The 56344-nt window shown below is 61.2% G+C and carries 54 protein-coding genes (2 of these 54 running past the window's edge); 29 read left to right on the top strand and 25 right to left on the bottom strand.

All coding sequences use genetic code 11. From position 1 onward, the window contains the following. On the bottom strand, positions 1-345 hold the start of the coding sequence (gene miaB, locus ACEN8E_RS26015) for a tRNA (N6-isopentenyl adenosine(37)-C2)-methylthiotransferase MiaB (RefSeq protein WP_249483848.1). It extends 984 nt beyond the left edge of the window; 345 of the gene's 1329 nt are visible here — the first part of the coding sequence; its start codon is at positions 343-345; its stop codon lies off the left edge, out of view. A 133-nt stretch (positions 346-478) separates the two neighbouring features. On the opposite strand from miaB, the gene ACEN8E_RS26010 reads away from it, so the two are divergent. Next, positions 479-808 carry a DUF1820 family protein gene (locus tag ACEN8E_RS26010; protein WP_003185742.1) on the top strand — a complete coding sequence of 110 codons (330 nt, stop codon included), beginning with the start codon at positions 479-481 and terminating at the stop codon, positions 806-808. A 139-nt stretch (positions 809-947) separates the two neighbouring features. On the opposite strand, the gene ACEN8E_RS26005 is transcribed toward ACEN8E_RS26010, so the two are convergent. The 4 genes from ACEN8E_RS26005 to ACEN8E_RS25990 all read right to left on the bottom strand — a co-directional run bounded on the left by ACEN8E_RS26005 (position 948) and on the right by ACEN8E_RS25990 (position 4474). Continuing rightward, positions 948-1502, bottom strand: coding sequence for a tetratricopeptide repeat protein (locus tag ACEN8E_RS26005; RefSeq protein WP_495590401.1), 555 nt, complete (start codon positions 1500-1502; stop codon positions 948-950). A gap of 225 nt (positions 1503-1727) precedes the next feature. After that, entirely contained in the window at positions 1728-3011 is a 1284-nt protein-coding gene (gene hemL / locus ACEN8E_RS26000) for a glutamate-1-semialdehyde 2,1-aminomutase (RefSeq protein ID WP_495590400.1), read from the bottom strand. A gap of 10 nt (positions 3012-3021) precedes the next feature. Next, positions 3022-3645 (bottom strand): thiamine phosphate synthase, encoded by a 624-nt coding sequence (thiE, locus tag ACEN8E_RS25995; protein WP_495590399.1) that lies wholly within the window; start codon positions 3643-3645, stop codon positions 3022-3024. 31 nt (positions 3646-3676) lie between these two features. Next, on the bottom strand, positions 3677-4474 hold the full coding sequence (locus ACEN8E_RS25990) for a hydroxymethylpyrimidine/phosphomethylpyrimidine kinase (RefSeq protein WP_008052407.1): 798 nt from the start codon (positions 4472-4474) through the stop codon (positions 3677-3679). A gap of 282 nt (positions 4475-4756) precedes the next feature. On the opposite strand from ACEN8E_RS25990, the gene ACEN8E_RS25985 reads away from it, so the two are divergent. The 4 genes from ACEN8E_RS25985 (at position 4757) to ACEN8E_RS25970 (ending at position 11237) form a co-directional block, all read left to right on the top strand. Continuing rightward, entirely contained in the window at positions 4757-7141 is a 2385-nt protein-coding gene (locus ACEN8E_RS25985) for a 7TM diverse intracellular signaling domain-containing protein (protein ID WP_495590398.1), read from the top strand. A 74-nt stretch (positions 7142-7215) separates the two neighbouring features. After that, positions 7216-8865: an acyl-CoA dehydrogenase family protein gene (locus ACEN8E_RS25980; RefSeq protein ID WP_495590397.1), complete on the top strand. Its 1650-nt coding sequence runs from the start codon at positions 7216-7218 to the stop codon at positions 8863-8865. Between the two features lie 165 nt (positions 8866-9030). Further along, complete coding sequence (amn, locus tag ACEN8E_RS25975; RefSeq protein ID WP_495590396.1) at positions 9031-10530, top strand: AMP nucleosidase; 1500 nt, start codon at positions 9031-9033, stop codon at positions 10528-10530. Between the two features lie 71 nt (positions 10531-10601). After that, positions 10602-11237 carry a pseudouridine synthase gene (locus tag ACEN8E_RS25970; protein WP_495590395.1) on the top strand — a complete coding sequence of 212 codons (636 nt, stop codon included), beginning with the start codon at positions 10602-10604 and terminating at the stop codon, positions 11235-11237. Here the strand turns inward: ACEN8E_RS25970 and ACEN8E_RS25965 are convergent. Together ACEN8E_RS25965 and ACEN8E_RS25960 are read right to left on the bottom strand one after the other, a co-directional pair. Next, positions 11232-11441, bottom strand: coding sequence for a DUF2788 domain-containing protein (locus ACEN8E_RS25965; RefSeq protein ID WP_008022976.1), 210 nt, complete (start codon positions 11439-11441; stop codon positions 11232-11234). The genes ACEN8E_RS25970 and ACEN8E_RS25965 overlap by 6 nt on opposite strands. A gap of 199 nt (positions 11442-11640) precedes the next feature. Further along, the gene (locus ACEN8E_RS25960) at positions 11641-12120 is read right to left on the bottom strand and encodes an Lrp/AsnC family transcriptional regulator (protein WP_007937367.1); all 480 of its coding nucleotides are present in this window, start codon (positions 12118-12120) and stop codon (positions 11641-11643) included. A 450-nt stretch (positions 12121-12570) separates the two neighbouring features. Here ACEN8E_RS25960 and ACEN8E_RS25955 point away from each other — a divergent pair, with 450 nt between their 5' ends. Continuing rightward, entirely contained in the window at positions 12571-13626 is a 1056-nt protein-coding gene (locus tag ACEN8E_RS25955) for a DUF6515 family protein (protein WP_495590394.1), read from the top strand. Here ACEN8E_RS25955 and ACEN8E_RS25950 read toward each other — a convergent pair. Then, positions 13620-14516: a cation diffusion facilitator family transporter gene (locus ACEN8E_RS25950; protein ID WP_495590393.1), complete on the bottom strand. Its 897-nt coding sequence runs from the start codon at positions 14514-14516 to the stop codon at positions 13620-13622. The genes ACEN8E_RS25955 and ACEN8E_RS25950 overlap by 7 nt on opposite strands. 41 nt (positions 14517-14557) lie before the next feature. Continuing rightward, positions 14558-14977, bottom strand: coding sequence for a periplasmic Zn2+ metallochaperone PmcY (gene pmcY / locus ACEN8E_RS25945; protein ID WP_429371614.1), 420 nt, complete (start codon positions 14975-14977; stop codon positions 14558-14560). A gap of 109 nt (positions 14978-15086) precedes the next feature. Here pmcY and hrpB point away from each other — a divergent pair, with 109 nt between their 5' ends. Next, on the top strand, positions 15087-17603 hold the full coding sequence (gene hrpB, locus ACEN8E_RS25940) for an ATP-dependent helicase HrpB (protein ID WP_495590392.1): 2517 nt from the start codon (positions 15087-15089) through the stop codon (positions 17601-17603). Here hrpB and ACEN8E_RS25935 read toward each other — a convergent pair whose 3' ends face one another. After that, complete coding sequence (locus ACEN8E_RS25935; protein WP_495590391.1) at positions 17604-18527, bottom strand: LysR substrate-binding domain-containing protein; 924 nt, start codon at positions 18525-18527, stop codon at positions 17604-17606. It lies immediately after the preceding gene. A 226-nt stretch (positions 18528-18753) separates the two neighbouring features. Here ACEN8E_RS25935 and ACEN8E_RS25930 point away from each other — a divergent pair, with 226 nt between their 5' ends. From ACEN8E_RS25930 to ACEN8E_RS25910, 5 genes are all read left to right on the top strand, one after another. Next, positions 18754-20244, top strand: coding sequence for an aldehyde dehydrogenase (locus ACEN8E_RS25930; protein WP_495590390.1), 1491 nt, complete (start codon positions 18754-18756; stop codon positions 20242-20244). A 21-nt stretch (positions 20245-20265) separates the two neighbouring features. Then, entirely contained in the window at positions 20266-21636 is a 1371-nt protein-coding gene (locus ACEN8E_RS25925) for an aspartate aminotransferase family protein (protein ID WP_429371606.1), read from the top strand. A gap of 369 nt (positions 21637-22005) precedes the next feature. After that, positions 22006-22992: an ABC transporter substrate-binding protein gene (locus tag ACEN8E_RS25920; protein WP_495590389.1), complete on the top strand. Its 987-nt coding sequence runs from the start codon at positions 22006-22008 to the stop codon at positions 22990-22992. Between the two features lie 8 nt (positions 22993-23000). Further along, a complete protein-coding gene (locus ACEN8E_RS25915) occupies positions 23001-23804 on the top strand; it encodes an ABC transporter permease (protein WP_007990681.1) in 804 nt (267 codons plus the stop codon). Continuing rightward, positions 23792-24625: an ABC transporter ATP-binding protein gene (locus tag ACEN8E_RS25910; RefSeq protein WP_495590388.1), complete on the top strand. Its 834-nt coding sequence runs from the start codon at positions 23792-23794 to the stop codon at positions 24623-24625. The genes ACEN8E_RS25915 and ACEN8E_RS25910 overlap by 13 nt, the downstream gene beginning before the upstream one ends. 136 nt (positions 24626-24761) lie before the next feature. Here ACEN8E_RS25910 and ACEN8E_RS25905 read toward each other — a convergent pair whose 3' ends face one another. Together ACEN8E_RS25905 and ACEN8E_RS25900 are read right to left on the bottom strand one after the other, a co-directional pair. Further along, positions 24762-25841, bottom strand: coding sequence for an endonuclease/exonuclease/phosphatase family protein (locus tag ACEN8E_RS25905; RefSeq protein ID WP_495590387.1), 1080 nt, complete (start codon positions 25839-25841; stop codon positions 24762-24764). A 66-nt stretch (positions 25842-25907) separates the two neighbouring features. Continuing rightward, positions 25908-26582, bottom strand: a complete 675-nt coding sequence (locus tag ACEN8E_RS25900) for a YciC family protein (RefSeq protein ID WP_495590386.1) — start codon at positions 26580-26582, stop codon at positions 25908-25910. Between the two features lie 179 nt (positions 26583-26761). Between ACEN8E_RS25900 and ACEN8E_RS25895 the strand changes: the two genes are divergently transcribed. From ACEN8E_RS25895 to ACEN8E_RS25885, 3 genes are all read left to right on the top strand, one after another. Then, on the top strand, positions 26762-27538 hold the full coding sequence (locus ACEN8E_RS25895; protein WP_495590385.1) for a DUF2076 domain-containing protein: 777 nt from the start codon (positions 26762-26764) through the stop codon (positions 27536-27538). 121 nt (positions 27539-27659) lie between these two features. Next, on the top strand, positions 27660-28139 hold the full coding sequence (locus ACEN8E_RS25890) for an NYN domain-containing protein (RefSeq protein ID WP_429371595.1): 480 nt from the start codon (positions 27660-27662) through the stop codon (positions 28137-28139). Positions 28140-28161: 22 nt separating this feature from the next. After that, on the top strand, positions 28162-28773 hold the full coding sequence (locus tag ACEN8E_RS25885; protein ID WP_495590384.1) for a 3'-5' exonuclease: 612 nt from the start codon (positions 28162-28164) through the stop codon (positions 28771-28773). Positions 28774-28904: 131 nt separating this feature from the next. Here the strand turns inward: ACEN8E_RS25885 and ACEN8E_RS25880 are convergent, their stop codons facing one another. Further along, positions 28905-29357, bottom strand: a complete 453-nt coding sequence (locus tag ACEN8E_RS25880; protein WP_495590383.1) for an Lrp/AsnC family transcriptional regulator — start codon at positions 29355-29357, stop codon at positions 28905-28907. A gap of 164 nt (positions 29358-29521) precedes the next feature. On the opposite strand from ACEN8E_RS25880, the gene yedA reads away from it, so the two are divergent. Next, positions 29522-30463 (top strand): drug/metabolite exporter YedA, encoded by a 942-nt coding sequence (yedA, locus tag ACEN8E_RS25875; protein ID WP_495590382.1) that lies wholly within the window; start codon positions 29522-29524, stop codon positions 30461-30463. Between the two features lie 64 nt (positions 30464-30527). Continuing rightward, positions 30528-31868: an RNA helicase RhlE1 gene (gene rhlE1, locus ACEN8E_RS25870; protein ID WP_258682688.1), complete on the top strand. Its 1341-nt coding sequence runs from the start codon at positions 30528-30530 to the stop codon at positions 31866-31868. Positions 31869-31975: 107 nt separating this feature from the next. On the opposite strand, the gene ACEN8E_RS25865 is transcribed toward rhlE1, so the two are convergent. Together ACEN8E_RS25865 and ACEN8E_RS25860 are read right to left on the bottom strand one after the other, a co-directional pair. Continuing rightward, positions 31976-33217, bottom strand: a complete 1242-nt coding sequence (locus ACEN8E_RS25865) for a TIGR03862 family flavoprotein (RefSeq protein ID WP_495590381.1) — start codon at positions 33215-33217, stop codon at positions 31976-31978. Positions 33218-33509: 292 nt separating this feature from the next. Further along, positions 33510-34430: a histone deacetylase family protein gene (locus ACEN8E_RS25860; protein WP_057400532.1), complete on the bottom strand. Its 921-nt coding sequence runs from the start codon at positions 34428-34430 to the stop codon at positions 33510-33512. A 79-nt stretch (positions 34431-34509) separates the two neighbouring features. Here ACEN8E_RS25860 and ACEN8E_RS25855 point away from each other — a divergent pair, with 79 nt between their 5' ends. The 3 genes from ACEN8E_RS25855 to ACEN8E_RS25845 all read left to right on the top strand — a co-directional run bounded on the left by ACEN8E_RS25855 (position 34510) and on the right by ACEN8E_RS25845 (position 36644). Beyond that, positions 34510-35079, top strand: a complete 570-nt coding sequence (locus ACEN8E_RS25855; protein ID WP_495590380.1) for a GNAT family N-acetyltransferase — start codon at positions 34510-34512, stop codon at positions 35077-35079. Positions 35080-35184: 105 nt separating this feature from the next. Beyond that, positions 35185-36054, top strand: a complete 870-nt coding sequence (gene tesB, locus ACEN8E_RS25850) for an acyl-CoA thioesterase II (protein WP_495590379.1) — start codon at positions 35185-35187, stop codon at positions 36052-36054. Then, positions 36051-36644, top strand: a complete 594-nt coding sequence (locus ACEN8E_RS25845) for an HAD family hydrolase (protein WP_008022597.1) — start codon at positions 36051-36053, stop codon at positions 36642-36644. Before tesB ends, ACEN8E_RS25845 begins: the two co-directional genes overlap by 4 nt. Positions 36645-36768: 124 nt before the next feature. On the opposite strand, the gene ACEN8E_RS25840 is transcribed toward ACEN8E_RS25845, so the two are convergent. The 4 genes from ACEN8E_RS25840 to ACEN8E_RS25825 form a co-directional block, all read right to left on the bottom strand. Next, positions 36769-37728, bottom strand: coding sequence for an alpha/beta fold hydrolase (locus ACEN8E_RS25840; RefSeq protein WP_495590378.1), 960 nt, complete (start codon positions 37726-37728; stop codon positions 36769-36771). After that, entirely contained in the window at positions 37729-38622 is an 894-nt protein-coding gene (gene ypfJ / locus ACEN8E_RS25835; RefSeq protein ID WP_495590377.1) for a KPN_02809 family neutral zinc metallopeptidase, read from the bottom strand. It abuts the gene before it with no gap. A 230-nt stretch (positions 38623-38852) separates the two neighbouring features. Beyond that, a complete protein-coding gene (locus ACEN8E_RS25830) occupies positions 38853-39686 on the bottom strand; it encodes an aldo/keto reductase (RefSeq protein ID WP_495590376.1) in 834 nt (277 codons plus the stop codon). Then, positions 39670-41418: an FAD-dependent oxidoreductase gene (locus ACEN8E_RS25825; protein ID WP_495590375.1), complete on the bottom strand. Its 1749-nt coding sequence runs from the start codon at positions 41416-41418 to the stop codon at positions 39670-39672. Before ACEN8E_RS25825 ends, ACEN8E_RS25830 begins: the two co-directional genes overlap by 17 nt. Positions 41419-41592: 174 nt before the next feature. Here ACEN8E_RS25825 and ACEN8E_RS25820 point away from each other — a divergent pair, with 174 nt between their 5' ends. The 5 genes from ACEN8E_RS25820 to ACEN8E_RS25800 all read left to right on the top strand — a co-directional run bounded on the left by ACEN8E_RS25820 (position 41593) and on the right by ACEN8E_RS25800 (position 46782). Next, entirely contained in the window at positions 41593-42369 is a 777-nt protein-coding gene (locus tag ACEN8E_RS25820; protein ID WP_495590374.1) for an IclR family transcriptional regulator, read from the top strand. Between the two features lie 241 nt (positions 42370-42610). Further along, positions 42611-43666, top strand: coding sequence for a Gfo/Idh/MocA family protein (locus ACEN8E_RS25815; protein WP_495590373.1), 1056 nt, complete (start codon positions 42611-42613; stop codon positions 43664-43666). 2 nt (positions 43667-43668) lie between these two features. Continuing rightward, positions 43669-44484, top strand: a complete 816-nt coding sequence (locus tag ACEN8E_RS25810) for a sugar phosphate isomerase/epimerase family protein (protein WP_495590372.1) — start codon at positions 43669-43671, stop codon at positions 44482-44484. A gap of 149 nt (positions 44485-44633) precedes the next feature. Continuing rightward, entirely contained in the window at positions 44634-45512 is an 879-nt protein-coding gene (locus ACEN8E_RS25805) for a DMT family transporter (protein WP_413703983.1), read from the top strand. A gap of 307 nt (positions 45513-45819) precedes the next feature. Next, complete coding sequence (locus ACEN8E_RS25800) at positions 45820-46782, top strand: IS110 family transposase (protein ID WP_495589505.1); 963 nt, start codon at positions 45820-45822, stop codon at positions 46780-46782. 27 nt (positions 46783-46809) lie between these two features. Here the strand turns inward: ACEN8E_RS25800 and ACEN8E_RS25795 are convergent, their stop codons facing one another. Continuing rightward, on the bottom strand, positions 46810-48147 hold the full coding sequence (locus tag ACEN8E_RS25795; RefSeq protein ID WP_495590371.1) for an MFS transporter: 1338 nt from the start codon (positions 48145-48147) through the stop codon (positions 46810-46812). A gap of 268 nt (positions 48148-48415) precedes the next feature. Between ACEN8E_RS25795 and quiC the strand changes: the two genes are divergently transcribed. Continuing rightward, positions 48416-50317 (top strand): 3-dehydroshikimate dehydratase QuiC, encoded by a 1902-nt coding sequence (gene quiC, locus ACEN8E_RS25790; protein ID WP_495590370.1) that lies wholly within the window; start codon positions 48416-48418, stop codon positions 50315-50317. A gap of 102 nt (positions 50318-50419) precedes the next feature. Continuing rightward, entirely contained in the window at positions 50420-51097 is a 678-nt protein-coding gene (locus tag ACEN8E_RS25785; RefSeq protein ID WP_495590369.1) for a TetR/AcrR family transcriptional regulator, read from the top strand. 48 nt (positions 51098-51145) lie between these two features. Here ACEN8E_RS25785 and ACEN8E_RS25780 read toward each other — a convergent pair whose 3' ends face one another. The 3 genes from ACEN8E_RS25780 to ACEN8E_RS25770 form a co-directional block, all read right to left on the bottom strand. Then, positions 51146-52000, bottom strand: coding sequence for a shikimate dehydrogenase (locus ACEN8E_RS25780; RefSeq protein ID WP_495590368.1), 855 nt, complete (start codon positions 51998-52000; stop codon positions 51146-51148). A gap of 5 nt (positions 52001-52005) precedes the next feature. Then, positions 52006-52446 (bottom strand): type II 3-dehydroquinate dehydratase, encoded by a 441-nt coding sequence (gene aroQ / locus ACEN8E_RS25775; RefSeq protein WP_495590367.1) that lies wholly within the window; start codon positions 52444-52446, stop codon positions 52006-52008. Positions 52447-52586: 140 nt separating this feature from the next. Next, the gene (locus ACEN8E_RS25770) at positions 52587-53498 is read right to left on the bottom strand and encodes a LysR family transcriptional regulator (protein ID WP_495590366.1); all 912 of its coding nucleotides are present in this window, start codon (positions 53496-53498) and stop codon (positions 52587-52589) included. Positions 53499-53724: 226 nt separating this feature from the next. Here ACEN8E_RS25770 and ACEN8E_RS25765 point away from each other — a divergent pair, with 226 nt between their 5' ends. Next, on the top strand, positions 53725-54153 hold the full coding sequence (locus ACEN8E_RS25765) for a DUF4160 domain-containing protein (RefSeq protein ID WP_495590365.1): 429 nt from the start codon (positions 53725-53727) through the stop codon (positions 54151-54153). Beyond that, positions 54150-54620, top strand: coding sequence for a DUF2442 domain-containing protein (locus tag ACEN8E_RS25760; RefSeq protein ID WP_495590364.1), 471 nt, complete (start codon positions 54150-54152; stop codon positions 54618-54620). Before ACEN8E_RS25765 ends, ACEN8E_RS25760 begins: the two co-directional genes overlap by 4 nt. 29 nt (positions 54621-54649) lie before the next feature. Here ACEN8E_RS25760 and trmA read toward each other — a convergent pair whose 3' ends face one another. Next, on the bottom strand, positions 54650-55729 hold the full coding sequence (gene trmA, locus ACEN8E_RS25755) for a tRNA (uridine(54)-C5)-methyltransferase TrmA (RefSeq protein WP_495590363.1): 1080 nt from the start codon (positions 55727-55729) through the stop codon (positions 54650-54652). Then, positions 55726-56344, bottom strand: the 3' end of a protein-coding gene (locus ACEN8E_RS25750; protein WP_495590362.1) for an NCS2 family permease. It continues 677 nt past the right edge of the window; the window shows 619 of its 1296 coding nt (coding positions 678-1296); its start codon lies off the right edge, out of view — the gene reads right to left on this strand; its stop codon occupies positions 55726-55728. The genes trmA and ACEN8E_RS25750 overlap by 4 nt, the downstream gene beginning before the upstream one ends.

The following is a 56344-nucleotide window of genomic DNA, read 5'->3' as shown; positions in this document are numbered from 1 at the left end:
GATCATTTCCGGCAGACGGTGCAGGGTCTGCGGGCCGAAGACTACGTCGACGTACGGCGCGCGATCGCGGATGGCCGCGCCTTCCTGGCTGGCTACGCAACCGCCGACGGCGATCACCATGTCCGGGTTGGCCAGCTTCAGTTCACGCCAGCGACCTAGCTGGGAATAGACCCGGTCCTGAGCACGTTCGCGGATCGAGCAGGTGTTGAGCAGGATCACGTCGGCGTCTTCAGCGCGGGCGGTGACTTCCAGGGCCTGATGTTCGCCCAGCAGATCGACCATGCGCGAGCTGTCGTACTCGTTCATCTGGCAACCGTGGGTTTCGATGTAAAGCTTCTTGGCCATGGAAAGAGTCATCACGTGATTCAAAGAACCGCACATTATAGGGAACATGTCCCGTGGTTCCTACCGTTGCGCGTCCGACGGCTGTGCTATAGTTTGCGCCCTCATTTTTACCCCGATGTGTTACCCGCCCACCATGACCAAACGTGAAGCTCCAATCTACAAGGTGATTTTCCTCAACCAGGGCCAGGTGTTCGAAATGTACGCCAAGCAGATCTATCAAAGTGATCTGTGGGGCTTCCTGGAAGTGGAAGAGTTCGTCTTTGGCGAGCGCACGCAAGTGGTCGTCGATCCGAGCGAAGAAAAGCTCAAGGCTCAGTTCGAAGGCGTGGTGCGCAGTTTTGTGCCGATGCATTCGATCGTGCGCATCGACGAAGTCGAGCGTCTGGGGACACCGAAAATCAGCGAAGCCCGTGGCGCGGTCGGCAATGTCATGCCGTTCCCGATGCCGATGCCTGAGAAGTAAGGTTCAAGATTGAGTCGTCCCCTTCGCGAGCAGGCTCGTTCCCACAATAGATCGCCTTTTGACACACGTTTGTGTGCGCAACAGGTCAACTGTGGGAGCGAGCCTGCTCGCGATGGGGCCAGCCAGAGCGATATGGAAATCAGGGCAGTGGCGAAAAGGGCGTACGCCCATCGGCGCTCTGCAATTCCATCAAATATTTACGGAAGATTTGCCCGAGTACCTGGGTAGCCACCTCCAGTTCTTCGCGGGGCATCTTTTCGGTGACTTCGTCGGCGGTGTCCAGTGCATCTTCAGCGCCATTGACCGCCGCCATCTTCAGCAGGATGTACGCCTGAACGTTATTGGCTGGCACACCTTCGCCATGGAAGAACATGGTGCCGAGTTTGAATTGCGCCTGGGCGTGGCCTTGCAGCGAGGCTTTTTCGAAATAGCTCAGGGCTTTATTGAGGTCGCGCGGCGCGTTTTTGCCTTCGTAGTAGAACTCACCCAACTCGTACTGCGCTTGCGCATCCCCTTCATCCGACGCTTTCTGGCAGGCGGCGAGTGCCTGTTCCAAATCTTGCGGCTGGGTATTGAGGGTGCAACGACCCATCGCTGGGATTAACAACGAGTTGCCGCCTGCTTGTGCTTGCGCGAGCAGGGGCTGAAGAAGCAACAGGCAGCCCAGTGCAAGGGTGCGGCCGGTGCGGTTCATGGGAATCGACTTACCTCTGAAGGGCGCGCGGACCCATCGAGGGGATCCAATAAGCGCGCATTATGAAATAAGCAGGGCCAACCTTACAAAGTCTTTACTCGTTTTTCTGCTGCGCGGGAAATATATCGTCCACTTTGCGGGGGATTATCGGCAGATGAGTAGGAAAAAACGCGGACGCGTAGGTGAAAGCTGACGCTGGCGATGGCCAACGTCAGCGCTACAGCGTTATTTCAAGGCGGCGAAGGCACGCTCGGCGGCGTCCAGGGTCAGTTTCAGCTCGGTTTCGCCGTGAGCGATCGAAGTGAAACCGGCTTCGAAGGCGCTCGGTGCCAGGTACACGCCACCTTCCAGCATCAGGTGGAAGAAGCGGCCGAACAGGGCGGCGTCGCTGGCCATCACGTCATCGAAGGTGACGATGTCGTCGGCACCGCTGAAGTACAGACCGAACATGCCGCCGGCCTGAGTGGTCACGAACGGAATGCCGGCCGCATCGGCGCGCTGTTGCAGGCCGTCGAGCAGGCGAGTGGTGTAGTCGGTCAGCTCGGCGTGGAAGCCCGGGCGGCTGATCAGGCGCAGGGTGGTCAGGCCGGCGGCCATCGCCAGCGGGTTACCCGACAGCGTACCGGCCTGGTACACCGGGCCCAGCGGGGCGATGCGCGACATGATTTCGCGCTTGCCGCCGAAGCAGCCGACCGGCATGCCACCGCCGATGATCTTGCCGAAGGTGGTCAGGTCCGGGGTCACGCCGTAGTACGCCTGGGCACCGCCGAGGGCGACACGGAAACCAGTCATCACTTCGTCGAAAATCAGCACTACGCCGTGCTTGTCGCACAGGGTCCGCAGGCCTTCGAGGAAGCCCGGAGCAGGCGGTACGCAGTTCATGTTGCCGGCCACTGGCTCGACGATGATGCAGGCCACGTCCTGGCCAACTTCGGCCAGCATGTTCTCAACGGCATCGATGTCGTTGAACGGCAGGGTCAGGGTGTGTTTGGCGAACGCTGCCGGTACGCCGGCCGAGCTCGGTACGCCTTGGGTCAGTGCGCCGGACCCGGCCTTGACCAGCAGGCTGTCGGAGTGACCGTGGTAGCAGCCTTCGAACTTGATGATGCTGTCGCGGCCGGTGAAGCCACGGGCCAGGCGGATGGCGCTCATGGTCGCTTCGGTGCCGGAGCTGACCATGCGCACCATTTCCATCGACGGTACGAGCGAGCAGACCAGATCGGCCATCTGCGTTTCCATCTCGGTCGGGGCGCCGTAGGACAGTCCATGCTCAAGCTGTTTGCGCACGGCGTCCAGCACGTCCGGGTGGCTGTGGCCGAGGATCATCGGGCCCCAGGAGCCGACGTAATCCACATAGCGCTTGTCGTCTTCGTCAGTGACGTAGGCACCTTCGGCGTGCTTGAAGAACAGCGGCGTGCCGCCGACGCTCTTGAACGCGCGAACCGGCGAGTTCACGCCACCGGGAATGTGTTTCTGGGCATTGGCAAACAGCGTTTCGGAACGAGACATGATCGGGCTCTCAGACTTTTAGTAATTCATTGAATGCGCGGGCGCGGCGGGTGACTTCAGCCGTGCTCTGGGCGCCAAACAGGCCATGCACCACAGCCAGCAGATCGACGCCGTGAGCCACCAGCGGGGCGGCATTGTCCAGGGTGATGCCGCCAATCGCGCAGATCGGCAGGTGCAGCTGTCGGCGGGCCTGGTCGAGCAGGTCGAGGCTGCAGGTCGGCGCGCCGGGTTTGGTATTGGAGTTGAAGAAGCGGCCGAAGGCGACGTAGCTGGCGCCTTCTTTGGCCGCTTGCTCGGCGAGTTCGAGTTGCGCATGACAAGTCGAACCGATGATTGCCTTGGAACCGAGCAGAGCACGGGCCGGGGTCAGCGGGCCGTCGGTCTGTCCCAGGTGCACGCCGACATTCAGGCGTGCGGCCAGCTCAGCGTCATCATTGATGATCAACCGGGTGTTGTAGCGTTCGCACAAATCACGCAAGGCTTCGGCTTCGCGCAGACGACGGGCCTCATCGCTGCTCTTGTCGCGGTATTGCAGCAAGGCGACGCCGCCTTCCAGCGCTGCCTCCACGTACTTGAGCAACTTGCCGTCCAGCAAATGGCTGTCGGTAATGGCGTACAGGCCACGTAGTTTCATCGGACAAGCCTCACCGCAATACAAATGGAAGTTACGAACAGAAATCCAGTGGCAAACGGCGCGGCACGAACTGGCCTTTGCCCAACTGCTCGGCATCGCGCAGGGTGCGCCACGTGTAGTTAAGCGCGGTCTGCACGGCGCTGGCGAGGTTTTCACCCTGGGCCAGACGACCGGCCAAGGCGCTGGCCAGGGTGCAACCGGAACCGTGATAACTGCCGGGCAAGCGCTGGCAGGTGTAGGTTTCGCGCAGGCCATCACGGCTGTACAGGCGATTGTGGATTTCGGTTTCGTCGCCATGACCGCCGGTGATCAGCAGGTGTTTGACGAACGGCAGGAGTTTTTCAGCGCACTCGTCCGCGGTGCCTTCGGGCAGTTCGGCGAGGATTCGGGCTTCGGGAAGGTTGGGGGTCGCAATGATCGACAAGGGCAGCAGGCGTTCGCGCATGGCGTAGCCGACTTCGTCCTTGCCCAGGCGTCCGCCGCCGCCGGCGCGCAGCACCGGGTCGCAGACCACCGGCAAGTGCGGGTGCGCCGAAAGCAGTTCGACCACGGTGTCGACCATTTCCAGGGAACCGAGCATGCCCAGTTTGACGGCCGCGACTTCGGAGTCGTTGAGCACGGCATTGGCCTGGGCCAGTACCCACTCACGGTCGAGGACGCGGAAATCAGTGACATTGACGGTGTCTTGCACGGTCAGGGCGGTGACGGCCGGAGCCGCATGGCAACCCTGAGCGAGCAGGGCTTCGATATCTGCCTGCAAGCCGGCGCCACCACTTGGGTCGTGGCCGGAGAGACAGAGGACAACGGGGCGAGAGCTGTAGATATTCATGGTGCGCGAGCTTACCACCAAACAACCTTTTCCGGGTGTAGCGACAGCCACTCCGGCTGCTCCCTCGCCACGGTGACTCATCAACCACAAAATGTCTTCTGGTAGTTAGTCTGAAACGCCCGTTCTAGAGCCTTTTAAGGAAAAAAATCAATGGTGTTTAAAGGCCATCAACGGCTATGCTAGAGTGGATCCAAACCAATAACAGGTGATACCGGTTTTACGTCTGCTCAAAAGGAATGGGGGGCTTCCTGACAGAACCGGACAGGCCACGCTGGGGCTTCAATGCGCTATTTGTTGATGTTGCTGTTGTGTTTGCCCCTCCTGGCAAACGCCGTCGAGTTCGATGAGTTCACTCAAAGCCTACCCTTGGGCCGAACCCTGCAGGTCTACGAGGACGCAGGTGGTCAGGCGACCATCACGGATATCCGTGCGCAAGCAGCGGCCGGCAACTTCAAACCGCACCACAAGGACACGCTTAACGCCGGGTACTCGCGTTCAGTGTTCTGGCTGAAAATCGACCTGCATTACCGTCCGGCCAATCCGGCGGCACAACGGGCCTGGCTGCTGGAACTGGCCTATCCGCCCCTCGATCATCTCGATCTCTATTTGCCTGATGCGGCTGGCAATTATCAGTTGGTCAGGCAGACCGGCGATGCCTTGCCGTTCGCCAGCCGCGAGGTGCGTCAGAACAACTACCTGTTCGACCTGACGTTCAAGCCTGACCAGGCCGAAACCCTGTTCTTGCGATTGCAAAGCGAAGGCTCGATCCAGGCACCGGTAACCTTGTGGTCGAGCACGGCCTACCTCGAAGAGCAGCCCGTGCGCCTCTATGTACTGGGGCTGATCTACGGCGTGCTGCTGGGGATGCTGGTCTACAACCTGTTCATCTACCTCAGCGTGCGCGACACCAGTTACCTCTACTACATCTTCTATATCGCCTCGTTCGGCTTGTATCAGCTGTCGGTAAACGGCGCGGCCGTGCAGTATTTCTGGCCGGACAACCCTTGGTGGGCCAACGCCGCGACGCCGTTTTTCATTGGCTGTGCGGGGCTGTTCGGCAGTCAGTTCGCTCGCAGTTTCCTGCAAATGGCAACCCACAGTCGCTGGCTCGACCGCTTGTTGCTGGCGCTGGTTGTCTTTAGTGCACTGGTCGTTGGCCTGTCGTTGATGACCAGCTACGCCCTGGCCTTGCGCCTGGCCACGGCGCTGGCGCTGACGTTCACCGTGGTGATTTTCGCCGCCGGGATCTTCGCCTGGCTGCGGGGCCTGCGCGTCGCGCGGTATTTCATTATTGCCTGGTCGGCGTTTTTGCTCGGCGGCATCGTCAATACACTGATGGTGCTGGGGTACCTGCCGAACGTGTTCCTGACCATGTATTCCAGCCAGATCGGCTCGGCCATCGAAGTGGCGTTGCTGTCCCTGGCGCTGGCCGACCGCATCAACGACATGCGTGAGCAGCAAGCGCAAACCCTGTTCGACGCCAGCCAGAAGCTTGAGGTTCTCAACCAGCAACTGGCTCGCAGTAACAAGCTCAAGGACGAATTTCTTGCCACTCTGACCCATGAACTGCGCACACCCATGAACGGTGTGATCGGTTCGCTGGAGCTGATGCAGACGGTCGAAATGGACCCTGAACTGGAGCAGTATCAGCAGACGGCTTCGGGCTCGGCGCGAGACATGATGCGTATGGTCAATGGCATCCTCACCCTCACGGAATTGCAGGCCGGCAAACTCAAGGCCTCGACCGATACCTTCAGCTTGCGCGGGATGGTCGAGGCACTGCGCATGCAGTTCGACGGCAACGCATCGGGCAAGTCGCTGGACTTCAAGGTCGATGTCGCGCCAGGTGTGCCGGATCGCTTGTACGGCGACAACGTCAAGATCGCGCAGTGCCTGGAGTGTCTGCTGGATAATGCCATCAAGTTCACCCGGGTCGGCGGTCTGGCCCTGCGGGTGACCGGCAAGGTCATTGAGCCCGACCGGCTGGCGTTGACCTTTGCGGTGATCGACACGGGCATCGGCTTCACCGATTTGGGGGAGGCCACGATGTATCAGCGGTTCTTCCAGCTCGACGGCTCGATGACCCGTGAATACGGTGGCCTGGGTGTTGGCCTGGCGATTTGCCGACAGTTGGTCGAATTGCTCGGTGGACGCCTGACTCATCGCTCCGAGCCAGGACGCGGCAGCCGGTTTCAGCTTGATGTGGAAGTCGGACTGCCGGTGGTCGAGCGTCCTGTGACGCCATTGATGACCCGGGACTTTGCGCGCCTGCGCTTGCCCCAGGACTGTGCCGTGTTGTTGGTGGATGACAACGGCATCAGCCAGTTGGTGATGCGCGGCATGCTGCTCAAGCTGGGTTTCCGTGTGCGTACGGCCGACAGTACCGATGTCGCGCTCGATCTCTTGCAGCGCGAAGTGTTTGACGCGGTGCTGGTCGATTGTCAGTTGCCGCTGCTGGAGGGTGAGTCGGTGTGCTGCCAGATCCGTGCGTTACCCGGTTATGCCGAGCTGCCGCTGTTCATGATCGCCCTGAGCGGTGATCGTGAGCGCTGCCCGACCGGCGCGGTGATTGATCACTTGAGCAAACCGGTGAAATTCGAAGACTTGCAGGCCGCGCTCTACCGCCGCGTGCTTTGCTCGAAACAGGGCGAAAGCGCCGGCAGTTAGGCGGATATGACACTTTGATCGGCTGGGGGGCGGTGCTTAACTGAAGTCCCTTGGCCGACCAAAGGAGCCTTGTCATGAACCTGCATCAGTTCGCCGAAACCCACGAAGTCACCAATCAGCCACCGTCACTGGACGGTGCCAACCTGTACCGCATCGACTTGCCGTTGCAGGAATGGTCGCGGCGCTTTGGGGCCGGTTGGGCCGAACCGCGGATCGACGCTTATGGCGCGCTGGCCGGTGGCCCGTTGATGGAAGCCGGGTTCCTGGCCAATCAGAACAAGCCGGTATTCAACAGCCATGACCGCTTCGGTCATCGCATCGACCTGGTGGAGTTTCATCCCGCCTATCACCAATTGATGCGCACGGCGGTCGAGCACGGCCTGACCTCGCTGCCCTGGGCGCACCCGCAGGACGGTGCCCATGTCGCCCGTGCGTCCATGTCGTATCTGCACAGCCAGGCCGAAGCCGGCAGTGGCTGCCCGTTGACCATGACCTTCGCCAGCGTTCCGGCCCTGTGTCTGCAACCGGACCTGGCGGAAAAGTGGTTGCCGAAAATCCTCGCCACCGAGTACGACCCGCGCAACGTCGGCATGGTCCACAAGGCCGGGGTCACCATCGGCATGGCCATGACCGAGAAACAGGGCGGCACCGATGTGCGGGCCAATACCACCAAGGCGTACCCGGTCGGTGCCAGCGGTCCGGGCCAGGCCTATGAGTTGGTGGGGCACAAGTGGTTTTGCTCGGCGCCGATGTGCGACGCCTTCCTGACCCTGGCGCAGACCGACAAGGGCCTGACCTGTTTCCTGTTGCCGCGTCATCGTCCGGACGACACGCGCAATCAGTTCTACATCCAGCGTCTGAAGAACAAGCTCGGTAATTGCTCCAACGCTTCCAGCGAAGTGGAGTTCCGCGGCGCACTGGCGTGGATGGTCGGTGAAGAGGGGCGTGGCGTTCCGACGATCATCGAGATGGTCGCCATGACCCGCTTCGATTGCATGGTCGGTTCCAGTGCGCTGATGCGTCAGGCGCTGACTCAGGCCAGCCATCACTGCGCGCATCGTTCGGTTGGCGGCAAACTGCTCAGCGAACAGCCTTTGATGCAGAACGTGCTGGCGGATCTGGCGCTGGAAAGCGAAGCCGCCCTGGCCTTGAGCCTGCGCATGGGCCGGGCGCTGGATCATCTGGACGATTCACAGGAAGCCAGATTCGCCCGTCTGGTGACAGCCGTGGGCAAGTACTGGATCTGCAAGCGGGCGCCGGCCATGATCAACGAAGCGGCCGAGTGCATGGGCGGCGCGGGTTACGTCGAAGACAGCATCCTGCCGCGGCTCTATCGTGAAGCACCGGTGAATTCAACCTGGGAAGGTTCCGGCAATGTGCAGTGCCTCGACGTGCTGCGTGCCCTGTCAAAAGAGCCGGGTGTGCTCGACGCGCTGTTCAGCGAGTTGGGCGATGGCCATGGCGACAAGCGCCTGGCTGCGCACATTCATCAGTTGCAGGCGGCCTTCAAGGACACGGGGGACATCCAGTATCGCGCCCGGCATCTGACCGAGGACATTGCGTTGGGGCTGCAGGCCAAGCTGTTGCTGGAAGCCGGGAATGCGGTGGTCAGTGATGCTTTCATCGCCAGTCGTCTGCAGGGTGGTGGCCGAGCGTACGGCGCGTTACCACGAGGCCTGGACGTGGAAGCGATTGTCGCCCGCTCGACTCCGCAGGGCTTCTAAGCGACACCGGCCTCCTGTGGGAGCGAGCCTGCTCGCGAAGGCGGTGTCATATTCAACATGGATGTGACTGACAGGCCGCTTTCGCGAGCAGGCTCGCTCCTACAGTCGTTCTCCATGCACATCGCCAACATGCCACTGTTCCCGTGAAGCGACGATGCAGGCAAGATGAAGGTCTGCAAGTCAGAACACAGGATGCTGATCGTGACCGAAGCTTTTATTGTCGTTCAAACCGCCGAGCAAGCCGTGGATCGGCTTGCGCTCTTGCACAATCGTGCAACCACCGCGCTGAGTCAGGCGCTCAAGCGTTACCTCAAGGATCGTGTCGAGCCGGACGCCGAGCAGCGGGCGTTGTTCCGTTATCCCGAACTGCGCCTGACCTACCATTGCCAGGGCGAAGTTCCGCAGACCACCCGTGCCTATGCCAAGGTCCAGCTGCCGGGCACCTACAGCGTCACCGTCACTCATCCAACGGCTTTCCGTAAATACCTGCTGGAACAGCTGGTTCCGCTGATGCACGACTTCACCGTGACCGTGGAAGTCGGGGTCAGCGCGCAGAACATCCCGTATCCGTATGTGGTCGAGCAGGGCGATGAGCTGGCGGGTTCCGGCGTCACCGCTGCCGTTCTGGCCCGGGTGTTCCCGAGTACCGACCTGTCGGCCGCGACCGACGGCATTGCCGACGGTCTGTACGACTGGGAAAACACCGATCCGCTGCCCTTGGCCCTGTTCGATGCCGCACGGGTGGATTTCTCCCTGCGCCGACTGGTGCATTACACCGGCAGTGACTGGCGGCATGTGCAGCCATGGATTCTGCTGACCAACTATCACCGCTATGTCGATCAGTTCATCGTCCATGGTCTGGAACAGCTGCGCAAAGATCCGCGCTTTGTGCGCATGGTGCTGCCGGGTAACGTGATCATCGAAAAGAGCATGGACCACGGCGAAGCCTCGGCCATTGCCGCTGGCGTGGTCTGGCACCGTTATCAGATGCCGGCCTATCACCTGATCGCCAGCGACGGCCACGGTGTGACCCTGATCAACATCGGTGTCGGCCCGTCCAACGCCAAGAACATCACCGATCACCTGGCCGTCCTGCGCCCGCATTGCTGGTTGATGATCGGTCACTGCGGCGGCCTGCGTCAGTCGCAAACCATCGGCGACTATGTGCTGGCCCACGCTTATATGCGCCGCGACGGGATTCTCGACCGGGTGGTGCCGCCGAACATTCCGATTCCAGCCCTGGCCGAAGTGCAGTTGGCGCTTCAGCAAGCGGCGGCCAACATCACCGGCGAGAAGGGCGACGAACTGAAGAAGCGTCTGCGCACCGGCACCGTGCTGACCTACGACGACCGTAACTGGGAGCTGCGCTGGGCGCAGGAGCGACCGCTGATCAACCTGTCCCGCGCCGTGGCGGTGGACATGGAAAGCGGCACCATCGCCGCCCAGGGTTATCGTTTGCGCGTGCCGTACGGCACATTGCTGTGCGTATCGGACAAACCGCTGCACAGCGAGATCAAGTTGCCGGGCTCGGCGAACGCCTTCTATGAGCGCGCGGTCAGCCAGCATCTGAAGATCGGTATCGAGGCGGTGGATCTGCTGCGTACCGAACTCAACTCGCTGCACTCGCGCAAACTGCGCAGCTTCGACGAGCCGCCGTTCCGCTAACGGTTGTCATGGTCATTTAGCGGTCAGGGCACTAGCATTAGCAGCCCTGACCGTTAGATGTTCTCTCTGCCATGTCCCGTCCTCAACGTCCCGTTTCCCGCCGCCCTGGCGTGAAGCCATCCCCGTCAGCCCCGCGCCGTGTCGCCAAGGCGCCGCCGGCCGAGCCGAAACTGATCCTGTTCAACAAACCGTTCGATGTGCTGACGCAATTCAGCGATGGCGAAGGGCGCGCGACCCTCAAGGATTACATCGATGTACCGGGCATCTATCCGGCCGGACGGCTGGACCGCGACAGCGAAGGCTTGTTGCTGCTGACCAACGACGGTCAGCTTCAGGCGCGGATCGCCGACCCGAAACACAAACTGGCCAAGACCTATTGGGTGCAGGTCGAGGGCGAGCCGAGCGCCGAGCAATTGCAGCGCTTGCGTAACGGCGTTGAATTGAATGACGGCATGACCTTGCCCGCCGAGGCGCGACAACTGGACGAGCCCGAACTGTGGCCGCGCAATCCGCCGGTGCGCTTTCGTAAAAGCGTGCCGACCAGTTGGCTGGAGTTGGTGATTCGCGAAGGGCGCAACCGGCAGGTGCGGCGCATGACGGCTGCGGTCGGGTTGCCGACCTTGCGCCTGGTGCGGGTCAGAATCGGCGACTGGACGATCGAAGGGCTCGATCAGGGGCAGTGGAAAGAAGTACCGGCGCGCTTATAAAGTGCCGGATTCGATCAGGCCGATGACCACACTTTTGATCACGAATGCAGCAACACCCAGGCCCAGCACGAAGAACAGGATGAAAGAGCCAAAGCGTCCGGCCTTGGACTTCTTCGCCAGATCCCAGACGATGAAACCCATGAAAATGATCAGGATCGTGACCAGTCCGGTCATCATCCACTCTTCGAATACGGCAGGATCCATCGAACATCTCCAGCACAGGCGAGGCTAAAAGGGCGCGGCGAGTATACGCCGCGCTGGCTTCGTGCAGTATTGACCTGCGTCGGTGTGTCGCAGTCATTCGTCGCCTGTGCGGGCCCCTTCGCGAGCAGGCTCGCTCCCACAAGGGATCTTCAGTGCATGGGAGATCCCTGTGGGAGCGAGCCTGCTCGCGAAGCCCATTTCAGCTACGCAGATGAGTCAAAGGCAGTTCGGTGCTATTCAACACCTGATTCAACACAAAACTCGAACGCACGCTGGTCACCCCTTCAATCCGGGTCAGATGCCCCAGCAGCAGTTTCTGGTAGTGATCCATGTCCGGCACCACGACCTTGAGTTGATAGTCGGCGTCCATCCCGGTCACCAGGCTGCATTCAAGTACCTGGGGCAAGGTGCGGATGGCGGCTTCGAAGTTTTCGAAACGCTCCGGCGTGTGACGGTCCATGCCGATCAGCACATAGGCCGTCAGGCTCAGGCCGAGCATTTTGCGGTCGAGCAGGGCGACCTGACGGGAAATGTAGCCGTCGTCTTCCAGTTGCTTGACCCGCCGCGAGCACGGCGAAGGCGACAGGCCGATGCGCTCGGCCAGCTCCTGGTTGGAGATGCGTGCGTCACGCTGCAATTCCGCCAAAATGCTCAGGTCATAACGGTCGAGCTTGCTCATCAATCAATCCTTTGTCGTAACTATTGCGGCAGATTATCTATCCAGGGTTAAAAATTGCGCAAGTAATGTTTAACTGAGCAATCTTCGCAATCCTCTGCCAGCGCTCCCGGCCTATTCTTATTACCAGAATCACTGCTCGGACAAACAGTCCAGTGCGGCTCGCCCAACCAGGCCCGCCGCGGTCGCCGCCCCCACCGGGGACGTGCCGGCCCCCGAGCTACACACTGTCCAGAAGACGGCGTGAGGTGAGCCGACGTCAAAAGCGTCGAGCCAGGACGAAGTTCTCCAAGGGGAGGCCGACGGGTCTCCCCTTTTTCTTGCGCGCAATTTACTGCCGCGAATCAACGCTCGGCCCTCAATAAATAAGTTGCGTGACTGATAACCTGTAGCAGAACCGGCTCGTGCTTTACCAGTCTTATGTACAGGCCCTAACCCGCAATGAGGAAAAGCATGAAATCGCGCATCTGGCGTTTGGCCGGTGTTGGTTTGCTGTGTGTCAGTGTCACTGCGCAAACGATGGCCGATGAACCGCAAAACCATGGCCGTGATGGCGGGCAGCACGGCCAGGAAGGGCGCCAGGATGGGCATCAGGGTGGTAATCAGGGCCACGGTGGCAACAACCAGCCGCCTGCGCAAAACAACCAGCCGCAGAACCAGCCCCGTGCGCAGAACAACGACAATCGCCAGTTCGAGCACAACGGCCAGAATCAACATCAGGACAATGGCCAGTGGCAGAAACGTCCGGCACCGGATTTCAACAGCCCGGTTCGCTCGCCGCCGCCGCCACCGCAGCTGCCGGCCAATGACTTTCCGATCCAGCCGCGTCCCGACACCGTGCGCCAGACCCAGCAGCCGCAGCGTGGTTACTACCAGGACCAGCCGCACCGCAACGATTACAACCAGCGCTGGAGCGGGTACATAGGTGCACCGACCAATGACAATCACTGGCAGGGTCACCCTGAGGGGCGCGGCAACGGCTGGGGACCCGGGCCGAGGTATCGTCCTGGCCAGATGATCGACCGCTTCCCCGAGCGTAATTACCGCGTGCCTTACCGTGGCATGGATTATTACTTTTCCGGTGGTTACTGGTACCGCCCGCTCGGCCCGCGTTATGAGGTGGTGCAGCCACCACGCGGGATTCGGGTTCGCCACCTGCCCGATTATGCCCAGCAGGTATGGATCGCCGGGACGGTGTTTTTCCTCGCGGCCGGTTCATATTACGCCTACCAGGAAAGTACTCAGGATTACGAGGTGGTCGATCCGCCGATTGATCAATCGCAATCATCAGTCGGCAACAATAATTATGACGTGGAGGCGTATCCGGCCAACGGTCAGTCGCCGGAGCAGGTCAGCCGGGATGGCTACGAGTGTTATCAATACGCGGTGCAGCAGAGTGGTTTCAATCCACGAACCGCCACCTACGAGCCAGACCCGTCGGTGGTGCAAGCCTACCGACAGGCCCAGGGTAGCTGCCTGAGCAGTCGCGGTTATCAGGTCAATTACTGAGCCCGGGCGGCTTTTACCACTTCCTGCGGGTCGGCGTGCACCAGCACTTCGGCTCGCGGGTAGACACTGTGAATGGCCGCAGCCGCCTGATCGCTGATGCCGTGGGCGACTGACAGCGTCAGCTCCCCCGGCAACTCCAGGTGCAACTGCACGAACCACTGGTTGCCGGAGATCCGCGTACGCAGGTCATGCGCACCCAATACGCCGGGTACACTGCACGCCAGCTCCAGCATGTGCTGGCTGACATCCGGTGGCAGCTCTTCATCCATCAACACCGCAAAGCTCTCCCGGGCGATCTGCACCGCGCTCCACAGGATATAGACGGCGATTCCCAGGCCAAACCAGGCGTCGACCTGATGCCAGCCAAACCCGGCCAGTATCAGCGCCAGCAGAATGCTGCCATTGAGCAGCAGGTCCGAACGGTAATGCAGCGAGTCGGCCCGCACGGCGTTCGAGCCCGTGGCCTTGACCACCCGATGTTGCAGCATCAGCAAGGCCAGGGTCAGGGCAAGCGAGAACACGATCACACCGATACTGATCCACGGCGCGCCGACCGGTTCGGGATGTTTCAACCGCTCGTAGGCCTGCAAGGCAATCAGTACAGCACTGCCGCCAATGAACAACGCCTGGGCCATGCCCGCCAATGACTCGGCCTTGCCGTGCCCGTAGCGATGATCATCGTCGGCGGGGCGCAGGGCGTAATGCACCGCCAGCAGGTTGAGCAATGACGTGACGCCGTCGAGTGCCGAGTCGGTGAGCCCGGCGAGCATGCTCACCGAGCCGCTCAGCCACCAGGCGATGGCTTTGGCGACGATCAACGTGCACGCCACCGCCACCGAGGCACGGGTCGCCAGCCGCAGCAGGCGGGCGTGTTCGGAGCTGGAGGTCATAGGGGCAGTCGTTCCTTGAAGAGTCCTGTTGCGCGCGGGGATTACGCGGCCGGTTGCAGGCCGAACATCGCCAGTTGCTGGGCGCTGCCCTTGTGCTGGATCAGGCGTGGATCGTCCAGCGGGAAGCTGCGGCCCAGTTCGCTTTCCAGAATAGTCTGCAACTTGCGGTTATCGACTTTGCCGTCGGGGCCGATAGCGTCCTTGAGTTTTTGCGGGTCGACCTGCGCGGTCTTGCCCGGTTCGAAGTAAATCGCGCCGGTGGCGAAGTCCACGGCAAACGCGATCAGGCCGGGGATGATGTAGAACAGCAGGCCAACGGCGTCGAGCGCGGCAATGGCCGGGTCGATCTTGCCTTCGATCTGGCCACGGCGATCGGGATAGAAGATCGAACCGCAGGCGGTCACTTGAGTCAGCAAGGTTGCGACCAGAACACCGCCAATCAGGCGAAAGGGAGCACGCATATGAAATCTCCTGGGTAATCTCGAAACGAAACGTCGTCGGTATGAATTAAGACCGTGATTAGCGCCACGCAGTTCGCCGTTATACTCGCCGCTCTGTTTGGGAGCCAGCATGATTTCTTTGCCGATCGATGAAGTTTTACCTGCCCTGCGTGAAGCCCTCGCTACACGCCACGAAGCCGTGCTCGAAGCACCGCCCGGCGCCGGTAAGACCACCCGCGTGCCTTTGGCCTTGCTCAACGAGCCGTGGCTGGCCGGGCAGACCATCCTGATGCTTGAACCCCGCCGGTTGGCCGCACGTGCAGCGGCGGAGCGGCTGGCCAGTGAACTGGGGGAGAAGGTCGGCGAAACCGTGGGTTATCGCATTCGGCTCGACAGCAAGGTCGGCCCCAACACCCGTATCGAAGTGGTCACCGAAGGCATTCTCACCCGGCGCCTGCAGGACGACCCGGCGCTGGAAGGTGTCGGCCTGCTGATCTTCGACGAATTCCACGAACGCAGCCTCGACGCCGACCTCGCATTGGCCCTGGGCCTCAATGGCCGCGAACTGTTCCGTGATGACCAGCCGCTGAAAATCCTGCTGATGTCCGCGACCCTGGAAGGCGAGCGCCTGGCCGGGTTGCTCGACGACGCGCCGATCCTGCGCAGCGAAGGGCGCATGTTCCCGGTGGCGATGCGCTGGGGCCGGCCGTTCCAGGCCGGTGAATTCATCGAGCCGCGTCTGGTGCAGACCATCCTCGAAGCCTTGAACGACGAGACCGGCAGTGTGCTGGTGTTCCTGCCGGGGCAGGCGGAAATCCGGCGCGTGCACCAGCAACTGGCCGATGCGCTGGGCGATAACCCACAGGTTCTGTTGTGTCCATTGCATGGTGAACTGGACCTGACGGCACAGCGTGCGGCAATCGATCCGGCACCGGCGGGCAAACGCAAAGTGGTACTGGCCACCAACATCGCCGAGACCAGCCTGACCATCAACGGCGTACGCGTGGTGATCGATGCCGGGCTGGCGCGGGTGCCGCGTTTCGACCCCGGCAGCGGCATGACCCGCCTCGACACCCAGCGCATTTCCAAGGCCAGTGCCACCCAGCGCGCGGGCCGGGCTGGGCGCCTGGAACCCGGCGTGTGTTATCGCTTGTGGTCCCAGGATCAGCACGAGCAACTGGCGGCCTACGGCAGTGCGGAAATCCTTTCGGCGGACCTCGCCGGGCTCGCCTTGCAACTCGGACGCTGGGGCGTGACGCCCGGGCAACTGGTGTGGCTCGACGTACCGCCGGCGGCCGCTTATGCACAGGCCCAGGATCTGCTCGAGCGCCTGGGCGCACTGGAAGGCGAAGCATTGACCCGCCACGGTCAGGCCATGGCCGAACTGCCGGCGCATCCGCGCATCGCGCATTTGTTGCTGCGCGGCCAGGCGCTGGGGCTGGCGGACATGGCCTGCGATGTCGCGGCGCTGCTCGGCGAGCGCGATATCCTGCGCGGTGCCGGGGCAGACCTGCACAGCCGACTGGTGCTGCTGTCTGGCGAAGAGCGTGCCGCACGCGGTGCCCAAGGCGGCGTGCAGCGCGCACGGCAATTGGCGCGGCAGTACCGTGGCTATCTACGGGGCAAGGCATCGGAACCGGTCAGCGATCCCGAGCATCCGCGCTGGTTGGGTGCGTTACTGGCGCTGGCCTATCCCGACCGGGTCGCCCAACAACGCCGTGCCGGTGGTGCGGAGTATCGCCTGGCCAACGGCCGCGCAGCCTTGTTCGCCGAGGCGGACAGCCTGATGAAGCAAGCGTGGCTGGTGATCGCCGATCTGGGCAGTCGTCAGGGCCAGCGTGAGGAGCGGATTTATCTGGCGACGGACTTCGATCCGGTGTTGTTCGATTCGGTACTGGCCGAGCAGGTGCGCTGTGTCGATCAACTGGATTGGGACGAACGTGAAGGCGTGCTGCGGGCCGAACGCCAACGCAAGGTTGGCGAGTTGATCCTCAGTCGTGAACCGCTCACCGGCCTCGACGAAAGCGCACGCAGCCAGGCGCTGGTGAATCTGGTGCGGCGCAAGGGGCTGGAGCTGTTGCCGTGGACGCCGGAGCTGCGTCAGTGGCAGGCGCGAGTCGCGTTGTTGCGGCAACTGGACCTCGCCGGCAAGGGCGAGAGCGAGTGGCCGGATGTCAGCGACGCGGCGTTGCTGAAAAACCTGGAACACTGGCTGATGCCGTATCTGGGCAAGGTTTCCCGGCTCAGTCACTTCGCCAATCTTGACCTGTCGAGCATCGTCCACAACTTGCTGCCGTGGCCGCTGCCGCAGCGGCTGGACGAGCTGGCGCCGCATCATTTGAGCGTGCCGTCGGGCTCGTCGATTCGTCTGGACTACAGCGAACAGCCACCGATTCTCGCGGTGCGTTTGCAGGAGCTGTTCGGCCTGGCCGAAACCCCGCGCATCGCCGGGGGCCGGCAAGTGGTCAAGCTGCACCTGTTGTCCCCGGCGCGGCGGCCGGTGCAGGTGACCCAGGATCTGGCCAACTTCTGGCGCAGCACCTACGCCGAGGTGAAGAAGGATTTGAAGGGGCGGTACCCGAAGCATTACTGGCCGGATGATCCGCTGGTGGCCGAAGCGACTGCGCGGATCAAGCCGCGCAAGTAGTTATGGGGCCGGCCTTTCAGCCTTTGCAGTCAGTTGTTCGCGGCAGTAATCCGCAAACAACTGCGCCGGTTTGGTCAGTTGCCCGCGTTTGAGCCACGCCGCCACCAGTCCCGAGCCGGTGACATCTTCGGCAATGTCCACGCACACCACTTTCTGCCCGTCGTAGGTGCACTCCGAGTGCGGTTTGGTCACCAGGATCGAGAAACCGAAGCCTTGGCCGACCATGCCGCGCACCATCTCGATTGACGGTGAGCTGAAGGCAATGCGCGGCGTCAGGTCCAGCTCTTCGAACAGGCTGACGAAGTAGGTCCGGCTCGGCTGCACGTCCAGAAGAATCATCGGCTCCAGGCACAGGTCCCGCAGCGACACTTGCGCCTGCTGGGCGAAGCGGTGATCAGCCGGCAGCAATGCGTAAGGCCGTTGCGCCGGCATCAGCGGTTCGGTCTCGATGGTGCCGTCGAGGTCGTGCTCGTAAAGGATCGCCAGATCGAAGGCGCCGGACGTCAGGCCTTGCACCAGTTCTTGTTGCTCGCCGTCGCGGATGCGGATTTCCACCCCCGGGTACAACGCCGAAAACCCGGCGATCAATTGCGGCAGGTACAGCGGCGCGACGGTTTCGAAACAGCCGATATCGATCTGCCCGGACACCACATCGTTGTCGGCCAGGGCGTTCTGCTCGAACTCCCTGGCCATGCGCAGCAGTTCCTGGGCCTTGCGGTAAAAGCGTGCACCGCTGGGAGTCAACGACACGCCCTGGGCGTGATGGCGGATCAGCAGTTGCACGCCGAAGCTGTCTTCCAGCCCCTTGATGGCCGTGGAGATCGAAGGCTGGGCGATGTACAGCTTGCGCGAGGCCTCGGCGACGCTGCCGCACTCGACGGTGGTGATGAAGTATTTCAGTTGACGCAGATTGTAGGCAGCCACAGCAAACCTCGGGGGAGAACGGATCAGGCATCCTGGCAATTTGCGCGCCACCCCTATCCGCTCGGGCAGCGATTTGTCGTGGTTGAACAATAACCACATGCTGCACCGGAAGGGAGATTGGCTACGTAGTTTTTTCTTGGCCTGCGAACACATTTTTACTGGTTTTCCACCGCTTGGGCCTGAGCGACTATCCAATACACAAGAACGTCCTCTGGAGCATCCGAACGTGTTCGAGCTTGAGTATTGGCAACGCAAAGCCGCCTCCCTGCGGTTTCCCGACCAGGCCGTGATCGATGGCCAGCGCCGTGCGGCGCAGTCGGGGCAGACTTTCGCCGCGATCAACCCCGCCACCGGCCAGTGCCTGGCCAACGTCGCCGCCTGTGGCGAAGACGACGTGAACGCGGCGGTGCGCAATGCGCGGCAGGTCTTCGAGGCGGGCACCTGGGCTGCGCGCTCACCGAGCGAACGCAAGCAAGTGCTGCTGCGTCTGGCCGATTTGATCCTCGACCACCGCGAAGAGCTGGCGCTGCTCGACTCGCTGAACATGGGCAAGCCCGTTACGGACGCCTACAACATCGATGTGCCAGGCGCCGCGGGAGTGTTCCGCTGGTACGCCGAGAGCCTCGACAAACTCTACGATCAGGTCGCGCCGAGTGCGCAGAACGTACTGGCAACCATCACCCGCGAAGCCCTCGGCGTAGTCGCGGCCGTGGTGCCGTGGAATTTCCCTCTGGACATGGCCGCGTGGAAACTCGCCCCGGCCCTGGCTTCGGGCAATTCGGTGATCCTCAAACCGGCCGAGCAGTCGCCGTTTTCGGCCTTGCGTCTGGCTGAGCTGGCACTGGAAGCAGGTATTCCTCCCGGCGTGCTCAACGTGCTGCCGGGCCTCGGCGAGCAGACCGGCAAAGCCCTGGGCCTGCACCCGGACGTCGATTGCCTGGTGTTCACCGGCTCCACCGAGGTCGGCAAATATTTCATGCAGTACTCGGCCCAGTCGAACCTCAAGCAGGTGTGGCTGGAGTGCGGCGGCAAGAGCGCCAACCTGGTGTTCGCCGATTGTCAGGATCTGGATCTGGCGGCCGAGAAAGCCGCATTCGGCATCTTCTTCAATCAGGGCGAAGTCTGCTCGGCCAACTCGCGATTGCTGGTGCAGCGTTCGATTCATGACGAGTTCGTCGAACGCCTCAAGGCCCAGGCCGAACGCTGGCAGCCAGGCGATCCGCTGGACCCGTCGAGCGCTGCCGGGGCCATCGTCGACAGCCGTCAGACCGCACGCATCATGAAGTTCATCCAGCAGACTGAGCAGCAAGGCGCGACCAAGGTCTGTGGCGGTCGGCAGTCGATCTTCAACGGCTCGGACAACTTCATCCAGCCGACGATTTTCACCGGCGTGACGCCGGACATGCCGCTGTTTCGTGATGAAGTGTTCGGCCCGGTGCTGGCCGTCACGGCGTTCGATGACGAGGCCCACGCCTTGCAATTGGCCAACGACAGCGTCTACGGTCTGGCGGCCTCGCTGTGGACCGACGACCTCAACCGCGCTCACCGTGTGGCGCGACAGTTGCGGGCCGGTACGGTGTCGGTCAACAGCGTCGATGCACTGGACGTGACCGTGCCTTTTGGCGGCGGCAAGCAGTCGGGTTTCGGCCGCGACCTGTCCCTGCATTCATTCGATAAATACACCCAGTTGAAGACCACCTGGTTTCAATTGCGCTGATAACAAAACGGAGAACTGGCGATGACCACACCACGTGAAACCCGCGACTACCAGGCCGCCGACGCTGCGCACCACATCCATGCGTTCGTCGATCAGAAAGCCCTCAATGACGAGGGGCCACGGGTGATGGTCCGTGGCGAGCGCCTGCACCTGTGGGACAACGATGGCCGGCGTTACCTCGACGGCATGTCCGGGCTGTGGTGCACCAACCTCGGTTACGGGCGCAAGGACCTGGCGGCCGCGGCGAGCCAGCAGCTGGAGCAGCTGCCGTACTACAACATGTTTTTCCACACCACCCACCCGCAGGTGATCGAGCTGTCCGAACTGTTGTTCAGCCTGCTGCCGGGGCACTACAGCCACGCGATCTACACCAACTCAGGCTCCGAAGCCAACGAGGTGTTGATCCGCACGGTGCGGCGTTACTGGCAGGTGCTCGGCAAGCCCGAGAAAAAAATCATGATCGGCCGCTGGAACGGTTACCACGGTTCGACCCTGGCCGCGACGGCGCTCGGCGGCATGAAATTCATGCACGAAATGGGCGGGATGATTCCGGACATCGAGCACATCGACGAGCCGTACTTCTTCGCTCACGAGGGCAACCTGACGCCAGCCGAATTCGGTCTGCGCGCGGCACAGCAACTGGAAGCGAAGATTCTCGAACTGGGCGCGGACAAGGTCGCAGGCTTCATCGCCGAACCGTTCCAGGGGGCCGGCGGCATGATCTTCCCGCCAGAAAGCTACTGGCCGGAAATCCAGCGCATCTGCCGCAAGTACGATGTGCTGCTGTGTGCCGATGAAGTGATCGGTGGCTTCGGTCGCACCGGCGAATGGTTCGCCCACGAGTACTTCGGTTTCGAGCCGGACACCCTGTCCATCGCCAAGGGCCTGACCTCGGGCTACATCCCCATGGGCGGCTTGATCCTGTCGAAAAAAATGGCTTCGGTGCTGGTGGAGCAGGGTGGCGTGTTTGCCCACGGCCTGACCTATTCCGGGCACCCGGTGGCGGCGGCGGTGGCGATTGCCAACCTCAAGGCCCTGCGCGATGAAGGCGTGGTAACGCGGGTCAAGGATGACATCGGTCCATACCTGCAACAGTGCCTGCGCGAAGTGTTCGGCAAGCACCCGCTGGTGGGCGATATCCAGGGCACGGGCATGGTCGCGGCGCTGCAACTGGCCGAAGACAAAACCAGCCGCAAGCGTTTTGCCAACGAGAACGACATTGCCTGGCGTTGCCGTACGATTGGTTTCGAGGAGGGCGTGATCATTCGCTCGACCCTTGGCCGGATGATCATGGCGCCAGCGTTGATTGCCAGCCGTGAAGAGATTGACGAACTGATCGCCAAGACCTTGAAAGCGGTGGATCGTACGGCGCAGGAATACGGCCGGCTCTGATCTTTTCTGAAGGTCCTGCGGACCTTATTCGCGAGCGGGCTCGCTCCCACATTGGATCTGTGTCGATCACAAATCCCCTGTGGGAGCGAGCCTGCTCGCGAATGCTTTTGCTGATTCAACCCATCTTCCAAGTCCTGCACCCACCTCGGGCATCCGCGCCCACAGCGCCCTTCAGCAGTGCGCGCTAACGAGTTTTTTCATCGTTCGCATCGACATATTTCCTCATTTTCCTAATCCCGCCCTTGGGCCAACATCGATCTCGCCAGCCAGCCCGATGCTGCATGCCGAAAGGTCCATCAGAGACCACAGGCCGGGCCGCTGGCCGTACTGCCCATGACAAAACTAAATCAACAGCTTTGGGAGTGCTCCATGATCAAGTCCTTGCTTACGCGCGTTGCCCATCCACTGGCGGTCACCGCCATCGCCGCGACGGTCGCCACCAGCGCCCAGGCCGGCACCCTGTCCATCGGTCATACCACCTGGGTCGGCTATGGCACCCTGTACCTGGCCCAGGACCTTGGCTACTTCAAGGAAAACGGCTTGACCGTCGAGTTGCCGGTGGTCGAAGAAGCGGCGATGTACATGGCCGCGCAAGCTTCCGGCGAGTTGTCCGGTTCGGCGTCGACCATCGACGAGGTGCTCAAGTACCGTCCGCAATTCTGCTTCAAGGCCGTGGCCGCGCTGGACGACAGCCATGGTGGCGACGGCGTGCTGGTGGGCAAGGACGTAAAGAGCCTGCAAGAGCTCAAAGGCCAGGCCGTGGCGGTGAACGAAGGTTCGACCTCGCAGTTCTGGTTGTCGTATCTGTTGAAGAAGAACGGCATGAAAATGAGCGACATCACCGTGCAGAACATGACGGCCGACGATGCCGCCACCGCGTTCATCGCCGGTCGCGTACCCGCCGCCGTGACTTGGGAGCCGCACCTGTCGATGGTGCGCGACAAGCAGCAGGGCAAGGTGCTGGTCGACAGCAGCAGCACCCCGGGGGTGATCGTCGACGTCGTCGCACTGAACTGCACCGTCATCGAAAAACAACCGCAAGACGTCAAGGCACTGGTGGCCGGTTTGTACAAAGCCGTGCAGTACACCAAGGATCATCCACAGGAAGCCTACAAAATCATGGCCAAGGGCGTTGGTGGTTACCTGGCCGATCCGAAGGAGCTCGAAGCGGCCGCCCGGGGCGTGCGTTTCTATGACCAGGCCATGAGCGAAAAACTGCTGGGGGCGCCGGGCAAACAGGGTGACAGCGCACCGCTGATCAAACTGGCCAACGAGACCGCCAGTGAGCTGCAAGGCAAACCCTACAACGTCAGCAATGACGACCTGATCGACAACCGTTTCGTTACCCCGCTCTAGGAGGCTGCATGTTCAAGCGCAATTCATGGCTGAGCCGCTGCATTACGCCCAAGACCGGTTTGCCGGTCTCGGTGATCTGGAGCGCAAGCGGGTTGGCCTGGGTGCTGTTGGTCGGCCTGTGGGCCGGGTTGTCCTACGGCGGCGTGGTGCCGGGCATGTTCCTGCCGACGCCGGGCGCGGTGGTCGAGGCCGCCGTGCGCCTGGGGCGCGACGGCACCCTCGGCCAGCATGTGTGGGCCAGCGTCGAAGTGGTGATGGTCGGGTTCATTGTGTCGTCCCTGGTGGCGGTACCGCTGGGTCTGCTGATGGGCAGTTTTCGCATCGTCCAGGCTTTCCTTGAACCCTTGGTGAATTTCATTCGTTACCTGCCGGTGACCTCGTTCGTGCCGCTGTTCATCCTGTGGATCGGCATCGGTCTGGAGCAGCGGGTGTCGGTGATCATTTTCGGCGTGTTCTTCCAGCAACTGGTGATGATCGCGGACGTGTCCAAAGGCATTTCCAAGGACCTGATCAACGCTTCCTATACCCTCGGTTCGAACCGGCGTGACGCCGTGCTGCATGTGATCGCCCCCGCGTCGCTGCCGGGCGTGCTCGACACCTTGCGAGTGACGATGGGCTGGGCATGGACCTACCTGGTGGTGGCTGAACTGGTCGCCGCGTCCAGTGGCCTGGGTTACCTGAGCCTCAAGGCCATGCGTGGCTTTCAGGTGGATGTGATTTTCCTCGCCATCGCGATCATCGGCCTGCTGGGCCTGGTCACCGATCAACTGTTCCGTTTCCTACGCCTGAGGATCACCGCATGGGCTCAGTAACCGCCGCCACTCATCGTTTTGTCGCCCCTCAGACCGCCCCGGTGAACGCGCCGCGGCTGCAAGTGGACAAGGTCAGCCTGAGCTACAGGAAACCCGATGGCGGAACCTTTACCGCGTTACAGGAGGTGTCCTTCGAGGTGCCGGACCAGCAATTCGCTGTGCTGGTGGGGCCTTCGGGCTGTGGCAAGTCGAGCCTGCTGTACCTCACCGCCGGCCTGGCTGAACCGACCTCGGGCGCGATTTACGTCGGCGGCCAACAGGTGGAAGGCCCCGGTGCGGATCGCGGCATGGTGTTCCAGAGCTACACGCTGTTCCCGTGGCTGACGGTGCGCCAGAACGTCGAGTTCGGCCTCAAGCGGCGCGGCATGCCGGCGGCGCAACGCAAGGACATCGTCGACTACTACGTCAATGAAGTGGGTCTGAGCGGCTTTGCCGACAACTATGCCAAGCAGTTGTCTGGCGGGATGATGCAGCGTGTCGCCATTGCCCGGGCGCTGGCCAATGACCCGCAGATCCTGCTGATGGACGAACCCTTCGGCGCCCTCGACAGTCAGACGCGCCTGCAAATGCAGCAGTTGTTGCTGCGGGTCTGGGGCAACAGCAAGAAGACCGTGTTGTTCGTGACCCACGACATCGACGAGGCGATCCTGCTGGGCGACCGGGTGTATGTGATGGGCGCAAGACCCGGGCGGATCAAGCAGATTCTGGATGTGCCGATTGAACGTCCACGCAACCTGGACATGGTCATGGAGCGCTCGTTCATCGAGATGAAGCGCGAGATCTTCGGGCTGCTGCATGATGATCTGGAGGAAGTGCATTAAGGCTGATTGCCGCCATGCATGCCCTCTGTGGGAGCGAGCCTGCTCGCGAAAGCGGTCTATCCGTCGACATCATCGTTGACTGACACGCCGGCTTCGCGAGCAGGCTCGCTCCCACAGGTTTTGTGTTGAACCGGAACTACGGCGCAGCCGGCAACAGAAACCGGGCAATCACCGGCAGGTGATCGGAGATACGCAATGTATCGTCCTGCCGCACCATCGCCTCAATCCGTTTGATCCGCGGGCTGTAGAACAGGTAGTCAACGGTCCGGTCCGGGCCGTTCAGCCCGGTGTCGTTCGGGTAATGCGTCAGCCAGCGTTCGCGATCGATACCACTGGCTTCGTTGTTGGTCGGGATCATCGGGTACTTGTCCCACAGGATGTGCAACGGGCTGTCGGCGGAGTAGGGCGCGCGTTGCACATCGGGCAGGCGTCGATACTGGCCCAGTGGCAACAGGTTGAAATCCCCGCCGATCAGCCACGGCGTGCCACGGCTTTCGAATTTATCGAGGGTCCTGGCCACGGCGTTCACCTGGTTTTGCAAGGTATTATCGCCTTGGGTCGCACGCTCCAGGTGGGTATTGAGCACCGCCATCTGTCCACCGTCACTCAAAGGCAAGTAGCTCACCAGCAAGGCGTTCCTGGGTTTGAATTGGCGGCTGACCGGGTTGCCGGAGGCGACCGGCAGTTGCAGGCGTTCGGCATGTTCGATCTGGTAACGGCTCAGGGTCGCCAGTTGCCGACCGACACTGCCGAAGATATGCGGGTTCGGTACGAAGTCGGCCTTCCAGTCGAAGGCGCTGGCGCTGCATGGGTACAGATCGGCGAGCCGTTCCTGCAGCAGTTTGAACTGGCGCTGGTAATCGCTGGCCTTGGCGCCGTCGTCCAGCTCCTGCAAGAGCACAATGTCCGGTTGTTCGTCGCGAATCACTCGCGCCACTTCGTCGAGGCTGAAGGCCATGTCTTCCGGTGTGGGGCGTTCGTCGGTACCGGGGGCCAGGTCATTCCAGAATACGTAACGCTTGCCGGCCAGGTACTGGACGTTCCAGGTCATCACCTTCAGCACCTGACCGGGGACCAGGATGGGCGCCTGTGGACTGCAACTGACGGGCAACACTTCTTTGGCATCGGGGCGCCAGGTCAGGCTGTAGATCATTACGGCGATCAGGCCGATCATGATCAGCAGGCCTGGCAGGGTGTAGCGCAGTAGACGGGTCATGGCTCGGCTTAATAGCGTTACAAAATTGTTCCCGAGCATACCCGGGAGCGATGGTCGCGCCCAAGGTCAGAGCGCGTTGTCATTGCTCGCGGGCAACGGGTTGATCAGCATGAACAGACGGAACAACACCACGCTGGTAAACAGCTGCAGGAAACTGTGGGCGCTGTCGATCAGCAGCGAGATCACCGGGTTCTGTGGATCCGGGTACACCGCCAGGGTGGCCCCCTTGAGCAGCCACAGCGGCCCCATCACACACAGAATGCACAGCAGGATGCGCATGAAATGACCGCGGGTCATGCGCAGGCTTTCCTTCATGGCCGCCAGCGGCGCCAGGCCGCGCAACACCAGCAGGTATTCGCCAAACGCCAGGGTCACCATCAGGTAGATGCCCGGCAGGAAATACAGTGACAGGCCCAGCAGGATCAGCACGGTATTGAGCGCCGTCAGCAGGGCGAAGCGTGGCCACAGGCTCGCCGCCGTCGCCAGCAGGTCGCGGTTGCGCGGCGACTCGCCCCGGCTGCGGGCGTCGAGAAACAGAATCAGCGCGGCGGTGTACAGCGGGTACACCAGCAAGCCGACAATCACGCTGATACCGGGGAAACTGTCCGGCTCCGTGGAGTGGTCGACCACTTGTTGCAGCAGCGCCTCGAGAATCACCAGCGGCAGGCACAGCTGCACGATCTGGCCCAGATTGCGCTTGAAGAAATACAGCGAGTCACGCAGGACGTCTAACGGATTCATCGGTTGGTATCGCAGGTTGGAAGCAGTGGCTCACTTTAACCGATGAAGCACTCGGGGACGCAAACGTAAACGATCGGTAAAGGTCATTGAAACATCTTGTTTCAGCCTCCATTAAGGTCGAGCACCTTATCCTCAGTGGAAAAGGACAACGATTTCCCCCGGCAATCTACGAGGTCGCCATGAATAGCGAAGAACAAACCCTGATCGATGGACTGTTTTCCCGGCTGCAACAGGCCGAAACGGACTCAGCCCCGCGCGACGCCCAGGCCGAGGCGCGGATCAAGGAACACCTGACGCGCCAGCCCGCGGCAGGTTATTTCATGACCCAGGCGATTCTGGTGCAAGAGGCGGCGATCAAGAGCCTCGATGAACAGAACAGGCAGCTGACCCAGCAAGTCCAGCAGTTGCAGGCCGAGCTGCAACAGGCCAAGGCTCAGGCGACCCCGGCTCCGGCACCGAGCAGTGGTGGCTTTTTGTCGAGTATTTTTGGTGGTGCCTCCCGTGAACCACAACCGGCACCGACCCAGAGCGCGCCGCCATCGAGCGGTGGCTGGCGTGAGCCGGGACGCTCGTCGTTCGGCTCGCCAGCGCCGCAGCAGAACTTTGGCGCGCCGCCGCAAAACTTTCCACAACAGGGCTATGCCCCGCAACAGCAGGCTCCGGCAGCGGCCGGCAGCAGTTTCCTCGGGGGAGCGCTGAAAACCGCCGCCGGCGTGGCAGGTGGCGTGATGCTGGCACAAGGCATCAGCAGCCTGTTCCATCACAACCAGCAGCCTGAAGTCGTCGAAGTCATCAAGGAAGAGCCGGCCCAGGTCAACGACCAGGGCAACAATGGCTGGGGCGACGACCAGCGCATGGCTGGTAACGACTCCTGGGGCAACGATCAGGGCGGGTTCAGCGACGCTGATTACAGCGATGACTCGCTCTTCGGTGGCGACGACGATTCCTTCGTCTGACCTGCCATTCGTCCGGAGCGCAACCCCGCTCCGGGGCGATTATTCGCGGAACAATCCTCCGGGCTGGCATACTGGGCGACTTTTCGGGCCTGGTGCCTGATTCAGCCTTTGAGGAGTACCGGTGAAAAAAATCGCAGTGTTCGCCGATGTCCAGAACCTCTACTACACCGTGCGTCAGGCTTATGGTTGCCACTTCAACTACGCTGCGCTGTGGGCTGACGTCAGCAAACAGGGCGAGATCGTCGAAGCCTACGCCTACGCCATCGACCGTGGCGACAGCAAACAACAGCAGTTCCAGCAGATCCTGCGTAACCTCGGTTTCACCGTGAAGCTCAAGCCGTACATCCAGCGCAGCGACGGTTCGGCCAAGGGTGACTGGGACGTGGGCATCACCCTCGACATCATGGATGCCGCCGACCATGTCGATGAAATCGTCCTGGCCTCCGGCGATGGTGACTTCGACATGCTGCTGGAACGCATCATCAGCAAACACGGGGTACAAGCGGTGGCCTACGGCGTGCCGGGCCTGACCGCCAACTCGCTGATCCGCGCCGCCAGCCGCTATGTGCCGATCGAAGGCTCGTTGTTGCTCAAGAATTGATTTTTACGGAGTAGAACCAGGTTTGGAACGCATCGCAGTCATCGACTTTGAAACCACCGGGATCTCCCCGAGCAGCAGCTGCCGGGCCACGGAAATTGCCGTGGTGATCCTTGAACAGGGGCGCATCGTCGAGCGTTACCAAAGCCTGATGAACGCTGGCGTGCGCGTCCCGGTTTTCATCGAGCAGCTCACCGGCATCAGCAACGCCATGCTGCGCACCGCGCCGTCGGCAGAGCAGGTGATGAACGAGGTCAATGAATTCGTCGGCACCACGCCACTGCTGGCGCACAACGCTGCGTTCGACCAGAAGTTCTGGGACTTTGAGCTCGGGCGAATCAAGCGCACCCGCTTGCAGAACTTTGCCTGCTCGCTGCTACTGGCCCGGCGCCTGATGCCCGCCGCACCGAACCACAAACTCGGCACCCTCACCACCTTCGCCAACCTGCCCGACACCGGCAAGGCCCACCGGGCCATGGCCGATGCCGAGATGGCGGCCAACCTGACGGCGCACCTCGCCGAGGAATTGCGACAAAAGCACGGCTTGCGCGAGCTGTCCCATGACTTGCTGTGCAAGTTGCAGAAAGTCCCGGCGGCGAAAGTCGGCGAACACCTCAAGCGCTATCGCGGGTTCTGAAAACACCGCACATCCCCCTGTGGGAGCGAGCCTGCTCGCGAAGACGGTGTCTCAGTCAACGATGATGTCGACGGAAAGACCGCTTTCGCGAGCAGGCTCGCTCCCACAATGGGTCATTTGTGGTCTTGGGTTTATTTGCTGTTGCCTTCGATATGCCCCAACGGCACCCGCTTCTCTATCGCACTCGACAACACAATTGACGTCTTGCTGAACCCGAACGTGGCGATCCGGTTGATCAGATCTTCCAGCTCCGGCATCGAGCCCACGGCTGCCTGCATGATCACGCAGGGATCACCGGTCACCCGATGGCATTCGGTCAGTTGCGGGATTTTGATCAGGTCGTCATAGGCCTTCTGGTTGCCGTGCTGGTTCAGGCGCAGTTCGATCACGCACTGGATCGGCAGGCCGAGCTTGGCCATGTCGACCTTTGCCTGATAGCCGGTGATCACGCCGCTGGCTTCGAGCTTGGCCACGCGCTCGGCCACGGCCGGGGCTGACAGGTTGACTTTGCGCGCAAGGTCCGCGTAGGACGCGCGACCGTTTTCCAGCAGGGCGCCGAGCAGCATGCGGTCGTACTTATCCATCGTGGCACTCCTGAAAAATGACGGGCTTTCGAAAACACGGTTTATAGCCATGAACTCCGTGTTTTGAAAAGTGTACTGGCGGTTTAAAAAGGTTTTGTAACTTATTTTCCGGCTCCAGCCTTTCTAGAATAGCCGTTCACCTGTTCTGCCTGTGAGTTGCCCCCATGTCCGGCCTACGTCGCTTCCCCTTACCGTTGATCGCAGCCTTTTTCGCGTTGTACGTGATTTGGGGCTCGACTTACCTGGTGATCCGCATCGGCGTGGAGTATTGGCCGCCCTTGTTGCTCGCCGGGGTCCGCTTCGTCATTGCCGGGACCTTGATGTACGCCTTCCTGCGCTGGCGCGGGGCGCCGGCGCCGACCTGGGCGCAATGGAAAGCCGCCGGGATCATCGGCATATTGCTGCTGGCGTGTGGCAACGGGGCGGTCAGCGTGGCCGAACACACGGGCGTGGCTTCTGGAGTGGCAGCGTTGGCCGTGGCGACGGTGCCGCTGTTTACCTTGCTCTGTGGCTATTTCTGGGGCGCGCGCAATACCCGTCTGGAATGGGCTGGCGTTGCGCTCGGAATGATCGGCATCGTCATGCTCAACCTCGGCTCCAACCTGCAATCGAGTCCGTTGGGGGCAGCCCTGCTGATTTTTGCGGCGGCCACCTGGGCTTTCGGTTCGGTGTGGAGCAAACACCTGCCGCTGCCTCAGGGGGCGATGGCCAGTGCCGTGGAAATGCTGATGGGTGGCGTGGTGTTGCTGATCGGCAGTGCGGTCAGCGGTGAGCACATGGACAAGGTTCCACCGATCGAAGGCTGGGCCGCGCTGGCGTACCTGACCGTGTTCGGTTCGATCATCGCCTTCAACGCCTACATGTACCTGCTGAAACACGTGCGTCCGGCGGCGGCTACCAGTTATGCCTACGTCAATCCGGCGGTGGCGGTGCTGCTGGGGATCGTGTTTGTCGGCGAAACCATTGGCATCGAGGAGGCGCTGGCCATGTTGGTGATCATCAGCGCCGTGGTGCTGATTGGCTTGCCGCAGTGGCGTCGTACGCCGCAGCAGCCGGTGGAGAAGGTCGTGCCAACGGTCGTGCCGACAGAATCCCGTGTGAATTAGGGTAAACTGCGCGCCATTGCACTCTTGTATGCACAACCGCGCTGAATTTTCCTACGGTACTCCCATGACTTTCGCCACCCTTGGCCTGATCGAACCCTTGCTGCGCTCTCTCGAGAAGCTCGGCTACCAGACTCCGACGCCGGTTCAGGCGCAAGCCATTCCGGCTGTGCTGGCCGGTCGCGACCTGATGGCCGCCGCCCAGACCGGCACCGGCAAGACTGCCGGTTTCGCCCTGCCGCTGTTGCAACTGCTGGCCATGGAAGGGCCGAAAGTCACCGCCAACTCGGTCCGCGCGCTGATCCTGGTGCCGACCCGCGAGCTGGCCGAACAGGTTCACGAAGCCGTGCGCCAGTACGCTGAAAACCTGCCGTTGCGCACTTACGCGGTATACGGCGGCGTCAGCATCAATCCGCAAATGATGAAGCTGCGCAGCGGTGTCGATCTGCTGGTGGCAACCCCGGGCCGCTTGCTCGATCTGTTCCGCCAGAACGCGCTGAAGTTCAACCAGTTGCAAACCCTGGTACTGGACGAAGCCGACCGCATGCTCGACCTGGGCTTTTCCGAGGAGCTGGCGAACATTTACCGTGCGCTGCCGAAGAAACGTCAGACGCTGCTGTTCTCCGCGACTTTCTCCGATGACATCCGCCTGCTGGCCGGGCAGATGCTCAACGATCCGCTGAGCATCGAAGTCAGCCCGCGCAACGTGGCGGCCAACACCGTCAAGCAATGGATCGTGACGGTAGACAAGAAGCGCAAGCCGGAACTGTTCGTGCACCTGATGCGCAAGGGCAAGTGGAAGCAGGTGCTGGTGTTCGCCAAGACCCGTAACGGCGTGGACGCACTGGTGGAGAAACTCCAGGGCCTGGGCATCAACGCCGATGGCATCCATGGCGATAAACCCCAGGCGACCCGCCAGCGCGCACTCGACCGGTTCAAGGCCAGTGAAGTACAGATTCTGGTCGCCACCGACGTGGCCGCCCGTGGCCTGGACATCGAAGACCTGCCGTTGGTGGTCAACTTCGACCTGCCTATCGTTGCTGAAGACTACATCCACCGCATCGGACGTACCGGCCGTGCGGGTTCGACGGGCGAGGCGATTTCCCTGGTCTGCGCCGATGAAGTGAATCTGCTGTCGGCTATCGAGATGCTGACCCGTCAGACCTTGAAGCGGCAGAACGAGCCGGACTTCGAGCCGGAGCACCGCGTGCCGGACACCGATGCCAGCGGCCAGGTGATCAAGAAGCCGAAAAAACCGAAGAAGCCCAAGGCGTCCGGTGGTGGCGGTGGTAAGCGCAATCTTGGTAAGTGGGTGGATAGCGGGGAAGTTGCTCCGGCGGAACCGTCGATCAAGCCTGTGCGCAAGGTGCCGGTGTTCAATACCGGGCCGCGTAAGCGTAAGCCTTGATTAACTTCGGCGGCTGTTAAACCGCCATCGCGAGCAGGCTCGCTCCCACAGAAAAATGCATTCCAACTGTAGGAGCGGGCTTGCTCGCGAAGGGCGCGCCTCGGTCGTCAGCCCTTGCGCTGTAGCCACTCGATCATTCCAAGCCCCGCCGCTCGCCCACTGGCGAAACACGCGGTCAGCAGGTAACCGCCGGTCGGCGCCTCCCAATCGAGCATTTCCCCGGCGCAGAACACGCCAGGCATCTGCTTGAGCATCAAACGCTCATCCATCGCCTCGAACACCACCCCACCCGCACTGCTGATCGCCTCGTCCAGTGGACGGGTTTTCACCAGTGTCAGTGGCAAAGCCTTGATCGCATTGGCCAGCAAGGCCATGTCGGCAAAGCAGTCGGCGCTGGTCAGCTCACGCAATAGCGCTGCTTTCACCCCATCGATGCCCAACTGACTGTGCAGGTGCTTGGCCATCGAGCGCGATCCCCGGGGTTTGCTCAACGCCGCCTGGATTTTATCCACAGGCCGGCCCGGCAGCAGGTCCAGATGAATCGTTGCCGAACCCTGCTGGTTGATTGCCTCACGGATCGGTGCCGACAGGGCATAGATCAGGCTGCCTTCGATCCCGGTGGCGGTAATCACACATTCGCCGAGGCGGGGAACGTCGTCGTTAAGGCCGATGGCGATATTTTTCAGCGGCGCGCCAGCGAATTTGCTGACCAGCAATTCGCTCCAGGCCTGCACCTCGAAGCCGCAATTGCTCGGTTGTAACGGCGCCAGTCCTACGCCGTGTCGCTCCAGTGGCAGCATCCATGTGCCGTCCGAACCCAGGCGTGACCAACTGCCGCCGCCGAGGGCGAGCAGGGTTGCATCGGCTTGAATGGTTTTTTCGCCTTCCGGGCTGTCGATGCGCAAACCGCCATGCTCGTTCCAGCCCAGCCAGCGGTGGCGGGTGTGGATAACTACGCCACTGTCGCGCAGGCGTTTGAGCCAGGCGCGCAGCAGCGGCGCGGCTTTCATGTCGGTGGGGAATACCCGGCCGGAGCTGCCGACGAAAGTGTCGATACCCAGTTCGTGAATCCACTGACACAACGCTTCGGCACCGAAGGCACGCAGCAATGGGGCGATTTGCGGGGCACGTTCGGCGTAGCGCGAGAGAAACGCAGGGTAGGCTTCGGAATGAGTGATGTTCATGCCGCCGACACCGGCCAGGAGGAATTTGCGTCCGACCGAAGGCATGCCGTCGTACAGGTCGACCTTGATCCCTGCCTGGCTCAACACTTCGGCCGCCATCAGACCGGCGGGGCCGCCGCCGATGATGGCGACACGGGAAGGGGAGGCGGTCGAGGATCGGGTCATGGGAAGCACTGCGGTTTTGGCGAATGAAGCCGGGCATTCTACCAGCCCCGACCTCTGTAGGAGCGAGCCTGCTCGCGATGGTCTTGAACGATTACGCGGGAAACCGGGTGCCCAGCGGCGACGTTGCGTTTTTCGCGAGCCGGCTCGCTCCTACAGGGATCGTTGGTGAATTCGAGGATTGGTTAAAAAATGACCACCGTTCTGTAGCCCAAGTCCCGCATGGCCTGTAGTCCCTTTCACTCAGGTTATCCACAGGCAGTTCCACAGGCATTGTGGGTAAAGCATCCACAGCTCAATGACAACCTGATGACTGCCAGACGCGCTGCGCGCTGTGGTGGAGGATGCCGTGGCGACGGGCCAGGGCCTGGCGGTCCTTGCTGTAGCCGCCGCCGATCACCCCGACCAGCGGAATATCGCGGCCCAGGCAATGGCGCATCACGCTTTCATCGCGGGCGGCGACGCCTTCGTCTGTCAGCTTCAGATAGCCCAGGGCGTCGTCCTTATGCACATCGACCCCGGCGTCGTACAGCACCAGATCCGGCTGGTAGAGCGGCAGCAGGTAGTTGAGTGCATCGTCCACCACCTTCAGGTAATCGGCATCGCCCATGCCGTTGGGCAGCGGAATGTCCCAATCACTTTCGGCCTTGCGTGCGGGAAAATTCTTTTCGCAGTGCAGGGAAACGGTCACCGCCTCAGGAGTGTTGTGCAGTATTCGTGCAGTCCCGTCGCCTTGGTGCACGTCGCAATCGAAGATCAGCACCCGATTCACCCGACCACTTTCCAGCAGGTAATGGCTGATCACCGCCAGGTCGTTGAAGATGCAGAACCCGGCGGGGTAGTCGTAGTGCGCATGGTGGGTGCCGCCAGCCAGGTGACAGGCCAGGCCATGTTCCAGCGCCTGCTCGGCCGCGAGCAACGAGCCACCGACCGCCCGCACCGTACGCCGGGCCAGGGCTTCGCTCCAGGGCAGGCCGAGGCGCCGCTGGTCTTCGCGGGACAACTCGCCACTCATGTAGCGTTCGATATACGAAGGGTCATGGGCGAGGGCGAGAATGTCTGCGGGGCACAGGTCCGGGCGCAGCAGGTCAACGTCGCGGGTCAGGCCGCTGTCCACCAGGTGATCGCGCAACAGGCGGAACTTGTCCATGGGGAAGCGGTGATCGGCCGGAAACTCGGGACTGTAGTCTTCGTGATAAATCAGCGGCAGTGGCATGGTCATTTCATGTAGGAATGAGAGAAGGATCCTACCAGCGTTGTAGACTGGCGACATTGAAATGGAGGGGCGGGGCACGATGGAGCCAATACTGGAACTTGAAAGCGCTCGGCTGCTGTTGCGCCAGTGGCGCGATGAAGATTTGGCGGACTTTGCCGCGATGTGTGCCGATCCGCAGGTGATGCGCTATTTCCCGGAAACCTTGAGCCGGTTGGAGAGTGCATCATTGATCGGGCGAATCCGTGGTCATTTCGCCGAGCATGGTTATGGTCTCTGGGCCTTGCAGCGAAAGGACTCCGGCCAGTTCATCGGGTTTACCGGGCTCAACGTTGTCGGCTTCGACGCGCCTTTCACACCCGCCACGGAAATCGGTTGGCGCCTGGCCCGCGAGCACTGGGGCCTCGGTTACGCCAGTGAAGCGGCATGGACCGCTCTGCGCTGCGGGTTCGACCGCTTGCCGCTGAAAGAGGTCGTGGCTTTCACCACGCAAACCAATCTGCCGTCAGAGAAAGTCATGCAGGCCATTGGCATGCAGCACGATCCGGCGGATGACTTCGATCACCCGCGACTTGAAGCCGATCATCCGCTGCGTAGGCATGTGCTGTATCGCATCAGCCGCGAACAATGGCTGCAAACCTTGCATGGATAACCTGACACGGACGTTTACAATGGCCCCATGTTGGCATTGGCCAGAATCTGAATTGACCGGCGCAGCCAAGACTGCGCGGCAATGTTTTGCGTGAGGAGAGTCTGAATGAGCCAAGTGTTGGAAGATCTGGTCGACCTGCTGACCCTGGAACCGATAGAAGAAAACCTGTTCCGTGGCCGCAGCCAGGACCTGGGCTTTCGTCAGCTGTTCGGCGGTCAGGTGCTCGGTCAGTCGCTGTCGGCGGCCAGTCAGACGGTTGAAGAGACGCGCCATGTGCATTCGATGCACGGCTATTTCCTGCGTCCGGGCGATGCCGGATTGCCGGTGGTGTATCAGGTTGACCGGGTACGCGACGGTGGCAGTTTCAGCACGCGCCGGGTGACGGCGATCCAGAAGGGCCACCCGATTTTCACCTGCAGTGCGTCGTTCCAGTACGACGAAAAGGGTTTCCAGCACCAGAGCGAAATGCCGCAAGTGGTCGGCCCGGAAAACCTGCCATCGGAGCTGGAAATCACCCAGCAGCGTGCGCACCTGATTCCCGAGAAAATGCGCGAAAAGCTGTTGTGCCCCAAGCCGATCGAATTCCGCCCGGTAACCGAAAAAGATCCCTACAACCCGCTGCCGTCTGACCCGGTCAAGTACGTCTGGTTCCGCGCCGACGGCGCCTTGGCCGATTCGCCGGCGCTGCATAAGTATCTGCTCGCGTATGCATCGGACTTCGGCTTGTTGACCACCTCGATGCAGCCCCACGGCAAATCGGTCTGGCACAAGGACATGCAGGTCGCCAGCCTCGATCACGCCTTGTGGTTCCACCAGGACCTGCGTGCCGATGACTGGCTGCTCTACGCGATGGACAGTCCGTGGGCCGGCAACTCGCGCGGGTTTTCCCGTGGCAGCGTGTTCAACCGCGCCGGGCAACTGGTGGCCTCGGTCACGCAGGAAGGCTTGATCCGTCACCGCAAGGATTGGGCGTGAGCCTGGCCGACGTGCGTCACTGGGTGTTCGACATGGACGGCACCCTGACCGTGGCCGTGCACGATTTCGCGGCGATTCGCGTCGCATTGGCGATTCCTGCCGAAGCCGACATCCTGACCCACCTCGCCGCCCTGCCGGCCGATGAAGCCGCGGCCAAGCATGCGTGGCTGCTGGAGCACGAACGGGACCTGGCCCTGGGTTCGAAACCGGCGCCGGGCGCGGTGGAGTTGGTGCGCGAGCTGGCCGGACGCGGTTATCGCCTGGGCATTCTCACGCGCAATGCCCGAGAGCTGGCGCATGTCACGCTGGAGGCCATTGGCCTGGCCGACTGCTTTGCGCTGGAGGATGTGCTGGGCCGCGATGATGCACCGCCCAAACCGCATCCGGGCGGGCTGCTCAAGCTGGCCGAAGCGTGGAAGGTGCCGGCCAGCGAGTTGGTGATGGTCGGTGACTACCGCTTCGACCTCGATTGTGGGCGAGCGGCGGGTGCACGCACGGTACTGGTGAATCTGCCGGATAATCCGTGGCCGGAATTGACCGATTGGCATGCGGCGGATTGTGTCGAGTTGCGGCAGATGCTTTCGGCTTGAGGGCTTTGTTGCCGGGTTAACCGCTTTCGCGAGCAGGCTCGCTCCCACATTTGCTCCCAGTGTCCATGAGATCCCTTGTGGGAGCGAGCCTGCTCGCGAAGGCGTCAGATAAGGCAGTGCAAATTTACTGCCCAAACAGTGCCTTCTGTCCCTCTGGCGAGGTAAACATCCCATCCCCGTTATGCCCGACCCCGGGCACTTCGATCAGTTGCTGATTCAGCCCCTTGGGTGCCAGTCGCTTCAGGTAGTCAAAGTAAAAGCGCCCGCGCGCCAATCGATAGGGTCCCTGCGCCCGCGCCTCACAGCTCTTGTCCAGTGCCGGATGATTCGGGTCGATGTCCTGCTGTCCCAGCAGGTAAACGATTTCACGCTTGAGGTAGTTTTCCTGCAACTGCGCGGCGCTTTGCCCTTCGGCGTAGGCCGGTAAATCCGTCAGCCCGTACTTCCAGCGATTGAACTCCGGGCAACCGGCGTGGCTGAACGCCACGGGCCGGCGCTCGTCGAAGTAAGCATAGGACGACGGATTGGCGATCACGTAGCGCACCTGCACACCAGCCGCATCGAGGCCGGCCTGCGCGTGACCGAGCACCGCATAGCGCTGAACCACCTGCGCGCCCCCGGAGTGCCCGGCGATGACGATTTGCTTCACTTCCGGAAACTGCTGACGGTCACCCAGGCGGGTGATGATTTCGTCGAGTGCCGCGTAGGAACTCAGCCGAAACGGCGCCGTTGATTCGCCGCCGGCCATCCATTCATTGCCTTGCCAGCGCAAAACCGTGTCGGCCACCGGGTGGACTGCAACGTCGGTTTCATTGAGAAACTGCGGGGCGATCACCAGTGTCGTTGCGCCTTGCCCGGCCAACTCGACTGCGTGCTCACCGCTCTGCAGATAGGTTTGCGCGTTGCGTAAGCGACCGTGGAGGATGATCAGCACCCGTTCGATTTTTGCCGGGGCGGGGCTGATGCCCACAGCTATTTCACCTGATTTCAACAGCAGACGCCCTGAACTGAGCTCCTTGACCCCTTGCTCGGCGGCCTGGGACGTTGCGCAAGTAAACAGAACAACCAACAACCATTTCTTCATTTACAGATTTTTCGTCGCAAAGGTATCGCACTGGCTTACCTGGCCTTGGGCGAAACCGGTTTTGAACCAGCGCACCCGTTGCGCCGACGTACCGTGGGTGAACGAGTCCGGGACCACGCGGCCCTGACCCTGTTGCTGCAAACGATCGTCACCGATGGCGTTCGCAGCGTTCAGTGCTTCTTCGATGTCGCCCGGTTCCAGCCAGTTCAGGCGCTTCTGCGCATTGTTGGCCCAGACGCCGGCCAGGCAATCGGCTTGCAGTTCCTGACGAACCAGCAAGCCGCCGTCGCCTTCCATCTGCCGGCCTTGTTGGCGTGCGGCCTGGATTTTTGCGGACACCCCAAGCAGGGTCTGCACATGGTGTCCGACTTCATGAGCGATCACATAGGCCTGGGCGAAGTCGCCCGCGGCGGAAAAGCGTTGGGACATTTCCTGGAAGAACGCCATGTCCAGGTAGACTTTCTGGTCCGCCGGGCAATAGAACGGACCGGTCGCCGAGGTGGCCAGGCCGCAGGCCGAATTCACCCGGTTGCTGAACAGCACCAGGGTGGGTTCTTTGTATTGGCGGCCGGCCTGCTGGAATATCGCGCCCCAGGTGTCCTCGGTATCGCCGAGGATCGAGCGCACGAATTCCGCGCCTTCATCATTGGCCGGCGGTGCCTTGCGGCTCTGGTTGGTGGCGGGTGCCGATTGCTGGCCCATTTGCCCGGTCAGTTGTCCGAGGATTTGCATTGGATCCTGGCCGGTGATCCAGCCGATGCCGACGATCAGGAGGATCGCCGTCAGGCTTAAGCCCTTGCCACCGCCGAAGCGCATCCCGCCGCCACCACCGCCGGTGTCATCGCCGCGGGCATCGACCACGTTGTCGCTGCGCCGGCCTTTTTTCCATAGCATGTGGGAATCCTCACTCTTCTGTTCCGGGGAAAGCTTCGTGCGATGAGTGTTGCTGCCAAGTGGGAGCGGCGCCAGTCCGGTCGTCCGTCTTTTTCCCGCGCACAGATTGATTCCCGGCAACCCGCGAAGGGCTGCCGAGAACGCTTCAGGCTTGTATTGAACACGGATAGCCCGTCGAATTCCGTCTGGTGACGGGTTTTTATCGTGAGAGCGATCGCCGGTCCTGCGGATTATTCGTCGAATGCATCCCACACTGGCGCAAAGTCCGGGCTGACCTGACGCTCGCGTTTGGACAGGCTGGCGATCAAGGCTCGGTCTTCGTCATCCAGTTGCACATCCAGCGCCGAAAGATTGGCCAGCTGATTGGCCTCGCTGCTGGCCTTGGGGATCGCGGCCACGTTGTGTTGATCGAGCAGCCATTTGAGCGCGACCTGGGTCGGCAGTACGCGGTGTTTAGCGGCGATCTGCTGGATGGCCGGAACCTGAGACACCTTGTTGCGTGCCAGTGGCGTGTAGGCCGTCAGCGCAAGATCGTGTTGGCGGGCGTAATTGAGCAGGGCGTTTTGTCCGAGCAGTACGTGGTACTCGACCTGGATCGCCGACAGCGGCGCTCCCAGTTCTTCGACGACTTTGCGCAACAAGGGCAGCGGAAAGTTCGCCACGCCAATGTTGCGCGCCAGGCCTTGTTCCTTGAACGACACCAGGGTGGCGATGGTGCGCGGCAAATCCCAGTCGGTGGCTGGCCAATGGAGCATGAACAGGTCGACGTATTCGCTGCGCAGGGCTTTGAGGCTGCGATCCATGGAGTGGCGCATGGCGTCGGGGTGCAGTTGGTCCCACCAGACTTTGGTCGTGACATGGATTTGCTCGCGGGGTGTCGGGCTGTTCGCCAGCGCCTGACCGACAGCGTCTTCGTTGTTGTAGGCCGCTGCCGTGTCGATGTGCCGGTAACCCAGGGCCAGAGCCTGCTCCACGGCACGGGTGCATTCCTCGCCGAGCATTGGCCAGGTGCCAAGGCCGAGTTTCGGCATGTTCAAACCCTGTGCGTTAACGATGTTCTGCATGGTCGATCTCCTTTTCATAAGCAGTGACGCCGGCGATATGGCGCGCGGCGATGTAGCCGAAGGTCAGTGCCGGGCCAAGATTGATGCCGCCAGCGGGGTAATGACCGCCCATGATGCTCGCCATGTCGCCGCCCGCCGCATACAGCCCGACGATGGGCTGCGCCGCGTCGTCCAGGACCTGGGCGTGTGGGTTGACCTTGAGCCCGGCGAAGGTGCCGAAGCAGCCCGGCTGGACCTTCACGGCATAGAACGGGCCTTGTTCGATCGGCGCGACGCATGGGTTGGGCTGTTGTAATGCGTCGCCCTGCTTGCGGTTGTACGGCGTGGAACCACGACCGAACTGTGGGTCCTCGCCGTTGCGCGCATGGCGGTTGTAGTCCGACACAGTGGTGCGCAAGCCGCTCGGGTCGATACCGCAGGCTGCAGCCAATTCCTCGAGCGTGTTGCCGCTTTTCAGATAGCCGCTGCGGATGAAGGGCGACAGCGGCACCGGAAATGGCCGAGAGATGCCCAGGCCATAACGACGCTGAAAGCCATGGGTGCAGATCAGCCACGACGCCACTTCTTCACCCTGTGGGGCGGCGGCGACCATGGCCGTTACGTAGTCGTAGTAACCGTTGGCTTCATTGACGAAGCGCTGGCCGTTGCTCAGCACACCGATGATGCCTGGTTTGCCACGCTCGATGATGTGTGGGAAATGTCCCGTGCTGCCGTCGCTGTGCGGCACTCGAGAAACCGGCGCCCAGGCGACGGCAGACGCCATGTCGGTATTCAGCCGCGCACCGGCACTTTCGCCCAGGCGCAGGCCATCGCCGCAAACGCCGAGGGGCGGCAAGGCCAGATGCTCATGTCCGGTCGGTGTGCGGGGGAACAGTGCCTTGCGGCGCTCGATGTCATTGGCGAAACCACCCGCCGCGAGCACTACGGCCTTGCGGGCATGGATGCGCACCGAGCCTTTGGCGGTGCTGACCACAGCACCTCGTACCTGATCGTGCTCGCGCAGCAATCGGGTCACGGGCGCGGATTCCCAGAGCAGCACGCCGAGGTCGTCTGCGGACTTTGCCAGGCGCGCCACCAATGCCACGCCGTTGACCAGTTGCATCGCCCGGCCATGTACGACCAGATCGAACAGGTGGCGGCTGAAGCGCCGCGTAACGTGCCAGGCCGCCGACAGTGAACGGGTCAGATTGAGGAATGCCGTGAGATCCGCCCCCGCCATGATCGGCATGCCCATGAACGAAGTTTCCCGCATGGTTTTGCGAAGACGCTTGAGCAGCTTGCCGACTTTTCGTGCGTCGTAAGGGGCGGCGATCACCGAGCGTCCACCGGTGCCTGCCCCGGGCGTGTCGCCATGAATGTCGGCAATGGCGTTGCCGTCGGCGAATTGCAGCGTGGTGTGCTGCTCGAAGAACGACACCATCTGCGGGCCGGCCTCCAGGAAAGCGTCGATCATCGCCGGATCAAAGCGCTCGCCCAGTTCGTGTTGCAGATAAGTGCGAGGCCGTTCAACGTCTTCGACGATGCCCGCGCGCCGGGCCAGCGGGTTGCAAGGCACCCAGGCCCAGCCGCCGGACCAGGCCGTGGCACCGCCGAACACGGGGTCCTTTTCTACCACAATGACTTTCAGCCCGTGCCACGCGGCGGTCACGGCCGCCGACAGCCCCGCCGCACCGGAACCAACGATCAACACATCGCAGTCGATGTCGGGAAGGAAGTGCGCTTGGGCAGGCATTGTTTGAACTCCGGTGTTTTGTTTTTTGGAATCTGATTCCATAAAATATAAGAATCAGATGAAGCCGGAACAGTCTTGAGGGTATAAAGCGGGCGGTTATCGAACAGTCAGTTCCAGATTTCGCATTCGATCGGATGTCTTCTAGAATCGAGAAAATTTTGTGTGGAAGTGACCATGGCCGGCAGTCAGATCGAACGTGTTTTCAGTGTGCTCGAAAGCCTCACCAGCGATCCCCGTGGCCTGCCGATGCAGACGCTGGCGGAGCAGCTGGATATCCCCAAGAGCGCGACCCATCGCCTGTTGGCCGAGCTGATCCGCCTCGGTTACGTGCGGCAGAATCCGGAGAATTTGCGCTATCACCTCTCCACCAAACTGGTGGCCATGGGCTTCCGCTACCTGTCGAGCAGCGGTGCCGATATCGTGCAACCGGTGCTTGACCGACTGGCTCAGGAAACCGGCGAACTGGTGCGCCTGGGCGTGATCGACGGCGAGCGTCAGACCTGGATCGCCAAATCCCAAGGTGCTCGCTCGGGCCTGCGTTACGACCCGGACATGGGCCGCGATGCGCCGTTGTTCTACACCGCCTCGGGGCATGCGTGGCTGGCGTGCATGAGCGATGCCGAAGCCTTGTCGCTGGTGGCGCGGCAGGACGCGCAGGTGCCGGACCATGTGGGGCCGAACGCGCCGCGCTCCAACATCGAATTGCTCGAACGCCTGCGTCTGGCGCGGGAGCAGGGCTACGCCTGCGTCGAGGAAAGCTCGGCGGTGGGGACTTCGGCCATTGCGGCGGTGGTGCGCCATCCCGCCGATGGGCGGGTGATCGGCGTGCTCAGCGTCGCCGGGCCGAGCGCGCGGATGCCGGGGGCGCGGCTGCATGAGCTGGCGCCGTTGTTGCTGGCGTACGCCGAGGAGTTGTCGGCGGCGAGCCTGGCGTCGGAGTTGTTCTGCTAAAGCCTCTGCAAATCCCTTGTGGGAGCGAGCCTGCTCGCGAATGCGGTGCGTCATGCAATCTGGATGGTGACTGACACGCCCTCTTCGGGAGCAGGCCAGCTCCCACATTTGGAACAGCGTTCAACTTAAGAAGCTGTGCGCTGTTCGAACACTTTCAGAAGTGGTCTGTGTAAGAATCTGGAACTCGGTTCTAAATTATTGGAGTTCATCGCTCCAATAACACTGACAAGAGGACCGCATCTTGAATTCACCCCTTCGCATCGCTTTGATCGGTGCTGGCAATATGGGCCAGCAGCATTACCGGCATCTGCAATCCATGACCGAAGCGACCTTGTGCGCCGTGGCCGATCCCGGACCGCAGGCGGCAAGTCTTGCAGCTGAATGGAATGTGGCTCATTTCGTCGATTATCGTCAGATGCTGGAGCAGGCGAAGCCGGACGCCGTCATCGTCGCCAACCCGAACACGCTGCACGTCAGCACGGCCCTCGATTGTCTCGCGGCCGGCGTGCCGGTATTGCTGGAAAAACCGGTGGGTGTGCACCTGGATGAAGCCCGGGAGTTGGTGGCTGCCTCGAAGGCGAGTGGTGTTCCAGTGTTGGTCGGCCATCATCGTCGCCACAATCCGCTGATCGTCCGCGCCCACGAACTTATCCACAGCGGTGCGTTGGGTCGGCTGACCACGGTCACGGCGCTCTGGCAGTTGCGCAAGCCCGACAGCTATTTCGAAACACCCTGGCGCCGCGAGGCGGGTGCGGGGATGTTGTTGACCAACCTGATCCACGATCTCGATCTGCTGCGGCACTTGTGCGGCGAGGTGCGTCAGGTTCAGGCCATTACCAGCAACGCCATACGCGGGTTTGCCAACGAAGACTGCGCGGCGGTGTTGCTGCAATTCGATAACGGTGCGCTGGGCAGCCTGACCGGCTCGGATGCGGTGGCCGCACCCTGGAGTTGGGAGCTGGATTCAGGAGAGAACCCGGTTTATCCGCGTCACGCCGATCAACCGTGTTACTTGTTGGCCGGAACGGGTGGGGCGCTGAGCATTCCGCAACTCAGGCACTGGCACTACACGCAAGCCGATGGCGGATGGCATCAACCGTTGCTGGCCACCCAGGAAAGCTTCAGTGCCGAAGAAGCCTTGCGCCTGCAGTTGCAGCACTTTGTGCGTGTAGCGCGTTGCGAAGTCGAGCCGCTGGTGAGCGCCGCCGATGCCGCGCGTACTTTGGCGCTGATCGAAGCCATCCGCGAAGCCGCCGAAACCGGTCGTGCCTGCACGCCATCCCTGGTCGAGGGCTGACCATGAACGAACGAGTCTTCTCCCTGGCCAGCCTGACTGTGCTGGAGCTGTCACCGCCCGACATGGTCGAGGTCGCCGCGCGGGCCGGTTACAGCCATGTCGGCTTGCGCCTGGTACCGGCGACCCCTGAGGAACACCATTTTGCCTTGGTGACCGACAACCAATTGCGGCGCCAAACCCTGGCGCGTCTGCGCGATACCGGTATCGGGGTGCTGGACGTCGAAATCCTGCGTCTCAAGCCGGAAACCGTTGTTGCCGACTTCGAGAAAATTCTGGAGGTGGGTGCCCAATTCGGTGCCAGTGAATTGCTGGTGGCCGGCAACGACCCTGACGAACAACGGCTGACGGAACATTTTGCCGAACTCTGTGATCTGGCGACACTCTATGGGCTGCACCCGCATCTGGAGTTCATGCCTTGGACCGATGCGCGCAATCTTCAACAAGCCGTGCGTATTGTAGAAAACGCCGGGCGGGAAAACGGCGGCGTGCTGGTGGACGCCTTCCACTTCGATCGCTCGGGTTCGCGGCTGGAAGATCTGGCCAAAGTTGCTCCCTCACGGTTACGGTATGCGCAGTTGTGTGATGTCGCAGGACTGCGGCCGACCGATATGGCGGAGATCTTGCGTCAGGCGCGTAACGAACGGCGTTTTCCCGGCGATGGCGATTGTGATTTGTCAGGGTTGCTGAGTTGTTTGCCAACTAACATTCCATTGAGCCTGGAGATTCCCACCGTGCAATTGCTGGAGCAGGGCGTGAGTGGGCTGGAGCGGGCGCAGATGGCGCTGGATAAAACCCGGGAATTGTTGGCGCGGCTGTAATCGGTGCTGCGCACATATCGCCTGTAGGAGCGAGCTTGCTCGCGATGGACGTGAGGGCGCCGTGTTTATCCAGGCGGCCATCATCATCGTTGACGACCATCGCGAGCAAGCTCGCTCCTACAAATCAAGGATGTAAAAAAGGAAACCCAATGACCGTCAGCACCCCGCTTTCCGGCGTCAATCAGCCCTTCAAAGGGATCTTGCTGATCGTTGTCGCCACCTTCCTGTTTTCCACCCACGACGCCTTTTCCAAATACCTCTCCGGGTTCTATCCCATTGTCATGGTGGTCTGGGCGCGCTATGTGGTTCACACCTTGCTGATGGCCGGGATATTCCTGCCGCAATCCGGGCTGCGGGTCCTGCGTACCAAACGGCCATTGCTTCAGGTGATCCGAGCGCTGTGCCTGCTGGGCACCAGTCTGTTTTTTACCACGGGGTTGATGTACATCCCGCTGGCCGAGGCCACGTCGGTCAACTTCCTGGCACCGGTACTGGTCACCGCTTTGTCGGTGCCGCTGCTGAAGGAGCGAGTGACGCGGGGGCAATGGCTGGCGGTGATTTGCGGTTTTATCGGGGTGCTGATCATCGTTCACCCGGGGGGTGATCTGTTCACCCCGGCGGTGTTGCTGCCGTTCTGCTCGGCATTGTTTTTCTGCTTCTATCAACTGCTGACGCGCAAGCTCAGCGAGATCGACAGCCCGACCACCAGCAATTTCTTCGCAGGCCTGTGCAACACGCTGGTGATGAGTGCGTTGGTGCCGTTCTTCTGGCAGACGCCGAACCTGATGCATGGTGCGATGATGGTGGCGCTGGGGACCTGCGGGATGACGGCACACCTGTTCCTGACCCAGGCGTTTCGTCTGGCTGCACCGGCACTGCTGGCGCCGTTCAGCTATTGCCAGATCATCTTTGCCGGCCTGCTGGGCTGGCTGCTGTTTTCCCACACGCCGACACTGACCACCGTGATCGGCATTGCCGTGATCTGTTGCAGCGGGCTGGCGGCAGCCTGGCAGCAAAGCCGGCGCTAGAAGGGTAACGATCAGAGACCTGTGGGAGCGAAGCCTGCTCGCGAAGACGGACTGTCATTCAACATTGATGTTGGCTGACGTACCGCTTTCGCGAGCAGGCTCGCTTGTATGTTTAGACTTGAAGGGGTGGGCGGGACTAAAAGCTCGATTCCGACTCTAGCCAGTACGGACCGTGGGAGACTTCTCGTTCCGCCCTTTCTACCTAAAGCGCCGATAAGGAATTCATCGGTTAATACCGACGATAGAGGCAAGCCAGCGCTACGGTAGACCCCGACAAGCACTTAAACCCTAGCTCCGAGGATTCGTCATGACAATCCTTACCTCGCCAACGGTGGTTGGTGTCGATGTGGCCAAGGCAGAAATCGTCGTTTACCGCGAAGATCTGAAAATCACTCAGTTCATCAACAACGATCGCACAGCTATTGGGCGCTGGCTCAAATCCCTGCCGGCGCAAAGCTCGATTGCCTTGGAAGCCACCAGTCTCTACCACCTGGATACCGCTGAACTGGCCCATGGCATGGGGCACCGAGTTTATGTTGTGGACCCTTATCGGGTGAGCCACTACCGCGAAAGCATTGGCCAGCGAGCAAAAACCGACCCCTGTGATGCGCGTTTGCTGGCACGTTACCTGACCAGTGAGCAGGATCGGCTTCGCATCTGGAATCCACCTCCGAAGCTCTACACCGTGTTGAAAAGCCTCCTCAACAAACGTGCAGAACTGATGAAAGCCCGGGTTAGCATCATGCTGAGTTGGTCGAGTGAGCCCCTTCTCAAAGACCTTCTGGCCCAAGAGCTGGAGCACTTCAAACAGACTGATCAGGCTATTCAGAAATTGCTGCGCAAAGCCAGCCAAGAGGCCGGGATCACCGAAAACATCAGGCGTTGTCAAGCGATTGAAGGGATTGGCGAACTCACGGCCACCGGTCTGGCAGCCACTTTTATGCGTGGTCAATTCGCCAGTGCCGATGCGTTTATTGCCTTTTTGGGAATGGACCTGAGGCCGAAGGACTCAGGAAAGAAGCACAGTCCGCGCCACTTGAGCAAAAAAGGCGATGGGGAGCTGCGGCGTCTTGCGCACAATGCAGCAATGGCGGCTTGCCGGTCTCCCGTCTGGAAACCGCTCTATGAGTCTTACTTGGCAAGAGGCCTGGCCAGAACTCAGGCTCTGGTCATCCTCGCCCGCAAGCTCTGTCGGGTGGCATTCGCCCTCATGAAAAATCAGAGCGAATACCAGCCAAATTTAAGGCTGCAGGGTTCCCCTGCAACATAGAATCTCCCACAGGGACTGATGACTTCTTTAGTCAGTGACGGTCGGAATCTTGCGCGGTGCCATGAAGTACAGCCAGGTCAGCGCGATGAAGTACATCGCCGGAATCAGGGTGAACAGCACCGTGTAATTGTTGTTGGTGACGGTCAGGATATGGCCGACCAACTGGGTCATGAACATCCCGCCAATCGCCGCACACATGCCGCCGAAGCCGAATACCGTGCTCATCATGTGCTTGGGCGTGTAGTCCATCACCAGGCTCCAGATGTTTGCAGTCCAGGCCTGGTGCGCGCCGATGGCCAGGGAGATGGCGAATACGGCGACCCACAAATTGCTGGAGCCGGCGGCCATGATCACGCCGATGATGCAGCAGGCGAACAGCAGCATCGACATCAGCCGCGCCTTGATCGGGTTGACCCCGCGACCGATCAGGAACGAGGAGAGGATGCCGCCGCCAACGCTGCCGAAGTCGGCAGTGAGGTAGATGATGATCAGCGGAATGCCCATCTGGGTCACGTTGATACCCAGGTTGTATTGCTGATTGAGGAACGGCGGCAGCCAGTACAGGTAGAACCAGAACACTGGTGCGGTAATCGAGTAGGCGAGGGCGAAGGCCCAAGTGCCGCGCATGCGCAGGATTTTCGAGAACGGCACGCGGGCTTGTTCCGGCTCGACTTCTTTCTGGATGTAGTCCAGCTCCGATTGTTTGACGCTCGGATGCTCTTCCGGGTTGAAGTACTTCAAGCCCCAGAACAGCAGCCAGATCCCGCCCAGTGCCGACATGCACAGGAACGCGGCCTGCCAGCCCCAGGCGTGGAGGATCAGCGGCAGCAGCATCGGGGTGAACATCGCACCGACGTTGGTCCCTGCGTTGAAAATCCCGGTGGCCACGGCGCGCTCGCCGGCCGGGAACCACAGACGGGTGGTTTTCACGCAGGCCGGGTAGTTGGCAGCTTCCGTCAGGCCGAGGATGAAGCGACAGACCATGAAGCCGGCCGCCGAAGTGGCCAGGCCGTGGGCGCCGGTCGCCAGGCTCCAGAGCAGCACGGCGCAGAAGAACACGCGCTTCACGCCGACCCGGTCGATCAGCCGGCCCTGCAGCACGAAACCGATGGCGTAACCCACCTGGAACCAGAAGTTGATGTTGGCGTAATCCATCGCCGTCCAGCTCATTTCCTTGGCCAGGATAGGCTGCATCACGCCGAGTGCGGCGCGGTCGATGTAGTTCAGGGTGGTGGCGAAAAACACCAGCGCCAGCATGCCCCAACGGGTTTTGCCGACCGCCATGGCGCCGCGGATTTTGTCGCCGATGCCACCGGCAGTGACGTTCATGGCCGGAGCCATGCGTGAGCTTTGGGAAGGAATCATGTGTACCACCCGTTTTTTGAATTTGTTATTTGGTGTTCTGGACATCGCGGCCGGTGCTGCGTGTCCGGACTTAATGTGAGGACGATGTTGGGCATTGGACAAAAAATCGTCAATTCGCCAACCACCATTTTGTTCGATAATCGAACACAAAACTAACTGGGTAGTACACTTTAAATTGCTCAATGCATCGGCCGGCTCAATAATTCCCACACTCTTTTAAAAGCGGCGCAAATTCCCTGTAGCCGAAGCCTCCACCGGGAGTCGAAATATGCAGCGTTCCATTGCCACCGTATCCTTGAGCGGTACCCTGCCGGAAAAACTCGAAGCCATTGCCGCCGCCGGATTCGACGGCGTCGAGATTTTCGAGAACGACCTTCTCTATTTCGACGGCAGTCCACGGGAAATCAAACAGATGTGTGCCGATCTCGGAATCGCCATCACCCTGTTTCAACCCTTCCGTGATTTCGAAGGCTGTCGGCGTGATCGGCTGTCGCGCAACCTGGAACGCGCCGAGCGCAAGTTCGACCTGATGCAGGAACTGGGCACCGACCTGGTGCTGGTGTGCAGCAACGCCTCGGTCGAGTCCGTCGGTGATGAACAGATTCTGGTCGATGATTTGCGACTGCTGGCCGAGCGCGCCGGGGCTCGCGGCCTGCGCATTGGTTACGAAGCATTGGCCTGGGGCCGGCATGTGAACACCTGGCAACAGGTGTGGAACATCGTGCGTCAGGCCGATCACCCAAGCCTTGGCGTGTTGCTGGACAGCTTTCACACCTTGTCGCTCAAGGGCGATCCCAGTGCTATCGCCGAGATCCCCGGCGACAAGATCTTCTTTGTGCAAATGGCCGACGCGCCGATCCTGGCCATGGACGTGCTGGAGTGGAGCCGGCATTTTCGCTGCTTCCCGGGCCAAGGGGAATTCGACTTGCCGGGGTTCCTCGCGCCGATCATCAAGAGCGGGTACACCGGGCCGTTGTCGCTGGAAATCTTCAACGATGGCTTCCGCGCCGCGCCACCACGCGCCAACGCCGCCGACGGTTTGCGCTCGTTGTTGTACCTGGAAGAAAAAACCCGCGAGCGTCTGGGGCAGCAAGCCACGCCTGCGGCCAACCCCGAAATTCTGTTCGAGACACCCAAGGCCAGCGAGTACAACGGCATCGAGTTTCTCGAGTTCGCCGTGGACGAAAGCCTTGGTGCCAAGCTCTCCCATTGGCTGGAGCGACTGGGTTTCGTCAAGGCCGGGCAGCATCGCTCCAAGAGCGTCAGCCTGTTGCGTCAGGGTGATATCAATCTGATCCTGAACTCGGAACCGTACTCTTTCGGCCACAGCTTTTTCGAAGCCCACGGCCCTTCGTTGTGCGCGACCGCTGTGCGGGTCAAGGACAGCGCGAGCGCATTGGCCCGTGCCGTGGCCTACAAGGGCCAGCCCTATCGCGGGCTGGTCGGCCCCAATGAATTGGAGCTGGCGGCGGTGCGTGCGCCGGATGGCAGCCTGATCTATCTGGTGGATCAGCACGCCGATGTCTATGGCACTGACTTCAATCTGTACCCGCAGGCGCCGGTCAACGGCGGTCTCAAACGCATCGACCACATGGCGATGGCGTTGCCGGCCGACAGCCTCGACAGCTGGGTGCTGTTCTACAAGAGCCTGCTGGATTTCGAGGCGGACGATGAGGTCGTGTTGCCGGATCCTTATGGCCTGGTGAAGAGCCGCGCCTTGCGCAGTCGCGACAGTTCGATTCGTCTGCCGCTGAACATTTCCGAAAACCGCAATACTGCGATCTCACACGCGCTGTCGAGTTATCGTGGTTCCGGTGTGCATCACATCGCGTTTGATTGTGATGACATCTTTGCCCAGGTCCGCCGTGCGAAAGAGGCGGGCGTGCCGCTGCTGGATATCCCGCTCAACTACTACGATGACCTGGCGGCGCGGTTCGACTTCGACGACGAGTTCCTCAGCGAACTGGCCTACTACAACGTGTTGTACGACCGCGACGCCCAGGGCGGTGAACTGTTTCATGTGTACACCGAACCGTTCGAGGGGCGATTCTTCTTTGAGATCATCCAGCGCAAAAACGGTTATGCCGGCTACGGCGCGGCCAACGTGGCGGTGCGGCTGGCGGCCATGGCCAAATCCCGGAGCGGCGCATTGCGTCAGGCGAAGTTGTAGGAAATTCGTAATCGCGGGATTAAACGTGGGCTGTGCGGCTTCCTTCACCGTGCCGCGCGGCCCATAATCGCCAGCCTGTGCAGTGATGGCCGTGAGCCCGCAATGACAATGAATTCAGAACTCCCCGCAGCCCCCGTCGAACCAGGCGCCGAGCCGCGCAAGAGTCGCAAGAACAACCCGGAAAAGACCCGCGAAAACATCCTGCAGGAGGCGATAGTCGAGTTCGTCCAGCAGGGGCTTTCCGGTGCTCGCGTCGATGCCATCGCCGAGCGCATCCACACCTCAAAGCGCATGATCTATTACTACTTCGGCAGTAAGGAGCAGCTCTACGTCGAGGTGCTGGAGAAACTCTACGGCGATATCCGCAGCACTGAAAATCGCCTGCACCTTGCAGAGCTGGCGCCGGTCGAGGCGATTCGGCGGCTGGTGGAGTTCACTTTCGATCACCATGACCGCAACGTCGATTTCGTGCGCATCGTCAGCATCGAGAACATTCACAACGCCGAGTACGTGAAGCGCTCCGATGCGATCAAGGCGATGAACAACACGATCCTCGATTCACTGGGCGAGATTCTGAGTCGCGGCGCCGAGCAAGGGCTGTTCCGTGCCGGTCTTGATCCGCTGGATGTGCACCTGCTGATCAGTTCGTTCTGCTTCTATCGCGTCTCGAACCGCCACACCTTTGGTGAGATTTTTCAGATCGATCTGCCGGATGAACGCATCAAGCAGCGTCATCGGGAGATGATTTGCGAGTCGGTATTGCGCTACCTGCAGGCCTGACCTGTGGCGAGGGGCAAGCCCCCTCGCCATATTTGCCCACGAAGCTTTTCAGTCATTCATGCTCTGGAAATGCTCAAGCATTCGCTGGGCATCCGGCACCACTCCGCAGAACAATTCGAACGCCTTCACCGCCTGAAACACGGCCATGTTGCCGCCGTCCAGCGTCCGGCAACCGAGGGCGCGGGCGTTGCGCAGCAGTTCGGTTTCCAACGGGAAGTAAACGATTTCCGCCACCCACAGTTCGGCTCGAAGCAACTCGACCGGCACCGGCATGCCCGGCAGTTTTTTCATGCCCATCGGCGTGGTGTTTACCAGGCCGTCAGCCTGGGTCAGGGCGCTCGGCAGGTCATACCCGGCTATCGCCCGACCGACGCCGAAATGCTGATTGAGGTTGTCGGCCAGATCCTGGGCGCGGCGGATGTCCACGTCAAAAATGCTCAGCCGTTGTACGCCTTCGCTCAACAAGGCGTGAGCCACCGCTGCGCCGGCACCGCCGGCGCCCATCTGTACGACACGTTCAACGGCAACGTCCTTCAAGCCTCGGCGAAACCCTTCGGCGAACCCCAGGCAATCGGTGTTATGACCGATGCGTTTGCCGCCCTTCAGCACTACGGTGTTCACCGCGCCGATGCTGCGGGCCTCCGGTGACAATTCGTCGAGCAACGGGATAATTGCCTGCTTGCACGGAAACGTGATGTTCAAACCGGTGAAGTTCATGCGCTCGGCAGCCATCAGCAAGTCGGGCAGGGCGTTGCTGTCGAGTTTCAACGAGTCGAGGTCAATCAGGCGATAGAGGTAACGCATTCCCTGGGCATCGCCTTCGTGCTCGTGCAAGGCCGGTGTGCGGGAGGCCTGGATGCCGGCGCCAATCAGCCCGGCCAGTACTACGTTGTTCTGAGTCACGGCGATCACCCCTTCAAACGATGACTGAAGTGTTCCAGCGCCAGGCGATAGCCGTGACTGCCAAAACCGGCCATCACCGCAGTCGCAATGGCGGAGACGAACGAGTGGTGGCGGAAGGCCTCGCGGGCATGCACGTTGGACAGGTGGACTTCGATGACTGGCAGCTCGCTTGCGACCAGGGCATCGCGGATGGCAACCGAGGTGTGGGTCCACGCGGCAGGATTGATGACGATCCCGGCGCAGCGACCGCGGGCTGCGTGAATCCAGTCGAGCAATTCGCCTTCGTGGTTGGTCTGGCGAAACTCCACTGCCAGGCCGAACTCCTCGGCGGCGCGCCCGCACAGGGCCGAAATGTCTGCCAGGGTTTCGTGGCCGTATGTCGACGGTTCACGGGTGCCGAGCAGGTTCAGGTTCGGGCCGTTGAGCACCAGAACGATAGGGGACATCGCAATCTCTCCACTTATTGTTTTTGGAAGCGACCGAGGTTCTCGGCCTGTGGAGATAAATTGTACTAACTAGTTAATACGGTCAATTGCGGAGAAGGCAGGCTGGCGGTTTGTGGGCGATGATCGGACACTTTCGCTGTTCAGCGCGGCAGATGCTCCACCAGAAAATCAATGAACGCCCGCAAGCGCAGCGGAACATGACGGCTTTGCGGGTATAGCAGAGTGAATGGCCGCGAGCGTCCGTCATACGGCTTGAGCACTTCCACCAGCGAGCCGTCGGCCAGTTCCTTTTCAACGATAAAGCGATAGGTCTGAAACAACCCCGCCCCGTGTTTGGCCAGGGTCACGCCGCCCAGTACATCGTCGGAGCAACTGAGGTTGCCTTCGGCCAGAATCTCTCGAGGCATACCACCATCGTTGAACAGCCAGGCAATGCGTCGGCCACTGCTGGGCAATTCGTACTGAATGCATTCGTGGTTTTCGAGATCGTCGAGGGTTTGCGGAGTGCCGGCCCGTTTCAGGTAATCAGGGCTGGCGATCATCACCAGGGCGGCATCTTCCAGCGGCCGGGCGATCAGGCCCGAATCCGGGATGGCTCGCACACGAATCGCCATGTCGTAGCCTTCGCCGACGAAATCGATGTTGCGATTGCTGATGTGCGACTCGACCTTCACCGCCGGATAACGCGCGCGAAATTCGGGCAGCAGCGGCAGGATTCGATGATGCGCGTAGGTGGTCGGAATACTGATGCGCAAAGTACCGGACGGCACTTGCTGCTGGCCCATCACCTCACGCTGGGCCTCGACCAGTTGTGCCAGGGCCTGGCGGCACTCCTCGTAATAGCGGCGACCGCTGTCGGTCAGCTTCACACTACGCGTGGTGCGCGCGAACAGGCGCACACCCAGGCGTTCTTCCATGCGCGACACCGAACGGCTCACGGCAGCGGGCGTGACGCCTGCCACCAGCGCCGCGGCAGTAAAACTGCCGGCCTCTGCGGCCAGGCAAAACAGTTCAATGCTGCCCAACTGAAGATCGTCGAATTGTCGCTGCATGATTGATTACACCGGGGATCAGATGAAGAGGCAGGATCAATATTTATCAGGTGCCAGCGCGGTAAAGAAAGGATTTCTTACCATTTCGCGTGGTGTTCCGCAGGTCCGGGAATCGCCAGGACGCTAGCCTGAGGACGGAAGAAACGATTCGACTGCCCATGCCAGCGGTCGGATTCTCCAGGGAATGTCGAATCCACGGATTCATTAACCTAACGGATGGGTTAGCATGAAGGTATGCAGTTTCAAAGGACTGTCGGTAGTGATCATGTTGCGAGACGAGCATTGTCCGCCTCATGCGCATGTGGAAGCGGGCACGTGGAGTGCGAGATTCAGATTCAGCTTTTGGCACAACGGTGTCGAGCTCTGGGATGTTGTTCCGCTTTCTCGTCGGCCACCGTTGGCGGTGCTTGAGGGATTGCGCCAATCGCTCAAGCAACCTGCCCATTTGCGGCGCGCCCGGAGTATCTGGTGGCGAAAACTGCAAACGGCCTGTCTTGATAATCAATTGTGGGATTGGCAAAGCAACGAAGTCGTTGTGGTTAAAAGGGTTGTCAGCACCACCAATATGATTGGATCGGCTTGGTACATGCCTGAAACGAACAAAACAGTGCTGTCTCTGGTCGGCACACAGGAAGGTGTGGAGATTGAGTTATGAAAACGATAAAAGCCAAGGTTCAGGCTGATAATTCCGTAACGGAAGGTGGCCTGGACAAAGCCATTGAACGTGGCGAATTGCGCAGAAAAAACAGCCTGCAAGCTACAGCGGTTACTTACCTGCCCCCCTGTCTGGCCGTCAGCTTCGAAGATGGCAGCGGCGTATTGTTGCCCGTGGCCAACTATCCGGAGTTCGATGATTTCGAGGTCGAGGACTTTGCCAGTCTGACTTGCGGCTACGCGGGGACTGCGCTGTGCCATGAAGGCAGGGACCTGCATGTATCCATCGCCGGGATGATTTCTGCGAGCAAGCCGCTGATGGCCATGGCGGCCTCGGTCGTCGCTTCGCGCAATGGTCGCCAGAGCAGCGCCGCAAAGTCTGAAGCTGCGCGGGCCAACGGCAGGAAAGGCGGGCGTCCGCGCAAGGTCGATGTTGCCTTGCAAGTGCCTACAAAAAAGCCGTCGTGAAGACGGCTTTTTTGTAGCAGGCGGGGGCATCAACGCCGGGTCAGCATCACCCCGGACTCCATGTGATGGGTCCACGGGAACTGGTCGAACATTGCGCATCGGGTGATGCGGTGGGTGTCGTGCAGTTGGGCGATGTTGGCTGCCAGAGTCTGCGGGTTGCAGGAGATGTACAAGATGTTGTCGAAGCGTCGGGTCAGCTCGCAGGTGTCCGGGTCCATGCCGGCGCGGGGCGGGTCGACGAACACGCTGCCGAACTCGTAGCTCTTGAGGTCGATGCCGTGCAGGCGGCGAAACGGACGCACTTCGTTCAGGGCTTCGGTCAGTTCTTCGGCGGACAAACGCACCAGGGTGACGTTATCCACCGCGTTTTCGCTGAGATTGCTCAACGCTGCGTTGACCGAGGTCTTGCTGATTTCGGTGGCCAGCACTTTGCGCACGCGGGTGGCGAGCGGCAGGGTGAAGTTGCCGTTGCCGCAATACAGTTCCAGCAAATCGTCGGAGCGATCGCCAAGCGCATCGTAGGCCCAGTTGAGCATCTTCTGGTTCACCGTACCGTTGGGCTGGGTGAAGGCTCCTTCTGGCTGGCGGAAGCTGAAGGTGCGGCCGCCGACGTCCAGTTGCTCGACCACGTAATCGTGCCCGATGACTTCGCGCTTGCCCTTGGAGCGACCGATGATGCTGACGTTCAGGTCCGTGGCCAGTTTCGAAGCCGCCGCGTGCCAGTGCTCGTCCAGCGGGCGGTGATAGCACAGGGTGATCATCGCGTCGCCGGACAGCGTGGTCAGGAACTCCACCTGGAACAGCTTGTGGCTCAGGGCCGCGCTGGCTTGCCATGCGGCCTTGAGTTGCGGCATCAACTGGTTGATGCGCAGGCTGGCAATCGGGAACTCTTCGATCAGGATGGGCGTGCGTTTGTCTTCCTGGGAAAACATCGCGTAATGACGCTCGCCGGCTTCGCGCCACAGACGGAACTCGGCGCGCAGGCGAAAGTTTTTCAGCGGCGAATCGAAAACGGCTGGCTCGGGTGCATCGAACGGGGCCAGCAGGTCACGCAAACGCGTGACCTTTTCTTCGAGCTGAACGGCGTAGGCCTGGGAATCAAAAGTCATGCGTTGAACCAACCCAGCTTGATCACGAACAGGATCGACAGGATCACCAGCGCCGGGTTCAGTTCGCGGCCACGACCGGACATCAGCTTGATGGCGGTCCAGGAAATGAAACCGAAGGCGATGCCATTGGCGATGGAGTAAGTGAATGGCATTGCCAGCGCGGTGATCACCACGGGCGCGGCAACAGTGATGTCGTCCCAGTCTATTTCGGCCAGGCCGGATGTCATCAGCACGGCGACGAACAGCAGCGCCGGTGCGGTGGCGAAGGCTGGAACGCTGGCGGCCAGTGGCGAGAAGAACAGCGCCAGCAGGAACAGGATCGCCACCACGATGGCGGTCAGACCGGTGCGCCCACCGGCACTCACGCCAGCGGCGGATTCGATGTAGCTGGTGGTGGTCGAGGTACCCAGCAGCGAACCGGCCATGGCCGCGGTGCTGTCGGCGATCAGGGCGCGGCCCATTTTCGGCATGTGGCCGTCCTTGCCCATCAGGCCGGCGCGCTTGGCCACACCGATCAGGGTGCCGGAGTTGTCGAACAGATCGACGAACAGGAACGCAAAAATCACGCTGACCAGACCGATGTCCAGTGCGCCCTTGATGTCCAGTTGCAGGAAG

It is taken from the genome of Pseudomonas sp. Pseusp9 (genome assembly GCF_059491265.1).
Note: the sequence above shows the minus strand (reverse complement) of the source record. Positions and strands in the feature narration are given on the sequence as shown.

Coding starts and splice junctions, on each gene's coding strand:
- ACEN8E_RS26010 (WP_003185742.1), top strand. CDS start 479: ATGACCAAACGTGAAGCTCCAATCTACAAGGTGATTTTCCTCAACCAG.
- ACEN8E_RS26005 (WP_495590401.1), bottom strand. CDS start 1,502: ATGAACCGCACCGGCCGCACCCTTGCACTGGGCTGCCTGTTGCTTCTT.
- hemL (WP_495590400.1), bottom strand. CDS start 3,011: ATGTCTCGTTCCGAAACGCTGTTTGCCAATGCCCAGAAACACATTCCC.
- thiE (WP_495590399.1), bottom strand. CDS start 3,645: ATGAAACTACGTGGCCTGTACGCCATTACCGACAGCCATTTGCTGGAC.
- ACEN8E_RS25990 (WP_008052407.1), bottom strand. CDS start 4,474: ATGAATATCTACAGCTCTCGCCCCGTTGTCCTCTGTCTCTCCGGCCAC.
- ACEN8E_RS25985 (WP_495590398.1), top strand. CDS start 4,757: ATGCGCTATTTGTTGATGTTGCTGTTGTGTTTGCCCCTCCTGGCAAAC.
- ACEN8E_RS25980 (WP_495590397.1), top strand. CDS start 7,216: ATGAACCTGCATCAGTTCGCCGAAACCCACGAAGTCACCAATCAGCCA.
- amn (WP_495590396.1), top strand. CDS start 9,031: ATGAAGGTCTGCAAGTCAGAACACAGGATGCTGATCGTGACCGAAGCT.
- ACEN8E_RS25970 (WP_495590395.1), top strand. CDS start 10,602: ATGTCCCGTCCTCAACGTCCCGTTTCCCGCCGCCCTGGCGTGAAGCCA.
- ACEN8E_RS25965 (WP_008022976.1), bottom strand. CDS start 11,441: ATGGATCCTGCCGTATTCGAAGAGTGGATGATGACCGGACTGGTCACG.
- ACEN8E_RS25960 (WP_007937367.1), bottom strand. CDS start 12,120: ATGAGCAAGCTCGACCGTTATGACCTGAGCATTTTGGCGGAATTGCAG.
- ACEN8E_RS25955 (WP_495590394.1), top strand. CDS start 12,571: ATGAAATCGCGCATCTGGCGTTTGGCCGGTGTTGGTTTGCTGTGTGTC.
- ACEN8E_RS25950 (WP_495590393.1), bottom strand. CDS start 14,516: ATGACCTCCAGCTCCGAACACGCCCGCCTGCTGCGGCTGGCGACCCGT.
- pmcY (WP_429371614.1), bottom strand. CDS start 14,977: ATGCGTGCTCCCTTTCGCCTGATTGGCGGTGTTCTGGTCGCAACCTTG.
- hrpB (WP_495590392.1), top strand. CDS start 15,087: ATGATTTCTTTGCCGATCGATGAAGTTTTACCTGCCCTGCGTGAAGCC.
- ACEN8E_RS25925 (WP_429371606.1), top strand. CDS start 20,266: ATGACCACACCACGTGAAACCCGCGACTACCAGGCCGCCGACGCTGCG.
- ACEN8E_RS25920 (WP_495590389.1), top strand. CDS start 22,006: ATGATCAAGTCCTTGCTTACGCGCGTTGCCCATCCACTGGCGGTCACC.
- ACEN8E_RS25915 (WP_007990681.1), top strand. CDS start 23,001: ATGTTCAAGCGCAATTCATGGCTGAGCCGCTGCATTACGCCCAAGACC.
- ACEN8E_RS25910 (WP_495590388.1), top strand. CDS start 23,792: ATGGGCTCAGTAACCGCCGCCACTCATCGTTTTGTCGCCCCTCAGACC.
- ACEN8E_RS25905 (WP_495590387.1), bottom strand. CDS start 25,841: ATGACCCGTCTACTGCGCTACACCCTGCCAGGCCTGCTGATCATGATC.
- ACEN8E_RS25900 (WP_495590386.1), bottom strand. CDS start 26,582: ATGAATCCGTTAGACGTCCTGCGTGACTCGCTGTATTTCTTCAAGCGC.
- ACEN8E_RS25895 (WP_495590385.1), top strand. CDS start 26,762: ATGAATAGCGAAGAACAAACCCTGATCGATGGACTGTTTTCCCGGCTG.
- ACEN8E_RS25880 (WP_495590383.1), bottom strand. CDS start 29,357: ATGGATAAGTACGACCGCATGCTGCTCGGCGCCCTGCTGGAAAACGGT.
- yedA (WP_495590382.1), top strand. CDS start 29,522: ATGTCCGGCCTACGTCGCTTCCCCTTACCGTTGATCGCAGCCTTTTTC.
- rhlE1 (WP_258682688.1), top strand. CDS start 30,528: ATGACTTTCGCCACCCTTGGCCTGATCGAACCCTTGCTGCGCTCTCTC.
- ACEN8E_RS25865 (WP_495590381.1), bottom strand. CDS start 33,217: ATGACCCGATCCTCGACCGCCTCCCCTTCCCGTGTCGCCATCATCGGC.
- ACEN8E_RS25860 (WP_057400532.1), bottom strand. CDS start 34,430: ATGCCACTGCCGCTGATTTATCACGAAGACTACAGTCCCGAGTTTCCG.
- ACEN8E_RS25855 (WP_495590380.1), top strand. CDS start 34,510: ATGGAGCCAATACTGGAACTTGAAAGCGCTCGGCTGCTGTTGCGCCAG.
- tesB (WP_495590379.1), top strand. CDS start 35,185: ATGAGCCAAGTGTTGGAAGATCTGGTCGACCTGCTGACCCTGGAACCG.
- ACEN8E_RS25840 (WP_495590378.1), bottom strand. CDS start 37,728: ATGAAGAAATGGTTGTTGGTTGTTCTGTTTACTTGCGCAACGTCCCAG.
- ypfJ (WP_495590377.1), bottom strand. CDS start 38,622: ATGCTATGGAAAAAAGGCCGGCGCAGCGACAACGTGGTCGATGCCCGC.
- ACEN8E_RS25830 (WP_495590376.1), bottom strand. CDS start 39,686: ATGCAGAACATCGTTAACGCACAGGGTTTGAACATGCCGAAACTCGGC.
- ACEN8E_RS25825 (WP_495590375.1), bottom strand. CDS start 41,418: ATGCCTGCCCAAGCGCACTTCCTTCCCGACATCGACTGCGATGTGTTG.
- ACEN8E_RS25820 (WP_495590374.1), top strand. CDS start 41,593: ATGGCCGGCAGTCAGATCGAACGTGTTTTCAGTGTGCTCGAAAGCCTC.
- ACEN8E_RS25810 (WP_495590372.1), top strand. CDS start 43,669: ATGAACGAACGAGTCTTCTCCCTGGCCAGCCTGACTGTGCTGGAGCTG.
- ACEN8E_RS25805 (WP_413703983.1), top strand. CDS start 44,634: ATGACCGTCAGCACCCCGCTTTCCGGCGTCAATCAGCCCTTCAAAGGG.
- ACEN8E_RS25800 (WP_495589505.1), top strand. CDS start 45,820: ATGACAATCCTTACCTCGCCAACGGTGGTTGGTGTCGATGTGGCCAAG.
- ACEN8E_RS25795 (WP_495590371.1), bottom strand. CDS start 48,147: ATGATTCCTTCCCAAAGCTCACGCATGGCTCCGGCCATGAACGTCACT.
- quiC (WP_495590370.1), top strand. CDS start 48,416: ATGCAGCGTTCCATTGCCACCGTATCCTTGAGCGGTACCCTGCCGGAA.
- ACEN8E_RS25785 (WP_495590369.1), top strand. CDS start 50,420: ATGACAATGAATTCAGAACTCCCCGCAGCCCCCGTCGAACCAGGCGCC.
- aroQ (WP_495590367.1), bottom strand. CDS start 52,446: ATGTCCCCTATCGTTCTGGTGCTCAACGGCCCGAACCTGAACCTGCTC.
- ACEN8E_RS25770 (WP_495590366.1), bottom strand. CDS start 53,498: ATGCAGCGACAATTCGACGATCTTCAGTTGGGCAGCATTGAACTGTTT.
- ACEN8E_RS25765 (WP_495590365.1), top strand. CDS start 53,725: ATGAAGGTATGCAGTTTCAAAGGACTGTCGGTAGTGATCATGTTGCGA.
- ACEN8E_RS25760 (WP_495590364.1), top strand. CDS start 54,150: ATGAAAACGATAAAAGCCAAGGTTCAGGCTGATAATTCCGTAACGGAA.
- trmA (WP_495590363.1), bottom strand. CDS start 55,729: ATGACTTTTGATTCCCAGGCCTACGCCGTTCAGCTCGAAGAAAAGGTC.